59 protein-coding genes and 3 tRNA genes (2 of these 62 only partly in view) are annotated in these 56,554 nt (G+C 57.4%); 41 read left to right on the top strand and 21 right to left on the bottom strand.

The window, feature by feature from the left end:
- Nucleotides 1–137 carry the 3' portion of a DinB family protein gene (locus RBB75_RS18795; RefSeq protein ID WP_179638151.1) on the top strand. 424 nt of this gene lie to the left of the window's left edge, so only the last 137 of its 561 coding nucleotides appear in the window; its start codon lies off the left edge, out of view; it ends in the stop codon at nt 135–137.
- 49 nt (nt 138–186) lie between these two features.
- Here RBB75_RS18795 and RBB75_RS18790 read toward each other — a convergent pair whose 3' ends face one another.
- Complete coding sequence (locus RBB75_RS18790; RefSeq protein WP_179638150.1) at nt 187–627, bottom strand: hypothetical protein; 441 nt, start codon at nt 625–627, stop codon at nt 187–189.
- 172 nt (nt 628–799) lie between these two features.
- On the opposite strand from RBB75_RS18790, the gene RBB75_RS18785 reads away from it, so the two are divergent.
- The 5 genes from RBB75_RS18785 to bla all read left to right on the top strand — a co-directional run bounded on the left by RBB75_RS18785 (nt 800) and on the right by bla (nt 5,959).
- Nucleotides 800–2,035 carry a tetratricopeptide repeat protein gene (locus RBB75_RS18785; RefSeq protein WP_257030933.1) on the top strand — a complete coding sequence of 412 codons (1,236 nt, stop codon included), beginning with the start codon at nt 800–802 and terminating at the stop codon, nt 2,033–2,035.
- 165 nt (nt 2,036–2,200) lie between these two features.
- On the top strand, nt 2,201–3,232 hold the full coding sequence (locus tag RBB75_RS18780) for an alpha/beta hydrolase (RefSeq protein ID WP_353068958.1): 1,032 nt from the start codon (nt 2,201–2,203) through the stop codon (nt 3,230–3,232).
- An 86-nt stretch (nt 3,233–3,318) separates the two neighbouring features.
- A complete protein-coding gene (locus RBB75_RS18775) occupies nt 3,319–3,636 on the top strand; it encodes a PspC domain-containing protein (protein ID WP_353068957.1) in 318 nt (105 codons plus the stop codon).
- A 2-nt stretch (nt 3,637–3,638) separates the two neighbouring features.
- Nucleotides 3,639–4,958 carry a diaminopimelate decarboxylase gene (gene lysA, locus RBB75_RS18770; RefSeq protein WP_353068956.1) on the top strand — a complete coding sequence of 440 codons (1,320 nt, stop codon included), beginning with the start codon at nt 3,639–3,641 and terminating at the stop codon, nt 4,956–4,958.
- A gap of 107 nt (nt 4,959–5,065) precedes the next feature.
- Complete coding sequence (bla, locus tag RBB75_RS18765; protein WP_353068955.1) at nt 5,066–5,959, top strand: subclass B3 metallo-beta-lactamase; 894 nt, start codon at nt 5,066–5,068, stop codon at nt 5,957–5,959.
- Nucleotides 5,960–6,001: 42 nt separating this feature from the next.
- Here bla and RBB75_RS18760 read toward each other — a convergent pair whose 3' ends face one another.
- Complete coding sequence (locus RBB75_RS18760; protein WP_353068954.1) at nt 6,002–6,841, bottom strand: hypothetical protein; 840 nt, start codon at nt 6,839–6,841, stop codon at nt 6,002–6,004.
- 416 nt (nt 6,842–7,257) lie between these two features.
- Between RBB75_RS18760 and RBB75_RS18755 the strand changes: the two genes are divergently transcribed.
- The 4 genes from RBB75_RS18755 (at nt 7,258) to RBB75_RS18740 (ending at nt 10,906) form a co-directional block, all read left to right on the top strand.
- Nucleotides 7,258–8,007, top strand: coding sequence for a YebC/PmpR family DNA-binding transcriptional regulator (locus RBB75_RS18755; RefSeq protein ID WP_353068953.1), 750 nt, complete (start codon nt 7,258–7,260; stop codon nt 8,005–8,007).
- A 76-nt stretch (nt 8,008–8,083) separates the two neighbouring features.
- Nucleotides 8,084–8,833: an acyloxyacyl hydrolase gene (locus RBB75_RS18750; RefSeq protein WP_353068952.1), complete on the top strand. Its 750-nt coding sequence runs from the start codon at nt 8,084–8,086 to the stop codon at nt 8,831–8,833.
- Between the two features lie 46 nt (nt 8,834–8,879).
- The gene (gene ftcD / locus RBB75_RS18745) at nt 8,880–9,800 is read left to right on the top strand and encodes a glutamate formimidoyltransferase (RefSeq protein WP_353068951.1); all 921 of its coding nucleotides are present in this window, start codon (nt 8,880–8,882) and stop codon (nt 9,798–9,800) included.
- Nucleotides 9,801–9,946: 146 nt separating this feature from the next.
- Nucleotides 9,947–10,906: a hypothetical protein gene (locus tag RBB75_RS18740; RefSeq protein WP_179638143.1), complete on the top strand. Its 960-nt coding sequence runs from the start codon at nt 9,947–9,949 to the stop codon at nt 10,904–10,906.
- A gap of 262 nt (nt 10,907–11,168) precedes the next feature.
- Here the strand turns inward: RBB75_RS18740 and RBB75_RS18735 are convergent, their stop codons facing one another.
- The 6 genes from RBB75_RS18735 to RBB75_RS18710 form a co-directional block, all read right to left on the bottom strand.
- Nucleotides 11,169–11,633: a GyrI-like domain-containing protein gene (locus RBB75_RS18735; protein WP_179638142.1), complete on the bottom strand. Its 465-nt coding sequence runs from the start codon at nt 11,631–11,633 to the stop codon at nt 11,169–11,171.
- Nucleotides 11,634–11,698: 65 nt separating this feature from the next.
- A complete protein-coding gene (locus RBB75_RS18730) occupies nt 11,699–12,154 on the bottom strand; it encodes a nuclear transport factor 2 family protein (RefSeq protein ID WP_179638141.1) in 456 nt (151 codons plus the stop codon).
- 64 nt (nt 12,155–12,218) lie between these two features.
- Nucleotides 12,219–12,731 carry a GyrI-like domain-containing protein gene (locus tag RBB75_RS18725; protein WP_179638140.1) on the bottom strand — a complete coding sequence of 171 codons (513 nt, stop codon included), beginning with the start codon at nt 12,729–12,731 and terminating at the stop codon, nt 12,219–12,221.
- Nucleotides 12,728–13,351, bottom strand: a complete 624-nt coding sequence (locus tag RBB75_RS18720; RefSeq protein ID WP_179638139.1) for a TetR/AcrR family transcriptional regulator — start codon at nt 13,349–13,351, stop codon at nt 12,728–12,730. Before RBB75_RS18720 ends, RBB75_RS18725 begins: the two co-directional genes overlap by 4 nt.
- Nucleotides 13,352–13,843: 492 nt before the next feature.
- Nucleotides 13,844–14,296, bottom strand: a complete 453-nt coding sequence (locus RBB75_RS18715) for a chemotaxis protein CheX (protein ID WP_179638138.1) — start codon at nt 14,294–14,296, stop codon at nt 13,844–13,846.
- Between the two features lie 174 nt (nt 14,297–14,470).
- Nucleotides 14,471–14,857 carry a response regulator gene (locus RBB75_RS18710; RefSeq protein ID WP_179638137.1) on the bottom strand — a complete coding sequence of 129 codons (387 nt, stop codon included), beginning with the start codon at nt 14,855–14,857 and terminating at the stop codon, nt 14,471–14,473.
- Nucleotides 14,858–14,988: 131 nt separating this feature from the next.
- On the opposite strand from RBB75_RS18710, the gene RBB75_RS18705 reads away from it, so the two are divergent.
- The 15 genes from RBB75_RS18705 to RBB75_RS18635 all read left to right on the top strand — a co-directional run bounded on the left by RBB75_RS18705 (nt 14,989) and on the right by RBB75_RS18635 (nt 28,918).
- Nucleotides 14,989–15,744, top strand: a complete 756-nt coding sequence (locus RBB75_RS18705) for a flagellar hook-basal body protein (protein ID WP_179638136.1) — start codon at nt 14,989–14,991, stop codon at nt 15,742–15,744.
- Between the two features lie 46 nt (nt 15,745–15,790).
- The gene (gene flgG / locus RBB75_RS18700; protein WP_179638135.1) at nt 15,791–16,579 is read left to right on the top strand and encodes a flagellar basal-body rod protein FlgG; all 789 of its coding nucleotides are present in this window, start codon (nt 15,791–15,793) and stop codon (nt 16,577–16,579) included.
- A 6-nt stretch (nt 16,580–16,585) separates the two neighbouring features.
- Nucleotides 16,586–17,125, top strand: coding sequence for a hypothetical protein (locus RBB75_RS18695; RefSeq protein WP_179638134.1), 540 nt, complete (start codon nt 16,586–16,588; stop codon nt 17,123–17,125).
- Nucleotides 17,122–17,961, top strand: a complete 840-nt coding sequence (locus tag RBB75_RS18690; protein ID WP_353068950.1) for a flagellar basal body L-ring protein FlgH — start codon at nt 17,122–17,124, stop codon at nt 17,959–17,961. The genes RBB75_RS18695 and RBB75_RS18690 overlap by 4 nt, the downstream gene beginning before the upstream one ends.
- An 11-nt stretch (nt 17,962–17,972) precedes the next feature.
- Entirely contained in the window at nt 17,973–19,142 is a 1,170-nt protein-coding gene (locus RBB75_RS18685) for a flagellar basal body P-ring protein FlgI (protein ID WP_218884534.1), read from the top strand.
- Nucleotides 19,139–19,444 carry a hypothetical protein gene (locus RBB75_RS18680; RefSeq protein WP_179638133.1) on the top strand — a complete coding sequence of 102 codons (306 nt, stop codon included), beginning with the start codon at nt 19,139–19,141 and terminating at the stop codon, nt 19,442–19,444. The genes RBB75_RS18685 and RBB75_RS18680 overlap by 4 nt, the downstream gene beginning before the upstream one ends.
- A 58-nt stretch (nt 19,445–19,502) precedes the next feature.
- Entirely contained in the window at nt 19,503–19,811 is a 309-nt protein-coding gene (locus RBB75_RS18675) for a flagellar biosynthesis anti-sigma factor FlgM (RefSeq protein WP_179638132.1), read from the top strand.
- Between the two features lie 250 nt (nt 19,812–20,061).
- Nucleotides 20,062–21,474: a flagellar hook-associated protein FlgK gene (flgK, locus tag RBB75_RS18670; protein WP_179638131.1), complete on the top strand. Its 1,413-nt coding sequence runs from the start codon at nt 20,062–20,064 to the stop codon at nt 21,472–21,474.
- Nucleotides 21,475–21,523: 49 nt separating this feature from the next.
- Nucleotides 21,524–22,426, top strand: a complete 903-nt coding sequence (gene flgL / locus RBB75_RS18665; RefSeq protein ID WP_179638130.1) for a flagellar hook-associated protein FlgL — start codon at nt 21,524–21,526, stop codon at nt 22,424–22,426.
- 796 nt (nt 22,427–23,222) lie between these two features.
- Complete coding sequence (locus tag RBB75_RS18660; protein WP_353068949.1) at nt 23,223–23,912, top strand: dienelactone hydrolase family protein; 690 nt, start codon at nt 23,223–23,225, stop codon at nt 23,910–23,912.
- A gap of 118 nt (nt 23,913–24,030) precedes the next feature.
- Nucleotides 24,031–24,297, top strand: a complete 267-nt coding sequence (gene rpsO, locus RBB75_RS18655; RefSeq protein ID WP_158944128.1) for a 30S ribosomal protein S15 — start codon at nt 24,031–24,033, stop codon at nt 24,295–24,297.
- Nucleotides 24,298–24,615: 318 nt separating this feature from the next.
- A complete protein-coding gene (gene pnp, locus RBB75_RS18650) occupies nt 24,616–27,051 on the top strand; it encodes a polyribonucleotide nucleotidyltransferase (protein ID WP_179638127.1) in 2,436 nt (811 codons plus the stop codon).
- 106 nt (nt 27,052–27,157) lie between these two features.
- Entirely contained in the window at nt 27,158–28,027 is an 870-nt protein-coding gene (locus RBB75_RS18645; RefSeq protein ID WP_353068948.1) for a hypothetical protein, read from the top strand.
- A 40-nt stretch (nt 28,028–28,067) separates the two neighbouring features.
- Nucleotides 28,068–28,478 carry a hypothetical protein gene (locus RBB75_RS18640; protein ID WP_179638125.1) on the top strand — a complete coding sequence of 137 codons (411 nt, stop codon included), beginning with the start codon at nt 28,068–28,070 and terminating at the stop codon, nt 28,476–28,478.
- Between the two features lie 260 nt (nt 28,479–28,738).
- Nucleotides 28,739–28,918 carry a hypothetical protein gene (locus RBB75_RS18635; RefSeq protein ID WP_353068947.1) on the top strand — a complete coding sequence of 60 codons (180 nt, stop codon included), beginning with the start codon at nt 28,739–28,741 and terminating at the stop codon, nt 28,916–28,918.
- A 93-nt stretch (nt 28,919–29,011) separates the two neighbouring features.
- On the opposite strand, the gene RBB75_RS18630 is transcribed toward RBB75_RS18635, so the two are convergent.
- Nucleotides 29,012–29,088: transfer RNA gene (locus RBB75_RS18630), tRNA-Met, on the bottom strand.
- A 211-nt stretch (nt 29,089–29,299) separates the two neighbouring features.
- On the opposite strand from RBB75_RS18630, the gene RBB75_RS18625 reads away from it, so the two are divergent.
- The 4 genes from RBB75_RS18625 (at nt 29,300) to RBB75_RS18610 (ending at nt 35,061) form a co-directional block, all read left to right on the top strand.
- Nucleotides 29,300–30,610 (top strand): BON domain-containing protein, encoded by a 1,311-nt coding sequence (locus RBB75_RS18625; RefSeq protein WP_353068946.1) that lies wholly within the window; start codon nt 29,300–29,302, stop codon nt 30,608–30,610.
- Nucleotides 30,611–31,020: 410 nt separating this feature from the next.
- Nucleotides 31,021–32,271 carry a P63C domain-containing protein gene (locus RBB75_RS18620; protein WP_218884532.1) on the top strand — a complete coding sequence of 417 codons (1,251 nt, stop codon included), beginning with the start codon at nt 31,021–31,023 and terminating at the stop codon, nt 32,269–32,271.
- A gap of 398 nt (nt 32,272–32,669) precedes the next feature.
- Complete coding sequence (locus RBB75_RS18615) at nt 32,670–33,308, top strand: flavin reductase family protein (protein ID WP_179638122.1); 639 nt, start codon at nt 32,670–32,672, stop codon at nt 33,306–33,308.
- A gap of 190 nt (nt 33,309–33,498) precedes the next feature.
- Nucleotides 33,499–35,061 carry a hypothetical protein gene (locus RBB75_RS18610; RefSeq protein WP_353068945.1) on the top strand — a complete coding sequence of 521 codons (1,563 nt, stop codon included), beginning with the start codon at nt 33,499–33,501 and terminating at the stop codon, nt 35,059–35,061.
- A 112-nt stretch (nt 35,062–35,173) separates the two neighbouring features.
- On the opposite strand, the gene RBB75_RS18605 is transcribed toward RBB75_RS18610, so the two are convergent.
- On the bottom strand, nt 35,174–36,016 hold the full coding sequence (locus tag RBB75_RS18605) for an ABC transporter ATP-binding protein (RefSeq protein WP_179638119.1): 843 nt from the start codon (nt 36,014–36,016) through the stop codon (nt 35,174–35,176).
- 18 nt (nt 36,017–36,034) lie between these two features.
- A complete protein-coding gene (locus RBB75_RS18600; RefSeq protein ID WP_179638118.1) occupies nt 36,035–36,814 on the bottom strand; it encodes an MlaE family ABC transporter permease in 780 nt (259 codons plus the stop codon).
- Nucleotides 36,815–36,942: 128 nt separating this feature from the next.
- Between RBB75_RS18600 and RBB75_RS18595 the strand changes: the two genes are divergently transcribed.
- Genes RBB75_RS18595 through hpnE form a run of 4 tightly spaced genes read left to right on the top strand, consistent with a single transcriptional unit; the run spans nt 36,943 to nt 41,316 of the window.
- Nucleotides 36,943–37,998, top strand: coding sequence for an alcohol dehydrogenase catalytic domain-containing protein (locus RBB75_RS18595; protein ID WP_179638902.1), 1,056 nt, complete (start codon nt 36,943–36,945; stop codon nt 37,996–37,998).
- Nucleotides 37,995–38,936, top strand: a complete 942-nt coding sequence (hpnC, locus tag RBB75_RS18590) for a squalene synthase HpnC (protein WP_353068944.1) — start codon at nt 37,995–37,997, stop codon at nt 38,934–38,936. Before RBB75_RS18595 ends, hpnC begins: the two co-directional genes overlap by 4 nt.
- Complete coding sequence (locus RBB75_RS18585; protein ID WP_179638117.1) at nt 38,933–39,871, top strand: phytoene/squalene synthase family protein; 939 nt, start codon at nt 38,933–38,935, stop codon at nt 39,869–39,871. Before hpnC ends, RBB75_RS18585 begins: the two co-directional genes overlap by 4 nt.
- Nucleotides 39,872–39,882: 11 nt before the next feature.
- Nucleotides 39,883–41,316, top strand: a complete 1,434-nt coding sequence (gene hpnE, locus RBB75_RS18580) for a hydroxysqualene dehydroxylase HpnE (protein ID WP_179638116.1) — start codon at nt 39,883–39,885, stop codon at nt 41,314–41,316.
- A gap of 144 nt (nt 41,317–41,460) precedes the next feature.
- On the opposite strand, the gene RBB75_RS18575 is transcribed toward hpnE, so the two are convergent.
- The 8 genes from RBB75_RS18575 to RBB75_RS18540 form a co-directional block, all read right to left on the bottom strand.
- Nucleotides 41,461–41,844, bottom strand: coding sequence for an EamA family transporter (locus RBB75_RS18575; RefSeq protein ID WP_179638115.1), 384 nt, complete (start codon nt 41,842–41,844; stop codon nt 41,461–41,463).
- Nucleotides 41,841–42,260 (bottom strand): EamA family transporter, encoded by a 420-nt coding sequence (locus tag RBB75_RS18570; RefSeq protein WP_179638114.1) that lies wholly within the window; start codon nt 42,258–42,260, stop codon nt 41,841–41,843. Before RBB75_RS18570 ends, RBB75_RS18575 begins: the two co-directional genes overlap by 4 nt.
- A 90-nt stretch (nt 42,261–42,350) precedes the next feature.
- Nucleotides 42,351–43,838 carry a hopanoid biosynthesis associated radical SAM protein HpnJ gene (gene hpnJ, locus RBB75_RS18565; protein WP_353068943.1) on the bottom strand — a complete coding sequence of 496 codons (1,488 nt, stop codon included), beginning with the start codon at nt 43,836–43,838 and terminating at the stop codon, nt 42,351–42,353.
- 128 nt (nt 43,839–43,966) lie between these two features.
- Entirely contained in the window at nt 43,967–45,310 is a 1,344-nt protein-coding gene (locus tag RBB75_RS18560) for a TolC family protein (RefSeq protein ID WP_353068942.1), read from the bottom strand.
- A gap of 53 nt (nt 45,311–45,363) precedes the next feature.
- Nucleotides 45,364–46,353, bottom strand: coding sequence for a tetratricopeptide repeat protein (locus tag RBB75_RS18555; protein WP_353068941.1), 990 nt, complete (start codon nt 46,351–46,353; stop codon nt 45,364–45,366).
- A gap of 2 nt (nt 46,354–46,355) precedes the next feature.
- The gene (locus RBB75_RS18550; protein WP_353068940.1) at nt 46,356–47,597 is read right to left on the bottom strand and encodes an efflux RND transporter periplasmic adaptor subunit; all 1,242 of its coding nucleotides are present in this window, start codon (nt 47,595–47,597) and stop codon (nt 46,356–46,358) included.
- 93 nt (nt 47,598–47,690) lie between these two features.
- Complete coding sequence (recJ, locus tag RBB75_RS18545) at nt 47,691–49,538, bottom strand: single-stranded-DNA-specific exonuclease RecJ (RefSeq protein ID WP_353068939.1); 1,848 nt, start codon at nt 49,536–49,538, stop codon at nt 47,691–47,693.
- A 9-nt stretch (nt 49,539–49,547) separates the two neighbouring features.
- A complete protein-coding gene (locus tag RBB75_RS18540; protein ID WP_179638109.1) occupies nt 49,548–50,006 on the bottom strand; it encodes a hypothetical protein in 459 nt (152 codons plus the stop codon).
- A 90-nt stretch (nt 50,007–50,096) separates the two neighbouring features.
- Here RBB75_RS18540 and RBB75_RS18535 point away from each other — a divergent pair, with 90 nt between their 5' ends.
- The 8 genes from RBB75_RS18535 to RBB75_RS18500 all read left to right on the top strand — a co-directional run bounded on the left by RBB75_RS18535 (nt 50,097) and on the right by RBB75_RS18500 (nt 55,301).
- Nucleotides 50,097–50,462, top strand: a complete 366-nt coding sequence (locus RBB75_RS18535) for a (2Fe-2S) ferredoxin domain-containing protein (protein WP_353068938.1) — start codon at nt 50,097–50,099, stop codon at nt 50,460–50,462.
- A gap of 63 nt (nt 50,463–50,525) precedes the next feature.
- Entirely contained in the window at nt 50,526–50,804 is a 279-nt protein-coding gene (locus RBB75_RS18530; protein WP_179638107.1) for a DUF507 family protein, read from the top strand.
- Nucleotides 50,801–51,076 carry a DUF507 family protein gene (locus tag RBB75_RS18525; protein WP_179582933.1) on the top strand — a complete coding sequence of 92 codons (276 nt, stop codon included), beginning with the start codon at nt 50,801–50,803 and terminating at the stop codon, nt 51,074–51,076. Before RBB75_RS18530 ends, RBB75_RS18525 begins: the two co-directional genes overlap by 4 nt.
- A 98-nt stretch (nt 51,077–51,174) precedes the next feature.
- Nucleotides 51,175–51,251 (top strand) — tRNA-Glu (locus tag RBB75_RS18520).
- A 28-nt stretch (nt 51,252–51,279) separates the two neighbouring features.
- A tRNA-Glu gene (locus RBB75_RS18515) sits at nt 51,280–51,356 on the top strand.
- 282 nt (nt 51,357–51,638) lie between these two features.
- Nucleotides 51,639–53,327 carry an ArnT family glycosyltransferase gene (locus RBB75_RS18510; protein ID WP_353068937.1) on the top strand — a complete coding sequence of 563 codons (1,689 nt, stop codon included), beginning with the start codon at nt 51,639–51,641 and terminating at the stop codon, nt 53,325–53,327.
- 67 nt (nt 53,328–53,394) lie between these two features.
- Entirely contained in the window at nt 53,395–54,777 is a 1,383-nt protein-coding gene (miaB, locus tag RBB75_RS18505; RefSeq protein ID WP_353068935.1) for a tRNA (N6-isopentenyl adenosine(37)-C2)-methylthiotransferase MiaB, read from the top strand.
- A complete protein-coding gene (locus tag RBB75_RS18500; RefSeq protein WP_353068934.1) occupies nt 54,777–55,301 on the top strand; it encodes a bifunctional nuclease family protein in 525 nt (174 codons plus the stop codon). Before miaB ends, RBB75_RS18500 begins: the two co-directional genes overlap by 1 nt.
- Nucleotides 55,302–55,310: 9 nt before the next feature.
- On the opposite strand, the gene RBB75_RS18495 is transcribed toward RBB75_RS18500, so the two are convergent.
- Both RBB75_RS18495 and aroA read right to left on the bottom strand, forming a co-directional pair.
- The gene (locus tag RBB75_RS18495; RefSeq protein WP_353068933.1) at nt 55,311–56,426 is read right to left on the bottom strand and encodes a glycosyltransferase family 4 protein; all 1,116 of its coding nucleotides are present in this window, start codon (nt 56,424–56,426) and stop codon (nt 55,311–55,313) included.
- A 54-nt stretch (nt 56,427–56,480) separates the two neighbouring features.
- Nucleotides 56,481–56,554: the 3' portion of a 3-phosphoshikimate 1-carboxyvinyltransferase gene (gene aroA, locus RBB75_RS18490; RefSeq protein WP_353068932.1), read on the bottom strand. Its footprint extends 1,264 nt past the window's final position; 74 of the gene's 1,338 nt are visible here — the last part of the coding sequence; its start codon lies beyond the right edge, outside the window; its stop codon occupies nt 56,481–56,483.

Here is a 56,554-nt window from a genome sequence, read left to right as displayed (position 1 = left end):
CAGTCCTCGGCCCGCTCGACGTCAATCAGTGGCGAAAGTTCCAGCTCATTCACGGCGAGCATCACCTCAAGCAGATCCTCGCCATTCGCAAAGCCCACAGTCTTTCGCCCATCGATCGACCAACCCACCAGGCGTAAGAAAAAGTAGATTTCGAAACCGCCGTTTCAAGGTCGCGAGCTCGGCGGTTTATTCCTCCGACTCACCTACCGCAGCCTCAGCCTTTTCTTCTTCCAGATCGTCCTCGACCCGCAGGTAACGTCGCATATAACGAAGCGGCTCTTCGGCAGCAGCCATCTCCTTCAGGTGATAGAGCCACGCATCCTCCCTCGCGCTCCGTCGCGTATATCCCTTCCGCTGCACCGTCCCGATCGACCCGTCCTTCATCCTGCGCGTAAACGACTGCATTGGAACCTGGAAGGTCATCAACTCCCCCGGCTTCCAGAAACTCGACGCAAACTCATGCGAGAACAGCAGCGCATAGTAACGCCGCTCCGCTGCCAGCATCTCCACTGCATGCCGCGCGCTCTGCCACGGCAAACCAAGCTTCCCCACATACCATTTGCGGAACTCGAACCCGTTGCTACGCGCCTGCCCGACTAGTAACTGAAGCAACTCAACCCGTGTCATAAAATCCGTTTCCGTTTGAAAGAAGGATACCGCTGCATCTCGGTCCGTCCCGATGCCCACAGGGTACAGTCTGCGATGTCATGCGTCCAACTCCGTGTACGCTATCAAAGATGAGTCTCAGCATCAGAGTCTGCATCGCAAGCTGCCAACTTCCTTAAACGCTTCGCAGCCCATGGCCCGGAGAAGAACTATAAAACGCAGCGTCAAAACTTTCAGCCTCCTCCTCGCACTCGCGCTGGCTGCTCCCTCCCACTCGCAGTCCTACAATCCTGCCGCCCACACCGACCCCATCAACCTCACCCCCCAGGTTCGCGACGCCTTCGAGCACTTCTACGACCTCGACTATGAAGGCGCTCTCTCCCGCTTCGAGGCCGTGCAGCGCGCCAATCCGCAAAGCGTCATCGCCACCGGCAACATCCTGCTTACCCTCGTCTTCCGTGAGCTCTACCGTCAGGATCTCCTCGACACCACCTACTACGCCCACGACTCTTTCCTCACCTCCAAACGCAACGTCCCCGTTCCCCCACCCATCCGCGACCGCATCGAATCCCTCACAAACCAGGCCGTAGCCCTCGCCGATCAGCAGATTAAAGCCAATCCCAACGACGCCAACGCCTACTTCGCCCGCGGATACGCCCGCGGCATGCACGCCGCCTTCATCACGCTCGTTGATCACAGTTACGTCGCCGCAGCCCGTCAGGGTCTTGCCTCCCGCAACGACAGCGAAGCTACCCTCAAGATCGACCCCGACTACGCCGACGCCAAGATGGCTATGGGTATCCAACAGTTCGCCGTTGCCAGCCTCCCACGCCTCGTCCGCATGCTAGTAGGAATCGCCGGCGTAGGGGGCAACAAAGAAAAAGGCCTCGACCTCCTCCGTGAATCCGCCGCCCACGGTATCGTCACGCCCATCGAGTCCCGCACCGCGCTCTCGCTCTTCCTGCGCCACGACGCCCGCTACGCCGAAGCCATCGCCGTCCAGAAGGGCCTCGCCGATCAGTATCCCCGCGACTATCTCTTCCGCCTCGAGGTGGCCAATCTCACCAAGGACTCCGGCAACGGTCCCGGAGCCATCACTCTCTATAACGCGATTCTCGCCGACGCCAAAAAGCCCGGCTACTTCATCGAGCCGCGCCTCCACATGACCTACTTCGGTCTTGCCGACACCCAGCGCGGCCAGAACCAGATCGCCGCCGCCGCCCAGAACTACATCAAGGCCGCTGCCCAACCAACCTGCAGCGACTGGATCCGCCGTCGCGCCCAGCTCAACGCCGGCGAGATGTTCGACCTCCTCCACAAACGCGAAGAAGCTACCAAACAATACGAGCTAGCCTCAGCCGGAGGCGGCGATCAATCCCAATCCGACGCAGCCCACCGTTACCTCAAGACGCCCTACACCGGAAAATAAAGGTGCGCAGCACGACACGCACGCCACGAAGTGGCCGCGCCACGCGCAGTGGGCCCGTCCGGCAGGACACATGCGGCGAAGCAAGCGCAATCCAAGTCGCGACGATTGCGAGCAAGTAAGCGAACCCAGGCTTACCCCGCAAGCTCTGCTAGCCTGATCAAACCTATGCGAGCCCACCTAGCCCTCATCACCCTGATAGCAGTCGCCACAACCCTCTCCGCCCAACAGCCCCCGCGAACCAACACCAGCACCCTCGACGCCAACGGCACCGCACACATCACCCGCGTCGTTCCCGTCCCCACCACCATCAGCTCCGAGGCCCAAGCCTCCCTACGCCGCCCCGCCGGAGCCGAAAACCGAACCCTGGCCGAGCGCCGCACCAGCACCGACGCCTGGCAGACCCGCGCCGGCGAAACATCCCGCAAAGCCTACCCCGTCAAGATCGAATCGCTCACCATCGCCAACGTCCCGGTACGCAACGTCCTCCCCCTTGAAGACACACACCCCGACCACGTCCTCATCAACGTCCACGGCGGCGGCTTCAACTCCGACTCCGGCTCCTTCACCGAGTCCATCCCCATCGCCAACCTCACTCACACCCGCGTCGTTGCCGTCCTCTACCGCCTCGCACCCGAGCACCCCTTTCCTGCCGCCATCGACGACACCATCGCCGTCTACCGCGACCTCCTCAAGACTTACAAGCCCGCCCACATCGCCCTCTACGGCACCTCTGCCGGAGCCATCCTCACCGCCGAAGTAGCCGTCCGCCTCAAGCAGCTCAACCTGCCCCTCCCCGCAGCCCTCGGCATCTTCTCCGGCATGGGCGACTTCAGCCAGAACGGCGACTCCCTCTCCCTTTATGCCCTCCGCGGCCTCACCGGCAGCCTCTCAGTAGCCGGCACCGAGCCTCGCAGCACCGAGTACACCGGCACCACCGACCCTAAATACCCCGTTCTCTCGCCCCTCTACGCCGACCTCCACGGCATGCCTCCCACCCTTTTCATCACCAGCGGCCGCGACATTCTCCTCAGCGGCACCGGCATCCTGCATCGCGCCTTCCTCCGCAGTGGAGATGACGCCCGTCTCATCGTCTTCGAAGCCCTTCCCCACGCCTTCTGGAACGACATCAGCCTCCCCGAGACCAAAGAAGCCTACGGCTACATGGCCGACTTCTTCTCCCAGCAGCTGAACCGCTAACTGTCGGATAAACTGAACTAACAGCCCAATCTTTGCGTATTCAACCTCGAGAGCATATGGCAAAATAGAAGCTCTCGGAGACACCTATGTACTGCACACAGTGTGGCAATAAAGTCGATCCCTCCTCCCGCTTCTGTACTGCCTGTGGAGCGCCCGCGCCGTCAGTTCCTCCCCCGATGGGCTACTACCCGGCCGCAACCACGCAACTCACACGCCCACGCACCAACCGCATGATTGCCGGCGTCTGCGCAGGCTTCGCCCTCCACTACGGCTGGGATCTCAACCTCGTCCGCGTTCTCACCGCACTCATGATCGTCCTCACCGGCGTCGGCGCCATCGCCTACATCGCCGCCTGGGTCATCATCCCCGAAGCCCCCTACGCGTTTCCCGTAAAGAGCACCTAAGTTTGTCAAAAAAGATCGCCGCAACCCCGCCTCTAATCGAGGCCAATCCACGCCCCTTTGCCTACCGCAATCGTCTCCTCTACTGCGACGGAGCCGACCTCACCGCGCTCGCCGCCGAACACGGCACACCTCTCTACGTCTACTCCGCCCAACAGATCTCCCACCGCCTCCAGCTCTTCAAAGGCGCCTTCGCCACTCGCCCCCACACCATCTGCTACGCCGTCAAGGCAAACTCTTCCCTTGCCATTCTGCGTCTCCTCGCCAAACAGGGAGCAGGCTTCGACATCGTCTCCGGCGGCGAACTCGAACGCGTCCGCAAAGCCCACAAACCCGCCCTCAAAAAAGTAGTCTTCTCTGGCGTAGGCAAACAAACATGGGAGATCGACGCCGCCCTCGAAGCCGACATCCTCCTCTTCAACGTAGAGTCCGAAGCCGAACTCCATCTTCTAGCCGCTCGCGCCGAAGCCATCGGAAAAGTCGCCCGCTTCGCCCTCCGCGTCAACCCCGACGTCTTCACCGAAACCCACCCCTACATCTCCACTGGCCTCAGCGAGCACAAGTTCGGCATCGACATCAAAGCCGCACGAGCCATCTATCGCAGTGCAAAAAAGTCAAAGTGGCTCGACCCCGCAGGTGTATCCGTCCACATCGGCTCGCAGATCCGCAAGGTAGATCCCTTCGCCGCTGCGCTCACCCGCGTCACCAGCCTTATCGCGGATCTACGAAAAGACGGCCACAATATCCGCTACGTCGACGCTGGTGGAGGTCTCGGCATTGACTACGGCGCGACAGCGTTCGATCCAGCGAAACAGGTAGCAAAGTACGCCGCTGCACTTACGAAGGGTTTAGGAACAGAATCCGCCCATCTCCTCCTTGAGCCCGGCCGCTTCATCATCGCGCAGGCTGGCGCGCTCCTCACCCGCGTCCTCTACGTTAAAAAGAACGGCACCAAAACCTTCGTCATCACCGACGCAGGCATGAACGACCTCATCCGCCCAGCACTCTACCACGCGCACCACGAGATCATTCCCATCAAACAACCAGCAGGGAAGCAGCCCCTCCCGGAAACCGACGAGAACAAAGTAGACGTAGTCGGCCCTGTCTGCGAGTCCGGAGACTTCTTCGCCCGCGACCGCGTCCTGCCTCCCGTAAAGCCGAACGACCTCCTCCTCCTCCTCGACGCCGGAGCCTACGGCATGTCCCAAACCTCCAACTACAACTCCCGCCCCCGCCCCGCCGAGATCCTCATCGACGGCGCCACCGCAAAACTCATCCGCCGCCGCGAAACCATGCGCGATCTCCTCGCCCCCGAACTTCTCTAACGCCAAACAAAGCACGAATCAGGGGAGTGCCTTTGAAGTCAATGAGCGCTCTGCCTTCTTCGATGTTTCGGACTAACTTATCCTCTTACGCTCTGCTACAAAGCAGAATGCGCCTTATCCTCTCCTGCCTGTTCTTGCTTTTATTTGTTAACCCTAATGTCGTCCTCGCTGAGACAAACCCTTCATGGACAACTCCGATTGCTCCGTTTCGAATAGCTGACAACCTCTACTACGTGGGAAGCCACGACCTTGCCAGCTACCTCGTTGTCACGCCACAAGGAGACATCCTCATCAACGCGAACCTGGCTACCTCTCCGTCGCAGATACGGGCGAGTGTGGAGAAGTTAGGTTTTCACTGGAATGAAATCAAGATTCTGCTCAACAGCCAGGCGCACTTCGATCACATGGCAGGCGCGGCGGAAGTGATTCGCGAGACCCATGCGAAGAACATGGTGATGGACGGTGACGCGAGCGTCGTTGAAACCGGCGCACGGACGGACTTCTTAGCGCCTTCGTCTAACGTCCCGGGGTACGCTCCAGTTCCTGTAGATCGCGTTCTCCATGACGGAGACACGGTAAGTCTGGGGGATGTGACTCTGACAGCCCACAAAACCGCAGGCCATACGCGCGGATGCACCACATGGACGATGCGCTCTCACCTTCCGGGAGAGCCAGCGGGAACGATGCGCAATATCGTCATCGTCGGAGGCACAGGTTTCTGGTCGGAGTATCACTTCGTCGCCACCCCCGGCCATCCCGTAAGCTACCCCGGCATCGTTCAGGACTTTCAGCATACGTTTTCGACGCTGCACAGTTTGCCCTGCGATCTCTTTCTTGGAGCCCATGGCGGGTACTTCGACATGCTCACCAAACTGAAGCGCTACCCGAAAGATGGCCCCCGTGTCTTTATCGACCCTGCCGGCTACAAGGAGTTCGTCGCCGACGCTCAGGAGACCTTCGAGAAGGCTCTAAGCAAACAGGAAGCCGCCGCGGCTCATTGACGTTCTGCCTACAGTTTTTTCCACTCATGCGATGCGATGGTGTCATCTCGCAGAACTAATTGACTGTCGCACCCCGGCCAGCGGCGCCTTCGCGTCAAACACAACTCCATTATTCGGCCCCGCGCTCACGCCCAACTCTCTCCACAACGCCGGCAGATCCACAGGGACTGGGCTGTCGCTCCACTTCGCGTACATGTCGGTCAGAACAGTAGTTCCCGTAGCGCGATCCCCAATCTGCAGCACACGCGACAACGGCCAATCCTTATCGATTCCACCCCCGTTATCCACAACCGCTCGCAGCGCATCCCTAAGCCCCTTCTTGTCATTCGTCTGACGTCGAATCGAAACATCCGCCATCAGACAAAACATCGCCCCACCCCAGTATGTCCGACCCCACGTCTGTGTCTCATTCAGTCCGCGATCACCACGCCCTGGCTCACCATTGTGCATCTCGTGCAGAAACTCCGCCCAAACCCTGTTTTCAGTCAGCCTGCCAGTCCCCGCCCGCGCAATCGGTTCGATGTACGTCGCCAATCCCTCTTCCATCCAGTGCTGATCATCCGGAAGATCCGGCAACGCTGTATGCACAAGCTCATGCGTCATCACCCAGTCGTCCTTCAGATCGTCTCTGGTCGCATGCTGCGCCAAACGAATCCGTGTCACAGCAGGGAAGCCACCCATATCTCCCCACGTCGTGCCGTGAATCGAATCGGACTCGCCCGCGTTCGGCTCGATCACCACTCGCGCCCGCGACACCGGAAACTTGCCGTAGAACACCGCCACCGAATGCGCCGATGCCTGCACCCACGAGACAATGTCAGAGTGCGACAGATCAAGATCTCCCGCCGCAAAGTCCACCTGAATCGTGCTTCCACGCTCCACAAAACTCTGCGAAGCAACGATCTGCTCATTTTTCCAGTGCCGTCCTTGCGCGCAACCAACACAGCAAGGCCAGAGAAGCGTCAGGCACACGCACATCAGTACACCAGTCCGTCCCCACAAACATCTCATCCCAACCTCAAACCGGACTCTGCCCGATCACTCGATCTCTTATAGGACTCGCCCGCAGCCGAAACAGTTTCACCGGCCCGCCGCATGCGCTTGCTCTCATCAACTTGCCAAAACCACAAAGATGGCGGGTGCCCCATATCTCGATTCTGAGATGCGGGCATTCGCGCGACAGCGCGAACCCTCCTCGAACCGGATGCATGATTCCCCCCTCAACATGCTAAAATCACAAGGTCGCGCAAGCCCGCAACCGATCGTAGGCACACGCAAAATCAACACCGAGGTAGTCCATGTCCGGCCACTCAAAATGGGCGACAATTAAGCATAAAAAGGGCGCAACAGACGCCAAACGCGGCAAGATCTTCACCCGCCTCATCAAGGAAATCACCATCGCCGCCAAGACCGGCGGAGGCGATCCCGACGGTAACCCCCGCCTCCGTGGCGCCATCGTTGCCGCCAAGGCCGAGAATATGCCCGCCGACAATATAAAACGCGCCATTCAGCGCGGAACCGGCGAACTCGAAGGCGTTAGCTACGAAGAGATTACCTACGAGGGCTACGGTCCCGGCGGCGTAGCCGTCATCGTCGACGTCCTCACCGATAACAAGAACCGCGCCGTAAGCGAGATCCGCCATGCTTTCTCCAAGAACGGTGGAAACTTGGGCGAATCCAACTCCGTCTCATGGATGTTCAGCAAGAAGGGCGTGGTCACCATCGCCAAATCAGCCGCAGGCGAAGACAAACTCACTGAGATCGTCCTCGATGCAGGTGCCGAAGACCTCTCCGACGAAGGCGAAAACTGGGAGGTACTCACCGACCCCAAAGACTTCGAAGCAGTAACCGAAGCCCTCAAAGCCGCCAAGATCACCCCCGAACACGCCGAGGTCACCAAGATCGCTTCCACCTACACCAAACTTGAAGGCACACAAGCCAACGCTATGATCCGCCTCCTCGAGACCATCGAAGACCTCGACGACACGCAAAACGTCTACTCCAACTTCGACTTCGACGAAGCGGCAGTCGCCAATGCAAGCCATTGATCGAAGACGGTAGCTAAGCCCCAAACGGCCGCCGTTTATCGGCGGCCTTCTTCTGCAACCAACATCGGAGACCTAAGTGATCAAGCAACCCGCACGCCATGGAGCGACCGCCCTCTGGATCTTCGTCCTCCTGCTCGCCGTCACACGAACCTCTTCCGCCCAGGCCATCGTCAGCAACGGGAACAATCCCTTCCTCGATCCCAAAGGTCATCAGCCCCTCGAGATTGGAGCCCTCGTGCAAGGCGGCTTCGGCCTCACCGAAAATCGCGACGACTTCAAATTCCTCATGGCTGGCGTCCACGCCGGCAAAGTTCTCACAGCCAACATGGGCCCTGGCCCCCTGCGAGGCAACTTCGAGTACGCCGTCGAGGCCTTCCCCTTCTGGCAGTCCTACACGCCAAAGTTTCAGCGCCCCTTCTGCACCAACCCGCCCGGCACCCCGGAGCAATGCACGCCCCTCTACACTGTAGGCGGCACCTACACCGGAGCCTCCATCACTCCGATCATCCTCCGCTGGAACCTGGTCGGCACCAAGAAGTTCTCCTTCTGGGGACAAGCCGCCGGCGGCCTCCTATGGACCAACCATAAGTACCCAGCCTTCGGAGGCCCACCCTACAACTCCCAAAATGACGGCAAGTACGCCGATGCCAGCGTCTGGAACTTTACCCCCCAGGGCGGCGTCGGCCTCCACTACTTCCTCCGCCCTCGCCGCTCCATCGACTTCAGCGCCAACGGCATCCACATCTCCAGCGCCTCTCTCGGAGATCGCAACCCCGGCGTCAACGCCAGCGTCCAGTTCACTCTCGGCTACACCTGGTGGAAATAATCTCGACACCACTTCACGAACCACAAAGTAATTGCACAAACTCAAAATGAACCCAGAAGCCATCATCGAGTGCGTCCCCAACTTCTCGGAAGGCACCGACGCCGCCAAAGTCGAGCAGATCGTCGCCGCCACGCAGGTCGACGGCGTGCGCCTCCTGGACTGGTCCCTCGACACCGCCCACAACCGCTCCGTCGTCACCTTCGCCGGCTCGCCCGAAGGCATCGTCGAAGCCGCTGTCCGTGCCGCAGGCAAAGCCGCTGAGCTCATCAACCTCACCGCGCAAAATGGCGTCCACCCCCGCATCGGCGCCGCTGACGTCATCCCCTTCATCCCCGTCAGCGGAGCCTCCCTCGCCGACTGCGCCGTCCTCGCCCGCCAGGCCGGTCTCCTTATCTGGCGGCGCTACGGTGTCCCTGTCTACTTCTACGGAGCCGCAGCCGCCCGCCCCGACCGCGTCCTCCTCGAAGATGTCCGCCGCGGCCAGTTCGAAGGCCTTCGCGACGCCGCCCTCCGCGACGCCACCCGCCGCCCCGACATCGGCGGCCCCGAACTCCACGCCACCGCCGGAGCCTCCGCCGTCGGAGCACGCAGCTTCCTCATCGCCTACAACATCCACCTCCAACAGCCCGATATCGCCGCCGCCCGTGCCATCGCCCGCGATATCCGCGCCGCCAATGGCGGCCTCCATGGCGTCAAAGCCATCGGCGTTCTCGCCAACGGCCGCGCCCAGGTCAGCATGAACGTCACCGACTTCCGCATCACCCCTATGCACCACGTCCACGCCACCGTCCAGCATCTTGCCCAGCGCCACGGCGTCCTCATTGGTGATGCTGAGCTTATAGGCCTCATCCCACAGGCCGCCTATGAGCCCGATTCCGATTGGGTACGTCAAATCACTGGCTTCGATCCCGACGGCAAGGTCCTCGAGCGCAGGCTCCACTCCCCAATCGCGTGGCCACAGCATTAGAATCGCCAAAATCGCCGCTACTACCACGAAAGTAGCAAGCTTGCTAACAGAAACATGACCCATCCAGTCTTGCAACTAGCGCGTATTCACGGAACAATGGTGGTATTGCAGCTACACTGCCAGTAGCTCAAGGAGTAAAGGAAACAATGAACACTATCAAGTGCAACCTCTTCACCACCGCCGTCGTCATGGCGACCATGCTGGCAACTAACTTCGCCTCCGCTGCGCAGCTCTCCAGCGACGCTAAGTCGGCCCTGCCCAAAGAGATTCAGCAGCTCATCGTCGTCGACTACCGCGCCATGCAGAACTCCCCCGCCGCGATGGATCTCAAAGACCGCGTCCTTCCCCCCGAACTCAAGCGCCTCGAGACCGCTCTCAAGAGCTCCGGCCTTAAGGTCGACCAGGACGCTGACGTCCTCGCCTTTGCCGCCTTCCGCGACCAGAAGGGTGACGGAACCCGCATTGTAGGCATCGCTCAGGGTCAGTTCCACACCCGCGAGGTCATGGCCAACTTCACCAAGAACAAGGTCAAGCCCACCATGATCCGCAACAACAGCGTCTATCCCATGGGCGCCAACGGCATGAGCGTCGTATTCCTTAACCAGACCACCATGGTCTTCGGAGACAAAGACGCCGTCAGGGAAGCCATGGACGCACGTGACGGCATGAACCCCGACTTCCTCTCCAACGGCGACATGGTTAACGAGATGGGCGTCGTCGATACCAAGGCCGTATGGAGCCTGCTCGATGCCAAGGGCACCCAGACCATGATGAAGGGCGTCCTGGGTGACGCCTCTCAACTCACCGACTACGACACCGTCAAGAACCGCATGAAGAGCAGCCGCTACACCATGGACTTCCAGAACGGCGTCAAGTTCGACATGGCTGTCGTTATGTCCGACACCCTCACCGCCGCCACCGCCGCCACCCTGATGAAGGGTGTTTCGATCCTCAAAAAGAACTCCGGCACCCCGCTCGAGAAGTCCGCGCTCGATCAGACCACCATCGACTCCAACGCCGGTACCCTGACCGTCTCCTACTCCTCCTCCGACAGCCAGTTCGCCAGCCTCCTCACCTCACCCCTCTTCCAGTCCGTAGTCAAGTAGTCCCTCACGATCTGCAAAATAAGCGACTCGCAAAAAGCCCGGCCTCCGCATCCAGCGGACCGGGTTTTTTTGCGCGGTCGAGTTGCGAAGCCCGTATTAGAACTTTGCTGTCATCCTGCCCCTGAGCGAAGTCGAAGGGAAGGATCCCGACGAATCCCATTCTGCCCAAATCGTTCGTACCATTTCCACTTACCTCTTAAGTCGTCATCCCAACGGAGTGAAGGATCCCCGTATTTGTATCAACATTCGCTACGTTTTATTCCTACGCAATCTGCGGCCGACTCAACTCCGTCCGCCAGTTAGCCGGGTCCGGACCAGCCTCCATGCCGGTAAGATATCGCTCCCATAGATCGTCTGCAGTCTTATACCCACTCTTCGCAATCCAGGCCTCAAATTCACCCCATCCCCCGCCAAGCCCCGAGTAGTCCCCGTGGTAGACCGTCCTCACCAGCTTCATCGCAGGCCACGCTCCAGCCTGCACCCGGCCCGCAGTCACAATCGGCGTAGCAACCGGCACGCAAATCTCGAAGTCAAACGTGTCCTTCGGCTTCCTCAGATGGTGAGTAAACCAGGGTCCGGCCTCGGCAATCCCTTGTGCGGCAACCGCGGCCTTCACCTCGTTCAACCCGGGAATCATAATCTTTCGTATCTCCGACGCCGGAACCTTGAGAGGAAGAAAGGCCATCGGCAGCGTAACGGTCTCAACGATCTGTGGAGTATCGATCAATGTTGTCTCCCTGCGACCCGAATCATCTAGACTCTTCAACTCGGTTGTTTGCTTCAATGCATCGTTTACGGTTGAAGATCGAATGCCGGCCGCAGACTGCCATCCATATAAAACGGCACCGACGTATGGGAGTGTGTGATCCTCCACTGACCAGCCTCTCTCTTCAACTGAAGAGTAGAACGCATCCAGAAGCTCACCAGTCGCGCTGCTGTTTTGGAGGTCGCGTTCATGTGCATAAAGCCATGGCAGAACGCAACATCGCCGCTGACCGTCACCTCAAAATCGCGCGCTTCCACCTCCACCGGCCCATCCCAGGAATCAAACCACGCCTGCTTCTCGCGGAGATCGATTCCACGATGAGAGAGCGGCGGAGCCAGATTGTAGTCGGCCACATCCGCCGCGAACAACGCTGCAAATCCGGCAGCATCTTTCTCATGATTCATCTTGCGGAGTTGATCGATCACCGCCAGAACTTCAGCCTCATCCTTCGAAACATCGGTCTGCATCGTCGCTGTCGCCATCGTGGTTCTCCTCTCTAGTTAGCTGCACGGCCCATTGCTGCACCTTCAAAAGCAAACGTCAGTCCTAACGAATCGGCACCCACACCTCAACATCCCCAGCGCCGATCTTCGGATCAAAGCTCTCGCCATAGCGTTCGAAGAAACCCGGTGCCCCTGGCGTCCCCAACGCGAACGAGTATTGGGACCTTGGCAGCCACTCATGCTCAATCGCGCGGCAGGTCTCCGCCAGCTTCGACACATGGCCCCTGTGCGTGAACACCGCATATCGCTCTACCGGCATCGTCACCACGCTGAACCCTTCAGGCAGACCCTCCGCACTCTGTACCTCGACACCCGCCATGTAGCCAAAACCATCCGACGAAGGAAAACAAATCCCGTAAGCCACCCTGCCAATCTGTCCGGGGATCTTGCCCAGGTAAGCAGCAAAACGCTGCCACAGCGCCGGAATCTCTGGCATCGTCGCCATCGTGTACTCACCCCGCAGTCCAGCCAGCAACATCGGCCTTCCGTCTTCAAACCGCGGCGATTCCAACCCATCAGAAACTGTCTTAACTCCCTGCTGTGGAACCTCTGTCATGAAGTGCTCTCCTGGAATCGATTGAGAAACAACATCTCAATATACCGGTGTAAATGATCGATACAGGAGAGTGCAATCTCGGGGCCACTCTTGGCCTTGGCAAGGACGAACGCTCCTTGCAGCGTCGCTTGTATGTAAAGTGCCAGACTCTGCGCAGTCCACTCCACCTCCATGCCATGCCTCTGCATAGCCTCCGCGATGTCCGCCTCCACAGTCGCCGCATGCTCGCTGATGCTCCGGTTGCACGCCTCTCGTATCAGAGGATTGGTGTCGTACACCTCCTGCACCATCGTACCCACCAGGCACGTAAAGTCACACAGCGGTCTTCCCAGCAGGATCGCCTTGCGGAAGTCCACATAGGCAAGAACACGATCCAGCGGATCGGAAAGCTCGCGATACGGAGCATACGCAAACAACCCGCTCGTAACCTCGCTCCAGTGATCCGCCGCAGCCGTAGCCAACTCTTCCTTGCTCTTGAAGTGGTGAAAGAAGCTTCCCTTGGTCAGGCCTGCCTCTTCGCAGACATCTTCAATGCGCGTAGCGGTGTAACCCTTCACGCGAATCACGTGCATTGCCGCATCCAGGAACTTCGTCTTCGATTCGTGCTGGATATCGATCATGAGAAGAGGTCTCTGATGGAAATAAAATACCAACCAGTTGGTATGCTGTCAACCCAGAATCTTCCCCACTCCTGCCAAATGCAGATCGTTAACGCCTTGTCCCTCACCGCCATTGCTCTCAGCAAAATCCTGTCAAGCCCCACACGAGGCTAAGTGCCTTTCCATCAGACAGATCCGCATGGCACATTAGTTACGTACCACCAGCTATACTGAATACAGAGATCTATCCGCAAAAAGTCGCAAAAGAACCGTTATTTCGACCAAAACGAACCACAGTCTTATCGTGGTCCGCGCCGCGGAGAAACCCCGCATTTGCATTTCTGCGTCTCCCTTGCATTCGCCGTGGTTACCATCACCGCAGATTCTCCGTAAGCCCTTTGCCATCACGAATCTGCAAGCAACCTGTTTGGAATGAATATTTTGCGGAGACCTATTCCGCGTAAGTCGTTACAAAGAATAGACTTACGCGCGGGTAATAGGGGGGGGCCCTTACTAGAACGCAAGTACGACGCCGAACACATTCCCCTGAAAAGAATACTTCCGGCTAAACTTGGTCCCGAACCTCGCCTGATAGCCCTCAAGTCCATTCCGAGTGACGGCAGGGGTCGAGATCGTGCAGTTGGAGTCCGGAGAGGCAAGCTTGCTCTTCCATCCGCCGGCGATCATATTGCAAAGCTCCCCGATCGCATCGTCCACCATCGGATCGTGCGGCTCGGACGGCGTCCCCAGCAGAGCCTCCGCAGTCACCGACGCCGTAGCCTGACTCGCATACAACAGGCACTCCCCGTCCACCGCACCAGTAAACTGAATCCTCGCCACGATCCGCCCCTCCACCGTGTCGACCTCACCCTCCAAGGGATCGCAACTGCGCTCCAGCATCGTCTCAAAAACCTCTGCGACAGCCGAATCCAGCCGAGTCACTGCCTCATCCTGCGTATTTGACACAATCGTCCTCTTCCCGCTCCAGGTTTATGTTCCGCAATCACTCAAGCAACTCTCAACCAACCGACCAACCAACAAATCAAGATCGAAGCGATGCAATCAGCAAAGCTCCAACTCATCTCAACGAACCAGGTTCCAACCGAAAGGCTCAACCCGCACGAGCAGCAACAGAATCGCTCACGCCACACGCAACAGAGGAAGAACCCGCGCCTTGACCTGCTCGGCAGTGAACGGCTTGCAGATATAGCCTTGCGCCCCCGCAGCGATCGCCCTCAGCACGAAGCTCTCATTGCCCTCCGTCGTAATCATCACCACCGGAACGCCGTGCGCGAGATTCTCCTGCTTCCGAGCCTCCAGAAACTGCAGCCCATCCATCACCGGCATATTGATGTCACTCAGGATCAACGACAGCCCACCCGAACCTTGATTGTCACGAAGAGTCTGCAACGCCTCCTCCCCATTCGAAGCCTGCAATACCTCGCTCAGTTCGAGGCCTGCCTGCCGCAACGCTCGCTCGATAACCTTCCTCATCACTGCCGAATCATCAATAATTAGAGCTCGCACCGACCCTCCCAACACATCTTCTGGTCTAACTACTGTATCGGCAGATCAACAGCAACCTTGAATGAACGCCGTTAGCGTTTTCTAACTATCTCCTCTCCAACTTCGGCCACCGAACTGCATAAGCTCGTGGCATGGACAGCGGACTCTACGCAGCATATACAGGGCTCTTGGCACGCACGCAGGCACTCGACACCGCGGCCAACAATCTGGCCAACGCCGGAACCTCCGGCTTTCGTGCCCAACGCGATTACTTCAGTGGAGTTCTTGCAGGCGGCATCGACCAGGATCCCGAGACAGCATCGCAGGTCGGCCAGTCCGTTAACGGCTTCGGAGTCTTAGGTGGCAACCGACTCGATCTCGGACAGGGAGAGCTGAAAGCCACCGGCAATCCGCTCGACCTGGCGCTCGAAGGGCAGGGCTTCTTCGCCATCCAGACCTCCAACGGCATCCGGTACACACGAGATGGAGCTTTCTCCCGCTCCCCCAAGGGAATGCTCCAGACAAGCCAGGCAGAGCCAGTGCTCGACGCCAATCTCAAGCCCATCATCATCCCCACGGGCAACATCTACGTATCCCCCGACGGCAGCATCTCGGTTTCGACAGCAGACGGCAGCGTAATTGTAGGTAAGGTCGGAACCTTCGATTTTGCAGATAGATCAGTTCTCTCTGCTGAGGGTTCCAACCGCTTTTCCGCTAATGGGGCAAAGCCCAGTGCTGCAAACGTCTCGGTAGAACAAGGCTCGGTAGAGGGAGCCAATGAAGACGCCGTTCACGGCACGATGCAACTCGTGTTGATGCAACGGCAAGCGGAGATGATGCAAAAAGCGTTGAGTGTCTTCAATAACGATTTCGATAAAACGGCCTCAGAGGATCTTCCCCGAGTTTGACGAGAGACCCATATTTCTGAGTCATCTACAGAACAAGGAGCTTGAAATGATTCGTGCACTATACACAGCAGCAAGCGGAATGAGCGCCCAGCAAACAAATCTGGACACTATCGCAAACAATCTCGCGAATTCTGGAACTGCGGGTTTCAGACAACGTCAAGTGCAATTTGAAGACATGATCTACCAAAACCTGATCACTCCCGGATCTGCCGAGACACAGCAGACTCTTTCCGCTGGCTTGCAGGTCGGTCTAGGTACGAAGACGGCGGCAAGTGAAGTAATTATGACGCAAGGTGATCCCAATAATACCGGTAATCAATACGACCTTGAGATTCAAGGCGCGGGATTTTTCCAGATCTCTCTCCCTGATGGAACTATTGCTTACACTCGCGCTGGTAACTTTCATTTGAGCAGTCAGGGGACAATCATAACCTCGAATGGGGACACAGTTTTACCTGCAATCACCATTCCTTCCAATGCCGGCGCGGTAACGATCTCTCAATACGGAGTCGTAACTGCGATGCTTCCCGGGCAGACAAATGCCGCCCAACTTGGCACGATTCAACTAGCAACTTTTCCTAATCCTGGAGGGCTTAGTTCTATCGGAAGCAACTTGCTGCAGCAGACGGCCGCTTCGGGAAATCCCATTACTGACAGCCCAGGTGGTACCAGCGGAATAGGAACACTACAGCAAGGGTATCTAGAAAACTCAAACGTTGACGTCGTCGCGGAGTTCGTGCAAATGATCTTGGCACAACGCGCCTACGAAAGTAACTCCAAAGTAATACATGTCGCTGACGACATGTACTCGCAGATCAACGGTCTTGTTCGGTAGGTTGACATGATTAGCATTTTTTCAGAATTCAAGACAGCCGGCAAAAGCCTCTTCTTTTTGCTACACGGAATAAGCGTTGCCAATACAGTTCCCGCAATCTGTTATGAAACGCCATCAGTTGCAATTGCTGCGGGCACCACAAGTTTCTCATTTCCGATATTGGAAAGCGGTGGTTATCGTATAGCGAGAACTCAGTCGGACCTGATACTAGGACAGACCTGGGCGATGGTTATACATTGTGATCATCCAGACTGGCCAGCCCTTGCTTTTCCATTGCAAAATTTGATTTTGTCGGCACAATTCAGAGGGCATGAGAATGCCAAAAATACTCTAGGATCCGTAGTAATTCATGCTGGTGATGTCGTTCGGGTTTGTAGGCAAGATCTATTTTCGAGGCTTGAAGTTACCGGAATCTCGGAAGAGAACGGCAGGTTGGGAGAAGTTATAAAAGTTCGATTATTACGCGAAAACACGGACGATCAGTCTGTATCAGAACAATACTCCGGTATTGTTCGAGGGCCGTCCAATGTGGAGATGAAGCCATGAGACGAATTTTAAGGATCAGCTCGGTTTTTAGCTTCATCCGCGAATCAGAATCCCGTAGAGACCCGCTCTTTACAAGCCAATCGTTTTGGACTTTGTTCGAAAACAAAAGTTGCAGTCGCTTCGCGTCGACGATCGCAGCAATATTGCCGTTGCTTCTGGTGCTCCCCTCGTTGCATGCACAGACTGAAATGATCCATAAACTGATTGAGCCCAAACCGAATGTGGCAGCCTCATCGTTATCCTCCTATCTGGAGAGGGTTCGGGCGGAAAATTCCAACATTCAGCCTGCGCCAGGATCCATCTGGACAGATAGCGGAAGACTGACCCGCATCAATACGGATGTGCGGGCCATGCGACCACATGATCTGATTTCGGTTGTAGTCTCTGAAAGCCTCGCGGCCTCGACGGATGGCACCGTCAAGAACTCACGGGCATCGAATGCAAGTTCCGCCATATCAGGTCTCATCGGTACACTTCATGCAAGTAACGCATTGCAGAATTTGATCAATCAAACATCCTCGTCTGGACTTAACGCGGCCGGGACAAGTGCAACGAATTCGAGTCTAAGCACTACATTTGGCGGACAAGTGATAGAGGTGCTCTCAAATGGGATGCTTGTTATTGAGGCAGCTCGGCAAGTTGAGTTCAGCCAGCAGACACAGACAATTGTTTTGCGGGGCCTTGTCCGTCCTGAGGATATTTCTCAACAGAATCAAGTTTTATCGACAGCTATCTCTAGTTTGGAGCTTGAAGTACGTGGGAAGGGAATTATCAATGACTACACCCACCGTCAGAATCCCGTAGTTCGTCTTCTACAAAAGGTTTTGATTTTTTAGTGAGGAATTGTATGTACATTGTTAAGAAACGCCAAAAATTAGAATCAAAGAAACTGATCAGAGGACTTTCGGCCTTTCTTTCATGTTTGCTATTTGTTATCTCGTCTGCGTGTGCTCTTTCTTCAGACTCAATTACATCTGCATTAAGGCAGGCCCGCGTTAAAGATATCTCTTCAATTGAAGGTATTCGTGACAATCAATTAGTTGGATACGGTATAGTTGTCGGGCTGCAAGGCACCGGCGACAGCCAGCAAACAACCTTTCCAGCACAAACATTAGCGTCAACTTTGCTGCGGATGGGAGTAAGCGTACCAGCATCGGCGATTCGAGTACAAAACCTTGCCGCAGTTTTTGTGGCGGCCACCTTACCCCCCTTTGCTCGGCCGGGCACCAAGCTGGACATAACTGTTTCTTCTGCAGGCGATGCAAGGAGTCTCGAGGGGGGGCTACTTCTAATGACTCCTCTCTATGGATCGGATGGAAAGATATATGCCCAGGCACAAGGACCGTTAGTAGTAGGTGGCTATTCGATCAATGTGAACGGGAACTCAAAGCAATACAATCACCCCAACACTGCGAGAGTACCTTTTGGGGCGATGGTAGAACGTGGGGTTCCGTTGGATCTTGAAGGAAAAAAGCAATTCTCGCTCCTGTTGAACGAAGCTGACTTTCGTACCGCGGAAGCCATGGCACTAGCAATCAATCAATCATTAGGACGGCCTGCTGCGCACGTTCTCGATAGCCGAAGGATTGATTTGCTGGTTGCCGCCGATGAAGAGATTCCAGCGTTATTGGCTCAGGTCGAGTCAATAGAAGTACCTGTCTTTCCTCGAGCGAAAGTAGTTGTCAACGAGCGTACAGGAACGGTAGTTATTGGCGGAACGGTCGTCCTGCAGCCGGTGTCTATCCTTCATGGTGGATTAGCAGTAAATGTGGTGAGCGAGTTTCAGGTGTCGCAACCTAACGCATTGTCCTCAGGTGGCACGACGCAGGTCGTGCAGCAGACGAGAATCGACGCTCAAGATAAGCCGGTCAACCGAATCGAGTTAAAACAGGGAGCTACGGTAGATGATCTGGTTCGAAGCCTACAGACAATTGGAGCTTCAGCACGTGATGTGATCTCGATCCTTCAGGCAATGAAGTCTGCGGGCGCGCTAGAGGCAGAGATCGAAGTCCTATGAAGATTAACCCGGATGTCTCAAGTTCGCCTGTTATCCAACTTCAGAAGCAAGCCAAACTAGTCGATGCTGCTCAACAATTCGAGGCAATGATGCTACAAGAACTGCTAAAGCCAATGCAGCATGGTCAGAGTAGTTGGGGAGAGGAAGAGAAGAGCGATGACTCGGCTTCTGACACGATGAGCAGCTACGGAACGGAATCTGTTGCAAAAGCCATATCGAAGGGAGGCGGCTTTGGGATTGCTCAGTGGGTTGTCGAGCAGGTCGCTAAAGCGCATCAGCCGCATGCGGAAAAAGAAAAATGATTGAGTACTAAAGTTTGCGGATTGAAGGCCGATATAGTCAAGTAGACGGAGGCTCATCATGAGCTATACAAGTGGAATCGGCAGTCAACAGACAACCAACGCGATCACTCCATCTGAGACGCAGCCGGCTGTAATTGTTAATACGTCAGGGACTGTAGCCGGCAAATCTGAAGCACTTAGCGCAACTGTAGTACATGCCGACGAGACGGCTTTGAGTTCAACAGGGGGCCTCGTATTTCAGTCTCTAGGGGCTTCCGATACGCGAACTGTGAAGGTTTCATCTTTGCAGGAAGCGATCGCAGCTGGAACGTACACAGTGTCGTCGTCAGATATGGCAGACAAAATCATACAGTCCTTACTGGAATAACAATGACAATTGATCAAACAGTGGCTGACGTATTCGATGAGACGATTAAGGCTCTCACTATTCTGGATCTGAATAAACTGCAAACCCTGGAAGAGCGAATTGCAGCGCTTGCGAAGTACAGCATCGTATGCAGCAAAGGCAGTCTTAGTTCGATTTTGGCAAAGAGGCATCTACTTGAACTCATTCTTCGAAATCTTGAGTCGAATCTAGCTACACTTCACCGCCTGCACGGGAGAGACATGAGAGACCAATGGGCACACTAACCTCATTATTGAATATAGCCAGCGAGGCCTTACTGGCTGATCAGGCTGCCCTGAACGCGACCGCTAACAACGTTGCGAATCAACTTACTCCTGGCTACACGCGTGAGGTCGTTAGCTTCCAGTCGGGGGATTCCGTCTCCCTTAGCGGGCAGGCCCAGAGCACCGGCGTCACTGCTACCGTTTCGTCACAGAGGGATCGCGTTCTCGAACAACGAGTACAGCAGCAAACACAGACCACATCGCAGAGCGCAGCGCTTCAAACTGCTTTGCAGCAGGTTGAAAACATATTCGGATTGACCTCGGCTTCGACGGGGTCGGGAGCCGTAGCTTCGTCTCAACTTGGCACCGCGATCAACGGATTCTTTAGCTCTTTATCTTCCTTGGAAGCTAATCCGTCTGATGCAGCAACGCGACAGAAAGTACTAACTGCTGCGACCGCTTTAGCCGGCGCATTCAACAGTGCATCAAGTCAGCTTTCGCAGATCTCCGTCAATCTTAATCAGCAAGTCAGCGGTGACGTCGGCCAAATAAACTCGCTCACCTCTTCGATAGCTTCACTTAATTCCAAGATCGCCAGTACCAGCCCGAATGGGGATGCCGGCAGTCTTGAAGATCAGCGGCAAGAGGATATCGATCAACTGTCTCAGCTCGTTGGATTGGACCAAATTTCAACTTCACAGAACGGCATTTCTCTGACAACCAGCGGCGGAGCAGTTTTGGTTAGCGGTGATCAGGCCATTCAGGTTAGCACGACACAGGTGGCAGGCAACACAGACGTGCTGGCAGGGGACCCTCCTCAGGACGTGACTTCAAACCTCAGCGGCGGAGACCTGGGTGGAGCGTTGCAAGCGAGGGATCAGTACTTGTCGACTTATTCCGCGGCGTTAGATAAGTTAGCCTTTTCCCTTGGAACTGCAGTAAATCAGCAGAACGAGCTAGGAGTTGACAGTAGCGGGAACCCAGGACTGGCGATCTTCAGCCTGCCGGGCAGTGCGACTGGTTCTGCTGCAACGATCGCGGTTTCTGCAACCTCTCCTGGGGCCGTAGCGGCTGCCTCTGCTGGAGAGGGGTCTTCGGGCAACAGCAACGCTACTACTCTTGCCGATCTTTCCACGACCAATGTGGTCGGGACCCAGACGGCCACAGGTTTCCTCGCCTCGTTCCTTGATCAGGTTGGCAGTGATGCTTCGGCCGTGACGACGGAGAATGCAACGCAACAGGCCACGCTCACTCAGCTTTCGACTCAGCGCAATTCGCTCTCGAGCGTATCTTCTGACGAAGAAGCATCGAATCTAACGCAATATCAGCGCTCCTATCAGGCGGCGTCTCAGGTGTTCTCGATCGTTGACACCCTGATGGCGAGCGCAATCAATCTTGGTGAACAAACTACAGTGACCTAAGAAGACGCGGCACTCTTAGACTTAACCAACTACCAATCAGGAGCGCATCTTGCGAGTAGATCCGACTTATCTCAGCAGTCTGACCGGGGCACTCAACCAGTCCAGTTCCGCGATCAATAACCTGACCTCCGAGCTATCTAGCGGATTGAGTATCCAATCGCTTCAGGACAATCCGGTTGCTGTCGCACAGAGCACCCTCTTGGCCAGTCAGATCGAACAGGCGGACACGTTCGTTCAATCTGCTGCCGGGGTGGGATCGAGGCTGCAGGTTGCCGACTCGACTTTGGGCGACGTGGTGACCCAGATCAATCAGGCGCTCTCGCTCGCGGTGCAAGGCAACAACGGCACACAGAACGCGTCGAACAATGCCAGCATCGCTCAAGCGCTCAGCGGGATTCTTACTGAAGTGGTCTCGCTGGCGAATACCAGTTATCAAGGGCAGTATCTCTTCAGCGGGAGCCAGGGGTCCGTCCAGCCTTTCACGCTCAATACCGCTGCCGTTCCACCGACAGCTACCTACGCCGGCGACACTAATGTGCAGACCGTCGAAGTGCCAGGAGGACAAAAACTTCCAATCAATCTGCCTGGTTCCTCTGTCTTCGGTTCGGGGACCACCGGGATTGTGGGGGCACTGAGTCAGTTGATCGGCGATATCTCGAGTGGCGCCTCGACCGCTAGTCTCACGACCGATACGGCTGCGCTCACCACCGCTCTTGGTCAGCTATCCGATCAGCGGCAAACACTCGACAGCTCTTTGAGCCGACTCAACTCCGCCAGTACCTTTGCGCAAACCAGTGAAAGTCAGCTTGTGGTGACGCAGGGCACTCTGGTTTCAGCGAATCCTGAGGAGGTGGCTACGCAACTTTCGTCTGCCGAAACTCAACATCAGGCGCTGCTCAGCGTCATTAGTAACCTGGGGAACCAAGAGGACCTCTTTCAACTGATGAGATAAGTGGTCTCGGCATTCCGTTCCGCCATACCATGATGCGGAGTAGTTTTGCCGCTCGTTTTGCGTGCAAAGTGCTTATTGCAAATGGCTTGAAGATAAAGTATTCAATTCAGGTCGCTTGCAGGCTTAAAGCGTTGGACATAGCCAATTCGTGCAGGGCTTCAGGGTCCTAATTCAAGTACAGCTGATTGGGTATTACAAATGCGCGAGGCGTATGTTTTAGGTGTTGGCAGAACCGCAGGACTGAGGATCCGACTGCGATTGCTCTTGGACTGTGCAACTATCGCTTTTGCCTGAGTTTAAAAGAACTAGTTGGATGGGACGATAGAGGAGACAAAAGAAACAGGAAACCGTAACCGCAACCGCAGATCCCCTTCGGGGATGACAACAAAAGAACAGGCTACAATCGAACATCTTTGGGGGAGTGCCTATACTTTGATCTGAGGACTACTGATGGGTGAAGAGGTGAGATTTCTTTGGAACGCGACGCGCGGTAACAGATTGAGGCCGTGGCGAAGCCCCTATCTGCGATGGAGACTGGAGACCTATTCGGGCCAACACGCGGATACCGTACGGGCGCTCGATTTTTGGAATCTGTTCTGGAAAGAAAAAAGGCAACTGTTTCGATTTCTTCGCTGGACGCGTGAGATCAAAAGCTACACCGAATCCGAGACGAAATAGAAAACACGAGCCAGCGGAATCAATGTCGAAAGACTGCGTGGTCTCGAAGAGTGACTTTTTCTTTTATTTGACAACCCACGATGGCAAAGCAGCTCGATGGATTGGATATGATGGAGTTATGAGTGAGTGGATCAAGCTAAAAGCAAAAGACGGTCATGAACTGGGAGCGTACGTTGCAAAGCCCAATGGGGAAGCAAATGGGGTTTTGATTCTTGTGCAGGAAATATTTGGCATCAACGCCCATATCCGCAACGTGGCGGATGGGTATGCCAAAGATGGATTTCTCGTGGTTGCGCCTGCGATCTTTGACCGGTTTGAGCCTGGCGTCCAGTTGACTTACCAGCCCGGTGACATGAAGCGAGCTTATGAGTTCTATGGCATGTTGAAGCCCGAGACGACGCTGATGGATGTGGCTGCGGCGTATGCGTGGGCGAAGAAGGCCGGCAAGAAGATTGGTGTTATCGGCTTTTGTTACGGCGGGTTGACTAGCTGGCTGGTGGCTACGCGCGGCAAAGACTACGAGATGCAACCTTCCGCCTGCGTCGGCTACTATGCGGGCGGCATTGGGGCGGTGGCAAAGGAAAGTCCAAGCTGCCCGGTGATGTTGCACTTCGGCGCGAACGATAGCCACATTGGGCAGGATCAGATAGAGGCGGTTCGTTCGGCTCATCCGGAGGTAGAGATCTTCGTCTACGAAGGGGCGGGACACGCCTTTAGCCGTGATGTCGATCCCAATAGCTATCACGCTGTCTCGGCCAAGCTGGCACGAGAGCGCTCGCTCGAGTTTTTGAAGTCGCATCTCGCCTGAAATTTCCCAAAATCGTTAGCATCGTTGGCGGCGCTCGATTGCCCGGTTTCGCCAGCGGTGCTATCCTTATGTGGACACTAAGAGTGAATTAGAAAGAAGATTAGGAGTAGAAACAGCTGTGTTGGCATCCGCTAAAAAGACAGACATTATTGAGAAGTTCCGCACGCACGACTCAGATACCGGGAGTCCAGAGGTTCAGATCGCTATTTTGAGCGAGCGTATTGGCGAGTTGACGGAACACTTCAAGGCACACAAGAAGGACCACGGATCGCGTCGCGGCCTTCTGATGCTTGTGAGCAAGCGTCGCCGTTTGCTTGACTACCTGAAGAAGTGTGACGCGGACCGTTATCGCGAGGTCATCGGCAAACTCGGAATCCGCAAGTAACCGCACTATCCCCGGAGAAACCGTTCAAACTATGGGAGCATACACGGCCCGTTCCTATTCGGCTGCCAACTTCGTGCAAGGTCCTGTAAGACCTTTGTCGCCGGGGTTGCTGACGATGGGACGCCACGGTGCCGTATCCATAGTCTTCGACTCACGCGGGCTCTGGTCCATGAACAACCTCAGGAACAATCTATTCCAGCGCAGCTCGCTGGCGGCTTACTAAACCGCCAGCGTCTAGCTGCGCTTTTTCGCGCCCGATCAAAGGATGTCGCGATTCAAGCTTATTTATTCGATAGAACACGAGAGAAGAGAGGCAACATGAAACAGGATGTGACAGTTGAGCTTGCCGGCGGCAAGCAAATTAAATTCGAGACCGGACGCATGGCGAAGCAAGCCCCCGGTGCGGCCCTTACTTCAAGCGGCGATAACGTAGTTCTGGCAACGGCAACCGCCTCCCCCGATCCGAAAGAAGGAATCGACTTCTTCCCGCTCACCGTGGAATACCGCGAGTTTACCTATGCCGGCGGCCGCATCCCGGGTGGGTTCATCAAGCGCGAAGGCCGTCCTAGTGAGAAGGAGATTTTGACGAGCCGTCAGATCGACCGCCCGATTCGTCCGCTCTTTCCTGAGGCGTTTCGCAATGAGACCCAGGTAGTTGCCTTCGTCTACTCTGCGGATAAAGAGAATGATCCCGATGTACTTGGCATCAATGGAGCGAGCTGCGCGTTGGCGTTGAGCGACATTCCTTTTCACGGCCCGGTTGGGGCGGTGCGAATCGGTTTGATCGACGATCAGTTTGTGGTGAATCCTACTTACGCTGAGCGGGCGCAGAGCAAGTTGAACATCATGGTCGTCGGCACGAAGGACGGCATCGTGATGATCGAGTCGGGCGCAAAGGAGGTCGCAGAGAACCGCGTGGTCGATGCGATTGAGTTTGCTCATGAGCAGATCAAGAAGATCTGTGCGGCGATTGAAGATCTCGTTGCCCGCGCGGGTAAGACCAAGCGCACCGTCAACGAGGTGGAAGTCGATCACGCGTATCTGAACGAGCTGACGGCAAAGGTTGGGGAGAAGCTGAAAGATGCTCTCGACACCGAGAAGCATCCGAAGTTCGAGAGCTATGCGTTGGTCAAGACGATCAAGGATGAACTGAAGAAAGATCTGCCTGAGGGCGATGCACCCGCTGCGAAGAAGCTCAGCAAGTATTACGAGCTCTTGCGCGAGAAGATCTTCCGCGACCAGGTTTTGCACGATCGGATTCGTCCGGATCATCGTGCTTTCGACAAGATTCGCGACCTCAGCATCGAGGTTGGTGTACTTCCGCGGGTTCACGGTTCGGCACTCTTCACGCGCGGTGAGACGCAGGCGCTGGTGAGTGCGACTCTGGGTACTACCGACGACGCGCAACGGCTTGAGAGCTATGAGGGAGAGCAGAAGCGCCGCTTTATGCTGCACTATAACTTCCCGCCGTTCTCGGTTGGCGAGGTCGGTCGTATGACTGGCGTGGGTCGGCGTGAGATCGGTCACGGTGCGTTGGCTTTTCGTGCGATTGAAGCTGTGCTGCCGGCCGAGGATGAGTCGCCTTACACGCTGCGCGTTGTTTCGGACATCCTGGAGTCGAATGGATCGTCGTCGATGGCTACGGTGTGCGGTGCGTCCCTCGCATTGATGCAGGCAGGTATTGCGATCAAGGGATCAGTCGCAGGCGTTGCGATGGGCCTCGTGAAGGAAGGCGATAACTACGCCATTCTGACGGATATTGCCGGTGCGGAAGATCACTACGGCGATATGGACTTCAAGGTTGCGGGTACGCGCAACGGCATTACCGCGCTGCAGATGGACATCAAGATCATGGGGATCACTCCGCAGATTATGCGCGAGGCTCTGGAGCAGGCGCGAAAGGGTCGGCTCTTCCTGCTCGATACGATGGATGGCGTCATCTCGGGTGCGAACCAGGAGAAGTCGCAGTTCGCTCCGCGCATTCACACGCTGCAGATTCCTACGGATAAGATCCGCGATCTGATCGGGCCGGGAGGCAAGGTGATTCGCGGCATCATTGATGCTACGGGCGTAAAGATCGATGTGGATGATACAGGGCGCGTGAATGTGGCGTCGAGCGATGCAGATGGCCTTGCACGCGCGATCCAGATGATCAGCGATCTGACTGCTGTGCCTGAGATTGGGAAGACCTATCTTGGGAAGGTGGTTCGTCTTGCGGAGTTCGGCGCATTTGTCGAGATCTTCCCTGGAACCGATGGGCTGCTTCACGTCTCCGAGATCGCGGAACATCGCGTGAAGGAGGTGAAGGATGAACTTCGCGAGGGCGATCAGATTTTGGTGAAGGTTCTTGCGATAGAAGGGAACCGGATCAAGCTTTCGAGAAAGGCTGTGTTGCGAGAGCAGCGCGCTAAGCTTGGTCTTCCGGAGCCTGGTCAGATCGGTACCGATGGAGGCAGCGTCGCGGCCGGTGCAACCGGGGGACAGGGTCATCACGATGCTGTTGCCGGTGATGCCGACGGGAGCGACGAGGACGGTGAGGACTTCGACGAGGATGGTGACGAATCGACGGAGGAGCCCAACTTCAACCGCGCGGAGGGCGCAGTTCCGGTCCCGGCGGGCGCCGGAGCACCGGGCGCGAATGGCCCTGGTGGACAGAGGCGGCCGGGTGGCGGAAGGCGTCGTCGTAGCGGTCGTCGGCCAGGCTCAGGTTCTGGCCCCGGCTCTGGCGCGCCTTCGGGCGGCGGCAATCGGTAGGACTCCATAATGGACAGAAAGACCGCGCATCTCGCGCGGTCTTTCTGTCTGTGGAGTGAATTGCAGGGAGCAAACTGCGGAGGAGTGAGTTGCGGGGTGAGTCGAGATGAGACGCGCGATGTGGATTGCGTTTGCAGCAGTTTGTGTCTTGTCGGCTACCTCGTGGGTTGTTCCTCGTACGGAGGGGTTGCCTGCGCTTGAGTTGCAGGGGCTTCGTTATGGGGTGATCGGGCTGGTTGCACTTTTGTCTGGGCCACGCCGAGTTCGGTTTGGGAGTGTTGGGCTGCGGGTGGCGGCCGCCGGGGTGGGGTTCTTTGGCCTTCCAATGTTGGCGGTGGAGTGGGCGCGGGCTGGCGTGGCAGAGACCAGCAGAATCGCTCTGTTTGCCATGGTTCCCGTAGTCGTGGTGATCGTGGTTGCCTCTGGAGATGAGGAGCGTGGGGCGCGACGGTCCCTGGTTCCGGCTCTGGCGGGACTCGCGGGGCTTCTGTTACTTCTGCCGCTGGAGTTTTCGAACTCGCTTCGTGGGCGCTTGATGCAGGGTGCGCTGTGTCTTGCAGTAATTGCGGTGGGGTTGTCGAGCGTCTGGCTGTATCGCATGTTGCGGGGGATGGCTCTGGCAGAGGCGCTGGCGGTTGTATGTATAGGTAATGCGGTGTTCTTGCTGGTCTGTAGTGCAGTTCGGGAGGAGTTGGTCTGGCGGTGGAGCGGATTGGCCTCTGTGGCGTCACTGGCTTCGCTGGTGGATGTTGCCGAGGTGGTCTTGCTGGTCTGGCTGCTGCGGGAGATGGCTCCGGTGCGTTTTGCCGCGCGGTACCTGGTGATTCCGCTGCTGACTCTACTGGAGAGTTATGCACTGATGCGGCCTGAACTGACGGTGAGGGTCATCAGTGGGGTCATCCTGCTTGCGGCTGGTGCGGGGGTGCTTCTGGCTCTGGAGATGAGCGAGGAAGAGACGATGCTGTCTCTTCGTTGATACTTTTCTGTGTCGACTTCTGCGCTGTACACTTTGTAGAATGGCTGCTTCCATGTACATTGTGGTCGAGGGCGAGGACCCTGGGTTCGATATCTTCGTAAATGGGAGATCGCTGGCGCGGCATGAGGATGCGCTGGAGCGGCTTGCTCTTCGGCTTGCTGTTCGACCGCTGATCGAGTTCTTTTCTGCGGATGAGAATTCCATGTCACTGCTGATCGAAGAGGGCGCGGGGAATCAGGAGCTTCTGCGCCGGCTACCTCCACCGCAGTGGTATTCGCCCGCGGATGGACTGAAGACAGTACGTGCGTTGTTGAGAACGCTGGAGGCTGATCCGCAACAGCTGGGTACCGAGGGGGAGCAGGTGCTCTCTGAGCTGTTGGAGTATGCTCACGTGCTTGAAAAGACCATGGATCGCAAGATGCGATGGCATCTGGCGGTTAGCTGGCGGTAATTCGACTCCCGGATCGTTTATCCTTATTAGGCACTCCTTTCTGCTCGGCTACACGACTCAGGGTACGGAGAAGAGTAAGTTTTCGCCGCATGAGCATCGTCTCTTGGCGTTCGGCTTGCTTACGGAGGGACAACTTCCAGGCCTATTTTGATCCCGTCATTAGAGTGTAGAAATCCGAGGGTTTCTTGCATGATCGGGAGTACGGAGGCGGACTAGAGAGTACCCCGGAATGGGGTAAGTACGGCGGCATTGGGTGGCACATGTTCCGGCATACCTACCGCTCTTGGCTGGATGAAACGGGGGCACCGATGGGGGTGCAGCAGAAGCTCATGCGGCACGCCCAAATCTCGACCACGATGAACGTGTACGGCAACGCGCTGATGGAAGCAAAGCGGGAAGCCAATGCGGCTGTCGTTCGCAGGATCTTAGGGAGTGTATAACCCATGACGCGAGCGTCCAAACATGCGAAAACCCGGCGGAGCAGATACCCTTGCTCTTACACGGGGTTATTCCGGGTTGGAAGTTTCGCTAAGTGGTTGCGGGGGTAGGATTTGAACCTACGACCTTTGGGTTATGAGCCCAACGAGCTACCGGGCTGCTCCACCCCGCTCTTTGAATATACCGTTACTTCCAGCTAAGGTCAATCGACCCTGATGTGAGCCGAGAATGCCGTTTTAGACTGTGTGAGACGAGTTGAGCGTAACTTTTTTCTGAAAACCGAGTCTGCACTAATAGGATGTTAGCGTGGCGATAGCGTGCCGCGCCGGAGGGCGTAGGGGCTTATGTGCGAACGGTTTCAGTGCAAGTTTTTCAAGTTAGCGATGACGGCATTCTTGATGGCCAGTGTCGCGTCGGCAGGTGGCGTAGGGTTAGCGCAGGCCAAGCCAGCGACTGTGCCCGATGCCCAGATTGAGGCAAGTGTTCTAAAGGCTTTAGCGGGTGCCCCGGAGTTGGCCGATCAGGCGATTACTTCGACTACCGTTTATGGTGTCGTGACGCTGAGTGGCACGGTGCGGGATGAGCCGTCGCGTGATCTTGCGGATCACGTGGTTTCGAACACGGCAGGAGTGCAAAAGGTTGTGGACCAGCTGGTCGTAGGTGCGCTCCCAGCTGTTACAGGCAGCAACTCTCCGCAGCAACAGCAGGACTCCCATCAGGGGACAAATCCCAATCTGCAATCTGATGGCTCGGTTGCTCCTCCGCAAGCGCAGAGTCCTCCAGCTCCAAACAGTCCGAGTGCATCTGCTGCGCCGCAGGGTTCGCAGCAGAACAGTACGTACCCACCCCCTTATCAGGGGCAGCAGCAGGGTGGGCAGTATCCGCCGCCTTACCAAGGGCAGCAGGGTGGTCAGTATCCTCCTGTGTATGGTGGGCAGGGGGGGCAGTATCCACCGCCTTATCCGGGACAGCAGCCGGGACAATATCCGGCTTATGGGCAGCCTTATCCTTCGCAGTATCCTCCGCAGCGGCCTTATGTGGCGCAGAGGGGTGGAGACGCTGTTGTGGTGCCGATTGGAGCCAACCTTCGGGTTCGTATCAACCAGGGGATGAACAGCAAGAGCACCACGGTAGGGACTACGTTCGACGGAGTGGTTCTGAATGACGTTGTGGCTGGTAATTCGATCGCGATTCCCCGTGGTGCTTCTATCCAGGGAACTGTGGTGGCGGTGCATACTGCGGGCGAGTTGAAGGGCAAGGGCGAGTTGAAGTTGCAGCTCAACTCTGTTTCGCTGGGTGGCAGGGTCTACCCGATTGCTACCGATTTCTGGTGGCACCAGGGGGTGGATAAGACGGGGAACACGGTAGGGAATACGGTGGGGCTGGGCGCAGTTGGCGCGTTGATCGGTGCGGTTGCAGGCGGCGGCGTCGGAGCGGCTGTTGGTGCCGGGGTGGGTGGCGTGGCCGGTCTTGGCGTGTCGGCGGCTCAGGGCCGGGGTGAGGCGTCTCTGCCTCCTGAGGCGATCCTGGTCTTCCATCTGACACAACCGGCTGACATTACGACGGTGTCTCAAGCTGAGTTGAACCGGCTGGGGGCAGGTGTTCCGGTGGGCGCGGACCCACAGTTCCGCCGCCGCTATCCGCCACCTCCGCCGCCTGGCTACTACGGACCTGGTTACTACCGGCCCTACTAAGTTATCGTTGGGAGAGAGTCGGCTTTTGGCTCTCTCCTTCTTTTTTCGTCTCAGATTTTTGTACGCCCGTGATGCAGCTTCGGCTGTTGCGGGCGTTTTTTGCGAGGGTGCGAGTGGTGCGGACTTCTGACACTGCCTCGGCACTGCCACAGCTTGTGGTGAGTTTATGGTGTGAAGTGTGGCGGCTGTGGTGTTTTCGTGGCTATCTTTTTGCTGGCTTCGGGTTGGGTTGGGCGTTGCGATGCCTTGGCTGAGGCTCTGACCCCCTCTTGGGGTATTTTGGGAGTAAGGTGCTTATATTCAAGGGCTTACAGGTGGGTTGTGGCTGTAACGCATTCATTCCAAATGGGTTGCGCCTAAATTACTATTATCAATAAGTTAGCCCCGGTGGCCTCCGGGGCTGATGTGTTTTGGATCTTGTTATCAGTATAGCTGTTGGAGTGGAACTCATACGCCACGCGATTCTCCTTGTCTGGCGCGGGGTTTCGTTGTTTTGGGGCTTGACAGGTTTTTGGGGTCGGATAGAAGATGCTGGCTTAGACGATTCACCGATCCTTTCGTCTGCAAGCATCTTTACAACAACTGCTTGCGCGTATAATGCAAGCAGTATTTATAAAAAAGGTGCAAGCATGAGCGAAAAGATATCGGCAAAAGCTAAAGGCGGATTCGCAAGGGCAGAAATCCTTGGCCCAGAAAAGCGAAAACAAATCGCAATCAACGCAGCTAGTGCTAGATGGTCGACTACACTGCCGAAAACTCTTGGCCAAGGAAATCTGAAAATCGCTGGTTCCGAAATTCCATGCGCCGTGATTGATGGCGAAGTGCGAGTACTTAATCAAGCTGGATTTCTCAGAGCGATTGGTCGCGCTCGTTCTCCCAAGTCGGGAACAGGGGTTTTGACCACCGTCGACGATCTCCCCTTCTTTTTGCAGGCAGAGTCACTTAGGCCATTCATTTCAGACGATTTAAAAAAGTCGTCCAAAGCCATCTTTTACGATGGAGGATCATCGCGCATGGTCGGGTATGATGCTCGGCTGCTTCCCCAGGTGTGCGAGGTGTATTTGAAGTATCGGGACAATTGCCTATCGATTGGGAAGGCGGTCCCAAAGCGATACGAGCACATCGTTCTCGCTTGCGACATACTCATGCGCGGCTTAGCACACATCGGAATCATCGCTTTGGTTGACGAGGCAACTGGTTATCAGGAGGTGCGTCCCAGGGATGCGCTGCAAGCATACCTCGAAAAGATAGTGGCTAAAGAGTTAGCTGCTTGGGCGAAAAAGTTTCCCGATGAATTCTATGAAAACATCTATAAGCTCAAGAATTGGCCGTGGCCGGGAATGTCTAAGAATAGATACAGCGTGGTAGCTCACTACACAAACGGGCTGGTTTACGAGCGGATCGCGCCGGGGCTTCGCAAGGCACTTGAGGAGAAGAACCCTAAGAACGAAAAGGGCTGGCGTCCTGCCAAGAACCATCAATGGCTAACAGCCGAAATTGGCGATCCAATGTTGGCTCAGCACTTGTACTCGCTGGTAATGTTTCAGCGCCTAGCGATATCTAGCGGATTTGGATGGAACCGTTTTGTCAAGATGGTCGACCGTGTGCATCCAAGAAAAGGCGCAACGCTCGAATTGCCGTTCCCTGACGAGGAACTCTAATTTCTCGCCTGACTTCCCTAATGATCCGCGCGGCGGCTTAGTTCACCTCACGGGTCTTCGGCTTGGGGGATTTGGTCGCAGAACTAGTCTCTTCTACAGAATGGCGATGTCCCAAATGTTCAGTAAATTGCTGATCCCGGAGTCGCTGCCACTCAGCTTCAGTCGCAGGTTTGGGGCGAGCAGTGTTTCGTTGGATCTTGAAAGCACCGCATGAGCAGCTGTACTCCGTTTCGCTAATCTTGATGAGTTCCGGTTTCTTCGCCATTTCAAGAGCCTACGCCGCACCTCAAACCCAAGCAATTCTGTGGAAATTCAAACTGCAACACTACCCAAAGAGGCGATTGCGAGTACAACGGGTGGCGGGAATGCTAGGCTGCTGAAGGGTACCAGGAGTAAAGATGATTTTTGATGTTGAGAAGATTAAGGCGCGTGAGACCTATAACCTGCTGATCGGTTTGGTTGCGCCTCGGCCGATTGCTCTGGTGACGAGCATGAATGAAGAGGGCAGGATGAATGCTGCGCCTTACAGCTCGTACAACTACCTTTGTACCGATCCGCCGATCGTCGGGCTGGGGGTAATGAATCGTCCTTCGGAGCATTTTGTGCCGAAGGATACGGCGCGGAATATCCGGCGGACGGGGGAGTTCGTGGTGAACGTGGTGACCGAGGATATCGCGCAGCAGATGAACATCTGCGCGACGGATTTTCCTGCGGAGTTTGATGAGTTGGAGATGGCCGGGTTTACGACTGCGCCCTCGCAGGTGGTGAAGGTGCCGCGGATCGCGCAGGCTCATGCGGCGCTCGAGTGCAAGGAGTTTACAACGATGGAGATTGGGCGGTCGCGGATCGTGCTGGGTCGGGTGGTGTCGATCTATATCGAGGATAAGTTTCTCGATCCGGCGGGGCCTTATGTGCTGTCGGAGGAGTTGCATGCGATTGGCCGCATGAATGGGCTGGGCGCTTACGTGAAGACGCGGGATTCGTTTTTGAATATTCCGCGGATTCCTTATGAGGAGTGGAAGAAAGGGAAGCGTTAGCGGAACGCAATAGAGTCGAGCGCTGAGTGACGAGTGGAATGATTGATCAATAGAAGGATATTTCTTGTTTCTGATTAGTATTCGGGCCGCTGAACCCACGCGGATAGGCTGATAATTTGTACGGCCAAGTCGTCGAGCGTCGCAGCAGTCAGAGCGGAAGTTTTAATCAAGTAGATTTGAGGTCATAATCTTGCTGAAGCGTAACTTTGTGTCGTCAGCGATTCTCCTTCTTTTCGCAGTTCGGCTGTACGCCTCCGATTCTGCGGCTCTCACCTTAATCCATGCCGGCCTCACCGCACAGGGCGGTGAAGCCAAATTGCGAGCCCTGCGCAGCGTGCAATGGGAAGCCAACGGTTACCGAAACGAACTAGAACAGTCCGAACGTCCTGAAGGGCCCTACATTGTTCAGATGAATGAACTAACCGAAATTCACGACTTGGCTGCTCATCGGTATCTAAACCGGCAGGTGTCGTCTCTCTACCCTGTAGCGAGGTTCACAAATAGCGTAGTTGTGGCTAATTACGTTGCCATGCGCTTAGTTTCATCCCAGGGGGCAGCAGCGCCGCCGCAGCAGACTGCACAACCCGGAACTCCGCAGCAGGTACAGTCTGCTCAGGAACGCATGGCGTTGAGTCCGGAACGGCTCTTGCTCACTGCGCTCGATGCACCCGATTTGCACGTGGCACCTGATACCACTTTGCAATCAATTTCGCAAAACGTAGTCTTATTCACATTCGATGGCGCACCAGTTACGATTTATCTCAATCCCTACACACATCTTCCTACGGCGGTTGATTATTCCGGCCCTCTGGCGCATAGCAACTTCTGGAACTACCTAGGTGATGTAACCATGCGCACCAGCTTCAGCTTTTGGTGGTTGGCAAAAGGAGGCATTCACCTGCCGCTCCAGTGGAATGTGGAGGAGAATGGGTTGCCGGACAGCATGTTCGTGATTAGTGAACTAAAGATCGACGAACCGTTGGACGAATCCGAACTCACCATCCCTGATGAAGTGCGTAAGCGCTACAGCCCCGATTCGAAATCCGCTGACCTTGAGGCTCGTCCTCTCGGCATCCCCGGTCAACCAGCGAAGGAGCTAAAGCCTGGCGTGGTTTTCGTACCGGGTATTTGGAACACGACTTTTGTCCGCCAAGACGATGGCATTGTCATTCTGGAAGCGCCAATCTCTTCGGGCTATTCCGTAAAGGTGATCGCAGAAGCCAGAAAACGCTTCCCCGGTATACCCGTTAAGGCCGTCATCACAACTTCCGATTCATGGCCGCACTTGGCAGGAATTCGGGAATACGTGGCAGAAGGTGTTCCGATCTACGCTCTTAACTTAAACCGGCCCATTCTTGAACGTGTAATTGCTGGAAAACGCACGACCAAGCCCGATGCATTGGAGCGCTCGCCACGACAACCCGAGTTTCATGTTGTTAGCGGAAAAACTGTGCTTGGCGCGGGGCCGAATCGGCTGGAAATCTACCCAATACATGGTGAGACAAGCGAGCGGCAGATGATGGTTTATTTTCCTGAGCATCACCTGCTTTATGGCAGCGACCCTTTCCAGCAGAATGACGATGGCTCATTTTTCTATCCGCAGACCGTTGGGGAGTTGATGGATGCCGTTGCGCGCGAGCACCTCGTAGTTAATCAGTTTTTCATGATGCATATCGGTCTGACGCCATGGAACGACTTGCCAAGAGTGCTCGTAGGTGCAGCCATGAAGGACACACCTGATGGCAAACTTTAGCGCAAGTGGCACTATCTGCCAAAGCTGCTCAGGGCCTGCGCTTTGAGAATTGGTTGGCTAGGCGATTTTTGTGGGTAGAGTGGAGTCGAGGTGCTTCGGCGTTCGATGGGGGCTAGGAGAGGTATTCCCTGAGCCAGGGGTCGGTGGAGTGGACGAGCTCTTCGGTGGTGCCGTCGAAGACGACTTTTCCCTCGTTGAGGACGAGGAACTTTGTGCTGTCGTCGATGCCGTTGTTGGGGATCTGTTCGACTTTGCCGGTCTCTTTGTTGAAACGGCTGCGGGCGAGGAGGTAGGCGTCCTGGATGCGGTGGGTAATGACGAGCGAGGTGGTCTGGGTGACGTCGCGCTGCTTGATGACGAGGTCGATGATGGTGGTGGAGGTGATGGGGTCGAGGCCGCCGGTGGGGGAGTCGTAGAGGATGAGGTCGGGATTGGTGATGATGGCGCGGGCGATGGAGACGCGACGGCGCATTCCTCCGGAGAGCTCAGAGGGAAATTTTTCGATGGTGTTTTCGAGCTCGACGAAGCGGAGGGCCTCGATGACGCGGGCGTGAGTTTCTTCTTCGGGGAGTTTGTCTTCGTGGAGGCGGTAGGAGACGTTGTCGCCGACGGAGATGGAGTCGAAGAGGGCCGACTCCTGAAAGACCATGCCGATGCGGCTGCGGAGTTTGAAGAGATCTTTCTCGCGCATGGTGGAGACGTTGTGGCCGAAGACTTGAATGGAGCCGGTGTCGGGCTTGAGGAGGCCGTTGATGAGCTTCAGGAGGACGGATTTGCCGCCGCCTGCGGGGCCGAGGATGATGCGGGTTTCGCCGCGCTGGACGGTGAAGGAGACGTTCTGGAGGATGGGCTTTACATCGAAGGTGATGGAGACGTCTTCGACGACAACGATGGGCTCCTGCGAGTCGGGTTTGTTCTCGAGGGTTGCGGAGCCGGATTGGGCGAGGTCTGCCATTGGAGTGTGATTCTGCCTTTACCTGCCGAAGACGCCGATCATGGCGCGTGTGACGAGGAGGTCGACGATGATGATGAAGACGGAGGAGACGACGACAGCCTGAGTGGTGGCTTTACCGACGCCCTGGGTACCCCCCTTGGTGTTCATGCCGAAGTAGCAGCCGACGGTGGCGATGATGAAGCCGGAGAAGAGGGGCTTGGCGAGACCCTGTACGACGTCTCCGTATTGGAGAGCACGGTAGGAGTTGTGAAAATAGGATGAGCCGTTGAGTCCGAGCAGGGCGATGCTGATGAGAGCGCCTCCGGCGATGCCGCAGGCGTCCGACATGATGGTGAGGAAGAAGAGCATGAAGACGGTGGCGTAGAGGCGCGGGGTGACGAGTTTTCGGACGGGGTCGGTGCCGAGGGCTCGCATGGCGTCAATCTGCTCGGTGACCTTCATGGAGCCGATCTCGGAGGCCATGCCGGAGGCGTTGCGGCCGGAGACCATGAGGCCGGTGAGGACGGGGCCCAGCTCCTTGACCATGGAGAGGGCGACGAGGTTGCCGGTGAGGCTGACGGAGCCGAAGGCCTCGAGCGAGGTGGCGGACTGGAGGGCGAGGACGCAGCCGGTGAAGAAGCCGGTGAGGACGACGATGGGCATGGAGCCGACGCCGATGTAGTCCATCTGGGTGTAGATGTCGGCCAGATAACGCGGCTTGCTGAAGAGGTTGACGACGGCTCGCCATGCCAGGATGGAGTAGTCCTGGATCGCGGCGAGTCTTTCCTTGGCGAAGATCTCTGGGGAGACAAAGGGCATGTTTATGTGGCTCAGATTATCAGATGCTGGGGCGGCGGCGAGGATTGCATGTTCTTGAAGGATTTGAGGGATGGCGAAATGTGCACCAATCCGGTCGGGAATGAGAAGATAGAAGAGTGAAAGCTGAGATGACGGCGGCGGTGTTGTACGGCAAGGAAGATCTGCGGCTGGAACGCGTAGCGATACCGCAGGCCGGTGCCGGGGAGTTGGTGGTTCGGGTGGGGGCGGCGCTGACCTGTGGGACGGATTTGAAGGTCTATCGGCGAGGCTACCATGCCAAGATGCTGAAGCCGCCAATACCGTTTGGGCATGAGCTGGCTGGGGTGGTGGAGGAGGTAGGCGCTGGGGTGACGGCGTTCAAGGTGGGGGACCGGGTGGTGGCTTTGAACTCGGCTCCGTGCGACGTGTGTTTTTTTTGCAGGCATGGACAGCAGAATCTGTGTGAAGATCTCTTGTTTAACAACGGGGCTTATGCGGAGTTTATTCGGATTCCGGCGCGGATCGTGGAAAAGAATACGTTAATTGTGCCGGATGGGGTTCCGCTGGAGTTTGCGGCGCTGACCGAGCCGCTGGCGTGCGTGGTGAGAGGGCTGGAGGAGAGTGTAGCGAAGGCCGGAGACACGATGGTGGTGATCGGAGCGGGGCCGATCGGGTTGATGTTTATGCATGCTGCGGAGATTGCGGGGGTAGAGGTGATTGCGGTGGTGAAGCGCGAGGACCAGATCGGCGCGGCGAAGTTGTTTGGGGCTCGCGAGGTGGTTCACGTGGGCTCCGTGCCGGATGTTGTGGCGGCCACGCGTGCTCTGACTCCTGCGGGAAGGGGCGCGGATATCGTGATCGAGGCGGTGGCGGTTCCGGCCACGTGGGAGTGGGGAGTGGATATGGTGCGGAAGGGCGGAGTAGTGAACTTTTTTGGGGGTCCGCCGAGCGGGACGAAGGTAAAGCTGGATACCAACCGGCTGCACTACGGAGACATTACGTTGAAGGCGAGCTTTCACCACACGCCGGCGACCTGCAGGACGGCGTTTGAGCTGGTGACGAGTGGGCGGTTCAAGTGCGCGGAGTACATCACGGGACGGGCTGGGCTGGAGGAGGTGCCGGCGGTCTTTGCGGGGATGATGCATCGCAATGGAAGTGCGCGGGATATCAAGACGGCGGTCTTTCCTGCTGGGGGGCCGCGGTGAACGATACGACTGCGATGCAGCATGCGCTGCTGGGTGCTCCGCATGAGTACCTGACGCCGCTGGAGAGGCCAACTCTTGCTGAAGCGCGGGCCTGGTGCAGGGAGCTGGCGACTTCGCACTATGAGAACTTTCATGTGGCGACCTTTTTTCTTCCGGCGAAGGTGAGGCCGCACTTCGAGAGTATCTACGCGTACTGCCGGGTGGCCGATGATCTGGGAGATGAGGTGGAGGATCACGAGGTTGCGACTCGTCTGCTGAATAGCTGGGGCGCGATGCTGGAGGAGTGCTACGACGCGCCGGAGCGGTCGATGCACCCGGTGTTTGTGGCGCTGCGGGAGACGATCCGAGAGTGCGATCCGCCACGGCAGCTCTTTCTGGATCTGCTGCATGCGTTTCGGATGGATCAGTACAAGACGGAGTATGAGAGCTGGGAGGAGTTGCTGGAGTACTCGCACTACTCGGCGAATCCGGTGGGGCGGCTGGTGCTTTGGGTTTGCGGGTATACCGATGAGGCGCGGGCGCTGATGTCAGACAAGGTTTGTACGGCGCTGCAGCTGGCGAACTTCTGGCAGGATGTGGTGGAGGATAAGGAGCGGGGTCGGCGGTATCTTCCTGCGGAGTCGATGGTGCGGTTCGGGGTGGACGAGGGACAGATAGAGGGGCGGGTGTTTACGCCGGAGTTTCGCGGGATGATGCAGGAGCTGGTGGTACGGACGCGCGTGATGCTGCTGGAGGGTGGGGAGATCAGCCAGCATGTGGATAAGGAGTTGAAGGTGGTGCTGGATCTGTTTCGAAAGGGGGGAGAGGCGATTCTGAACGGCATTACAAGACAGGACTTCGATGTGTTGCGCGGAAGACCGGTGGTGTCGAAGACGCGGAAGGCGGGTCTGCTGATCGAGGCGCTTGTAGGCAAGCTGAGCGCGGGGATGGCCTCGTGACGACTGTTGAGGCTTATGCTGTGTGCGCCGGGATTGCGCAGCGGGAGGCGAAGAACTTTTATTACTCGTTTCGCGTGCTTCCGGAGCCGAAGAGAAACGCGATGTGCGCGGTGTATGCGTTTATGCGGCGGGCCGATGATATCTCTGATGAGGAGACGATGCCGGTGGTGGAGCGGCGCGTGGTGATGACCGAATGGCTGGGTGCCTGGCGTGAGGCGCGGCGCAGTGGCGTGTCGGATGATCCGGTCTTTGTGGCGTTGAACGATACACAGAAGAAGTTTGCGATTCCGGATGCGCTGCTGGAGGATCTGGTGCGGGGTACGACGATGGACCTCGAAGAGTCGCAGGCCGATGTGGTTCTTGTAACCGATATCGTTGCAGATAAGACGCAGACGCTGCAGGTGTATGAGGATTTTGAAGGGTTGTATCGCTACTGCTACCTGGTTGCTTCGGTGGTGGGGTTGGTTTGCATCCGCATCTTTGGATATAGCGATCCACGGGCTGAGGTGCTGGCGGAGAAGACTGGTGTTGCGTTCCAGTTGACCAATATTCTGCGGGACGTGAGTGAGGATGCGGAGCGTGGACGGATCTATCTTCCGATGGAGGATTTGACTGCGGGCAGGGTTGAGGTGGGACAGCTGCTGCAGGTGGTTCGCCGGGAGGCTGAGACGAAGGTGGTCCGGAGTCTGCTGGCTCAGGAGGCGGCGCGGGCGCTGGTTTATTATGCTGCGGCGGAGGAGTTGCTGCCGCTGATCGATAGGGACAGTCGCGCGGCTCTTTGGGTACTGGTGACGATCTACCGCGGGTTGCTGGAGCGGATTATGGCTAAGAACTACGACGTCTTCTCCGAGCGCGTAAGTGTGCCGACCTCGCGGAAGCTGCTGATCCTGGCGCAGGGAATGGGGATGGCTGTGCGCAACCGGATGGTTTCGTGAGTGGCGGGGTCATGAGTAGTGCGGTTGTGAATGGCGCGGAACATTGCGATGTGATTGTTGTCGGCGCCGGGGCGGCGGGGCTGGCTGCGGCGAGTGCGCTGGCGAGGGCAGGGAAGTCTGTAACTGTTCTTGAACGTAAACCTTATGTGGGTGGGAGAGCTTACTCGTATGAGCATCCTGCGCTGGGGGAGGTGGTGGACCAGCAGCATGTACTGCTGGGATGTTGCACAAACCTGATTGAGCTTTGCGAGCAGGCGGGGACTGCGGGCAAGATTCGCTGGTATGACGAGCAGACTTTTCTCGAGCCGAATGGAAGTGCCAGCACGATTGTGACGAGCGATCTTCCGGCACCGTTTCACTTCGCGCCCAGCTTTGCGGGCATGTCGATGCTGGGGTTGAAGGACAAGGTTGGGGTTGCGCGTGGGTTGATGGAGTTCTTTCGCGGGTATCCGGCGGAGGATACGGAGAGCGTCGAGCACTGGCTGAAGCGCACGAAGCAGACGGAGCTTGCGATTCGGCACTTCTGGAACCCGATTGTGATGGCTACGCTGAATGATCGGCCGGCGCACTGCTCGACTCGGTATGCGGGCAAGGTATTTCATGAGCTGTTTGTGAAGTCGTCTACGGGGGGGCGGCTGGGGATACCTACGGTTCCGCTGAGCGAGTTTTATTCGGCTGAGGCGCGGATGATCGAGGCGTATGGGGGGGCGGTGCGGCTTCGCGCGAGCGTAGAAGGGCTGGTGCAGGAGGCGGATGGACGGTGGCGTGTGTATACAGCTGACGCGGGTTATACGGCGGACGCAGTGATTCTGGCGCTTCCGTTTGAACAGACGCAGAGGCTGCTAGCGGCGGTTCGGGTGAACGAGGAGTTTGCGGGACGATATGCCGAGACTAAGGATGATCTGGAGTTAAAGATGGCTCGGCAGATGCACTCGGCGTTTACTTCGATTCTGCTTTGGTACGACCGCGAGATTACAAATCTTGATCATGCGTGGTTATTGGATACGACGATTGAGTGGTTCTTTCACAAGTCGCGAATCAGACGGTATGCGAAGAAGCGGGGGAGCTACGTCGAGCTGGTGATTGCAGGGTCGAAGGCGCAGCTGAGTATGACGCGGGAGGAGATCCTCTCGTCGGCTTTGCGGGAGCTGGAGATGTTCTTTCCTGAGGTGAAGCAGGCGAAGCTGGTGAAGAGTGGGGTGCTGAAGGAGGCGCGCGCTACGTTTTCTGTGACGACGGGGCTGGATCAGTTTCGGCCAAAGCAGGAGACGGAGTGGCCGGGGCTCTTTCTTGCGGGGGATTGGACTGCGACGGAGTGGCCTTCGACGATGGAGGGTGGAGTTCGGAGTGGACGGCTGGCGGCGGGGGCTGTGGTGGGGGATGCGAAACGATTTATGGCGGCGGAGACTCCGCCTAGTGGGTTGATGCGCTGGTTTAGCCGGTAACTACGAACGAGATGTCCTGCCGGACGGGCCCACTGCGCGTGGGGCGGTCACTTCGTGACTTGTATACCTTGTGTTGGGGAGATGATCTGTAGTGGACCTCCCGTTGGTCGGAAGGGGCATACTGCTTGCTCGCTTTTAGAAAAACTATTTTGCCAGGAGGGCTACGCCGGCGCAGACGAAGAGGGCAGCGATCCAGCGGCGGCTGTCTACGTTTTCCTTGAGGAAGAACTTTGCGGCGGCAGCTGTGGTAATGAAGGTGAGAGAGGCCGTTGCGGGGGCGACGAGGCTCAGGTCTGCTCCGGAGAGGGCGAAGAGGAGCGAGAAGAAGCTCAGGGCCATGCAGGTGATTCCTAGAAGGAACATGCCGCTGGAGAGGACGGCTTTGATGGCGCCGAGGAGGCCGGACTTGGCGCGGATGTCGTCGAGGTCGCCTAGCTTGCGCATGCCGCCGGCGATGAGGATGTCGCCCGCGGTAGCGGTGAGGACGACGACGGCGATGGTGGCCCAGGTGTGGAGGGTGGGGTTCATGGGAGGGCCTCGACTTCTACTGGGGCGTGTTCGGTGCGTGAGGGACCGTTGGCGACGAAGCCTACGCCGATGACGATGAGGGCTACGCCGAGCCAGCGGGAGCGGGAGACATGCTCGTGGAGCCAGAAGCGGGAGAGAACGGTGACGATAACGTTGCCGAAGGCGGTGGCGGGAAGGACGAAGGTGATGTCGGCCCAGCTGAGGGCGGTCATGTAGCAGGACATGAAGCCGAGCAGGACGAGGATGCCGGAGATGATCCAGGGGCTCTTGAGAGCGAAGAAGAGCGTGCTGAGGTGATTGAGGGAGATGGGGCCGATTTGCTTCATGCCAATGCCGAGGAGCGCGTCGCCAATGGATGCGCCGAGCATGACGGCGATGAGGACGAGCCAGCGGCGGGGAGTGAGGGTGTGTTGCATTCGTGTCGATCCGTTCCGGTGATACAGGCTAAGAGAAAGCGGCCAGCATCTGCATGCTGACCGCTTTTAGATGCTTCAAGAACTGGATAGTTACGCGTTCATGCTGACGGACTCCTGCGCCTTGGCGGCGTTGGCTTCCTTGACGGCACGGACCGCTTTGTTGCGCTTGGAGCGGAGGCTCATGAAGGATTTGGCTTCGGTGTAGAGGCGGGGCACGTCGCGGTTGACGATGGCCTGCCAGACTACGCGGAAGGCAGCCTTGGGGCGGAAGTAGTATTCGTCGTAGAACTTGTGCACCATCTCCATGACGTACTCGACGGGGAGGCCGGGGTACTCGATGTGGGCCATCTGGTGGCCACCCTCATCGCTCATGGCTTCGTTGGTGATGAAGCCGTTCTCCTTGGCGTAGTCGAAGAACTCGGTGCCGGGGAAGGCGTGGGCGATGGAGACCTGGATGGTCTCGCAGTCGAGCTGCTTGGCGAAGTCGATGGTGTTGCGGATGGACTCGCGGGTTTCTCCGGGGAGGCCGAGGATGAAGTCGCCGTGGACGACGAGGCCCAGCTTGTGGCAGTCGCGCTGGAAGTCAAGGGCACGTTGAACGGTGGCACCCTTTTTGATGTTTTTGAGGATTTGAGGGTCGCCGGACTCGTAGCCGACGATGAGGAGCCGGCAGCCGGCTTCCTTCATGGCTTTGAGGGTGTCGTAATCAGTGGTGACGCGCGAGGTGCAGGACCATGTGAGGCCGAGGGGCTTCAGCTTTTCGCAGAGCTCGACGGTGCGGGCCTTCTGGATGTTGAAGGTGTCGTCGTCGAAGAAGAACTCCTTGACGTGGGGGAAGAGTTCTTTGGCCTGCTTCATCTCGGCGGCTACGTCATCGGTGGAGCGCTTGCGCCAGGCGTGGCCGGAGAGGGTCTGGGGCCAGAGGCAGAAGGTGCACTGAGCGGGGCAGCCGCGGGTGGAGTAGAGGGAGACGTAGGGGTGGAGGAGGAACGGGACGCTGTACTTGGTGACGTCGAGGTCGCGGTGGTAGATCTCGGTCGCCCAGGGCATCTCGTCGAGCTCTTCCGGGGTGACCTGCGGGCGGTCGGGATTGTGGAGGATCTTGCCGGTGGCTTTGTCCTTGTAGCTGACGCCCAGAATCTCGTTGAGTGGCTTGCCGTTGGCGTACTCGACGACGGAGAAGTCAAACTCGCGGCGGCAGATGAAGTCGATCGCGGGGCACTCGGTGAGGGCTTTGTCGGGGGAGGTGGTCACCGGGGGGCCAACGAAGGAGATCTTGATGTTGGGGTAGGTCTGCTTGATGACCTCGGCCATCTTCTGATCGCCGTCCCAGCCCATGGTGCTGGTGAAGAGCACGAGGAACTCATAGTCCTTGAGGATCTCGACGACCTCCTGCCACTTGATGTGGTGGGGCGGAGCGTCGAGGAGACGGGAGCCTTCCAGCATGCCAGCCGGATAGGTGAGCCAGACGGGATACCAGTAGGACTCGATCTCGCGGGTTGCGGGCCAGCGGGAGCTGGCGCCACCGTCAAACTTTTCAAAGGAGGGCGGGTTCAGGAACAGTGTCTTGAGGGGCATAATAATAACTCGATTTTACCATTCAGTTAAGGGCTTGAGGGGTATTTCTGACGTTTTCAGCAGGTATCTGCAGCGATGCCTGAGTGCGCCAGACGATTCATTTCAAACCGGATATTCGTAAATTTGGGTCAGGGTTTTGCGGGAGTGACGGGCTGGGCCTGCATGGCTGCGGAGATCCAGCTCTCGAGGTCGCCGCTCTGCCGCATGAGATTGATCTGAGCCTGTTGCAGCTCGAAGTTGGCGTTGAGGACGGCGAGGAACTTTTCACGCTCGGCGATGCGGGAGGTCTGCTCGTCTTTTGGGGTCATCTGGGTGCCGGCCAGGTTTCCGTTGCCGGTGTTGAGTTGAACCATGAGGACGTCGAGGTTCTGCTGAGCGAGCTGCTGATCAAGGGTGGCGATCTCGGCGCGGACGGCGAGCTCTGTTACGGCGTGCTGGATTCTGAGCCTGGAGTCGAAGAACTGATCGCGGATTGAATCGGCTTCGTGCTCGGCGTGGGCGGCATCAGCGTCTGCCTCGCGGGCTTTGGCTTTGTGGGCGACGTCGAAGAAGGGAATGGTGATCTGAACGCCGATGGCGGCGTTGTTCTGCTGGAAGCGGAAGTAGTAGTCCTGCAGGTTATTGAACTTTGCGTAGCGGCTGTACTGGGCATCGAGAATGATCTGCGGCCGCCAGAGATATTGGCTCTCTCCGACGGCGATCTGACGCTTGGAACGCGCGTTGGCGTAGGCAGACTCGACAGCGGGGCTGGTACCGACCAGAGTTGCATTGATGTCGTCTGACTTGCCGGTAAGGTCGCCGGCGAGGGCGGGGATGCTGCTGGCTGAGGTGCTGATCCCTTGCGGGGGCAGGCCAAGGAGCCGGGCCAGATGAGCCTGGTCTGTCGCTGCTTCGTCGTCTACGCGAAGACGGGCGAGATGGATTTGCGCGGCGGTGAGTCGGGCGGTGGTGAGACCGATGGGGGTGTCCTGACCAGAGTCGAGACGATCCTGCACGATGGTTACAAGATGGTCGGCGAAGCCTTGCTGCTGCTGGAGGACGGCCTGCCGCTGAAGGTCGCGATGGAGTGCGAGATAGGTGATGGCAGTGTCTTCGGCGACGGCTTCGCGAACGTCCTTCAGTGCGAGGCTGGCCGCTTCGAGCGAAGCTTTGGCGCCGCGAATGTAGTCGCGCTGGGGATAGCTGAAGACGAGAGACTGCGCCGTGAGGTTATAGATGGATGGCTGGCCGAGCGGGAATCCGTACGAGGGAGGGCCGATGGAGGATGCGCCAACAACATTCGGGACGTAGGCGTCTCTGAGCTCATCGAGGGCGGCCTGCGCCTTGTTGACGTCGGCCTGTGCGGTAAGGACTTTGGGGCTGCTCTTCAGGGCCAGACCTACCGCGCTGGTAAACGATATCTGCGCGATGGCTGGCGTCACGAAACAAGCCAGAGCAGAGCACGCGATCAGTTGGCGAAGAAGACGAATCATACTTGCGGGGAGATTCCTTAGGACCGGTTAGAGATCATGGTATCGCCTTTTGTCTACGATCCCTGTAATGCTTTGCGGGCGGGTACATAGTTCGATGCGAGGGAGAGAGCTGCGAGGTATTCGTTATGGGCTGCTGTGGCATCTCCGTTTTGGGCGAGGAGACCTCCGAGCTGGAGATGAACTTTGAAGGCGGGTGCTCCGTCGGTCTTATTTGAGGATGCGAGGTAGGTGCGGAGGAGACTGATGGCGAGCTGGGGTGAGCTGTGAGCCTCCGAGAGCGTGCTGGCGGCGTCGACCAGAGGAGGACCTTTGCGGTGATCGAGGTCTACTGCCGCATGGAGGGCTTCGAGCATCTTGTCTGGTTGATTCTGACGTTGGTAGAAGTCGCCAAGGTTGATGTAGGCCTCGGGCGTTCTGCCTGCGGCGACGGCGGCCTGATACTCGGCCTCCGCCGCTGCACTGTTTTTTTTCTTCTCTGCGATGAGGGCGCGAAGCCGGTGTGCTTGAGCGGGGAAGCTGGGTTGCATTCTGGTGGCGAGAGCCTGGGCCTTATCGGTGCCACCGCCGATCATTGATGGGGCTGCGACGTAGTATTCGCCGAGGTCGCTCATGGCATGGAAGTTTTCCGGGTCGAGTTGGACGGCGCGCTCGAACTCGTTGTGGACTTTGATGGCGAGGCTTAGCGCAGAGAACGGGCTGGCGTGCGCGGCTTTGAATCCGTAGGCGCGGGCGAGCCACATGTGATCCTCGCTGCTGTCGGGCGCGTTGGCTACGGCCAGCTCGCACTCGCGGATGGCGGGGTCGGCTTTCTCCTGGGCGTAGTAGACGCGGCAGAAGAGCTGATGGGCGAGGGCGTTGTTGGGCTGGGAGGCGAGGATGTCCTGGAGCATGGCGGCGGCTTCGTCGACGCGACCCTGCTGGAGCAGCGCGTTGGCCTGGGTTTCGTCAGCAGCGATTAGGGGAGTCGTGACCAGTAGGGCGAGCAGGAACGCGTGGGCAAGACGAAGGGGGTGTGTCGGAAACGGGCGGGTCGAAGTTGACATAGCTACTCGACTATTTTGACGGGGAGCCCATTGGTGAGTTCGCGATTGTTGACGGCGCTGAGGGCGACGGTGTCCTTTTCGGAGAGGCCGCTGACGATCTCGACGCGGGTGAGGTTGACCCCTACTCCTACCTGAACCGGGGTGCGGACGAGCCTGTTATTGACGACGCGGAAGACGAAGTCTCCGCCTTCAGTGTGGAGGGCTTCGCGGGGCACGCTGAGGACGTTGAAGCGCTGCGAGGTGGTGGCAGTCACGGTGACGTTGGTGTTGGGCAGGAGGTCGCCGCGGGCGTCGTCGACGGTGATGATGCACTCGCCGACGTTGCGTGTGCCGTAGGTGATGACGGTGGAGGGGGCGCGGCTGATGTGGCCGTGCCAGGCCTGTGTGGGCTTTGCATCCCAGACGATCTTGACGGCCTGACCTACTGCGAGTTTTCCGATCTCGGGCTCGTCGAAGTAGGCGCGGACCTGAATTCGGTTGAGGTCGGCTTCATCGAGGAGGTTTTCGCCGGCGGGGACGAAGTCGTAGTTGGAGACGGGGATGGAGTAGACGGTTCCAGCGAATGGCGCGCGGATGTTGGCATTGGCGTAGGCTGCTTGAGCGGCGGCGAGGGAGGCGCGGGCATCCGCCAGCTGGGCTTCGGCACGGGACCGATCCGTGGCGCCGTAGCGCTGGGTGCTGCGAGTCTGAAGGCCTTTGAGGGAGCTGTCGGCGGACTGCAGGCGCTGCTCGGCGGAGGCTACTTCGCTGGCGGAGGCGGCACCCTTCTGCTGGAGTGCCTTGAGCGCAGCGAGATCCTTTGCAGCCTGCTGCTGCTGCTGCTCGGCGCGGCTGAGATCGCCGGAGAATCCGATGCGCTCGTCCTGCGAGCCTCCCTGGCCGATGTCGTGGAGGGTCGCTTCGGCGTTGTGAACGGCGGAGTTTGCGGCGGCGATCTTGGCGACGGCGTCGGCGTCATCCATCTTGAGGAGGAGCTGGCCTGTCTTGACCTTCTGGCCAACATCGACGTAAACCTTTTCGACGACGCCTGGAGTGGACGCAACGGCAGGGAACTGTTCGACGGGTTCAACCTTGCCGCTGGTTGAGACGGAGCTGACAATGTTCTGGTGGTCGACGACTGCGACGCGAACGCCAACCAGATCGCGGGTAGAGGAGCGCACGATGATGAAGCCGATGACAATGATGGCGAGGAAGATGCCCCACAGCATTACAGGATTCAGGCGTCTTGTCTCAGTAGTGGGCATCAGTCGAAGGTTCAGTATATAAGACGCCGCACGTGGTCTGATCGGACCAGAAAGTTTTGAGGATAAGGTAGTTAACCGATCCGATGCAGCGGATCAGGCGGGCCTGAGAGCGACTAATTCGAGCTCGAGACCGGGGAACTGGGGATTGGTTTTGGCTTTCAACCGGTAAACGACATCGAGCTGCGAGCCTGTATCGAGGCCTATTTCAGCACAGCGGGCGGGCCAGTCGATGGTGCGGCTCCACCCTAGCGCGCTGATGCGGTTGGTTGTGCCGGAGCTCTGAAGACTGGGGCTCTGAAGCTGAAGGCAGATGTGTTTCTCTTTGATGAATCGAACTGGCTCGGAGAGGGTGAGGTTGCGGGTGAGAAAGACGGGTTCGCGGTTGCCGATGCCGAAGGGCTCGCAGCGCATGAGCCAGTCATAGAAACTCTGCGTGAGGTCGCTGAGGAGGAGCTCGGCATCGCACTCGAGCGGTGGTGCGGTGATCTCTCCGGTGAGGCGGGTGGCGCCGTAGCGCTGCATGCGTTCGCGAAGGAGGGGCATGTGATCAAAGGGCATGGAGAAGCCGACAGCGTGAGCGTGGCCGCCGAATCGGGAGAAGAGCGGGGTGTCGGATGAGGTGAGCGGCTCGTGGACCGCGCTGATGGCGTCGAGTAGGTGGAAGCCGGCGATGGAGCGGCCGGATCCGTGGGCGTGGCCGTCTTCGTGGGTCATGACAATGGCGGGTCTGCCGGTGCGGTCGACGACGCGAGAGGCGAGGATGCCGAGAACGCCGCGGTGCCACTCGGGGTCGTCGAGGATGATGCACTCGGCGAGGTAATCTCCGAGGCTGTTGCGCAGGGTGGCTAGCTGGGCTTCGATGGCTTCGAGGGCTTTGGCTTCGGTGGCGCGGCGCTCGTCGTTGAGGCGGTTGAGCTTCTCTGCGAGGTCGGTGGCGCGGGCGGGGTCCTTGGTTAGGAAGAGCTCGACGACATCGCCGGCGATGTCCATTCGGCCTGCGGCGTTGATGCGTGGGGCGAGTCGAAAGCCGACCTCCGTCGCGGTGGGTGGGCGGTTGATGGGGATCTGCGCCACCTGCATGAGGGCGCGGAGGCCGGGTTGGACCGGGTTGCGGAGCTCTTTGAGACCGAGGGCCGCGATGACGCGGTTTTCTCCTTCGAGGGGGACCGAGTCGGCGATGGTGGCGATGGCGACCAGCTTGAGGAACGAGGGAATGAGGCTGCGTTTCAACTTTGTGTGTTGCTCTTCGGTCTCGGTTGCGGCGAGGAGGAGAGCGTGGGCTAGTTTGAAGGCCACCGCCGCGCCGCAGAGGTGTTTGAAGGGGTAGGAGCAGTTCTGCTGGGCAGGATTAAGCACCGCAACCGCCTCCGGAATGCCGATGACCCCGTCGGGGAGATGGTGGTCGGTGACGATGAGGTCCATGCCGAGGGCCTTTGCTTCTTCGGCTGCAGCGAAGGCGCGGATGCCGGTGTCGACGCTGATGACGAGACGGATGCCAGAGGCTGCGGCCTGACCGAGGACGCCGTTCTGCATGCCGTAGCCCTCGCGGATGCGATGGGGAACGTGATAGGTGACGATGGCTGGAGTTTCTTTGGGAGCGATGCGTTCGATGGCGGTTTTGAGTAGGACGGTGGCGGTGGTGCCGTCGACGTCGTAGTCACCGTAGATGAGGATGGGTTCGTTCGAGCGGACGGCGTGCTGGATGCGGGCGACGGCTATTTCCATGCCGAGCATGAGCATGGGGTCAAGGAGATCATCGAGCGACGGGGTGAAGAAGGTGTTGGCTGCCTCTGGGTTAGAGATAGCTCGTGAGACGAGTATGTGCGCGACTGCCTGGGGGCAGCCGAGGGCTTCAACGAGCGTCTTAACGGCAGTCTCGTCTGCGGGGCGGGTGGTCCAAGCTGGCAGCCCAGCTGGGAGTCCAACGGGGGCGGTGGACATTGGCTTAGGCTACTCGTCGCTGTCGTCGACTACGATGCCGCCAAGGTCGGTGACGGTCTCCATGAGGTTCTGGAAGCTGTCGTACCAGTCGGTCGCGACCTCGAAGATAAACATGACGCCCTGGTGGGCGAAGCCGAGCTGGAGGTAGCCGACTTTGCCGACGTGATTGACGAGGTACTCGGCGTCGTCGATCTCTTCGGAGTTGTCGTCCGGGAAGGTCTGGTCGCGAAGCTGATCGAGGAGGATGGCGACGTCTGCTTTTTCGAGGATGACTTCGCTCATGGTGACGAAGGGGGAGCCGGCAGCTTTCGCGTGCTCGACGAAGTCCTTCCAGCCGTCGGGGTTTTCTTCTTCGAAGATGACGGTGGGGACGTCTTCTGTAACGTAGGCGTTGAGGCGACGCATGCCATGGCCGGCGATGAAGGCCACCATGTCGTCTTTGAGCGAGATAAGATTGTCAGGTTGCATTCGATAAGTATTGTCTCAGAAACGCCGGTGCATCGCACGGGAAAGACTTCGTTGCGCGCCCGGCCAACGGCTTGTGGAAGGGATTGTGGATTGGCAAAGTTCAAGCATCATGTTTTTATCTGCACGAATGAGCGGGACGAGAGCGCATCGCGGCCCAGTTGCAGCAGCGAAGGGAGTGGGAAGCTGAAATCGGCCTTCAAGGATGCGGTGAAGGAAGCCGGGTTGAAGGGGCAAGTTCGGGCGAATGAGCTTGGCTGTCTTGACCAGTGCGAGCATGGGCCAGTGGTCGTGGTCTATCCGGATGCGGTCTGGTATGGGTTTGTTCATATGAAAGATGTGGAGGAGATAGTGACGGAACACCTGCTGCGTGGGCGTCCTGTCGAGCGGCTACGGCTGGCGGATACGTGTCTGAATACAGAGAGTTGTCCGCATAAGCCAATGCCGAAGCGTAAGTGATGGGGCGTTGAGGAGTGGGCGGTGGATGCGACGAGTCGCGTGGTATATTCGAAGGAAAGCCAAATGATTTTTTCAAAAGATTACGTTGGATACCTGGCGCGCCAGACCGTTAAGCATTTAGTCGCCGAAAAGATGATCCACACTGACAAACCGGCTGTGGTCAATGAACGCGTCACTGCGGGAATGGTGGATGAGCTGGCGCTGGAAGACCGGATCAACGATGAAGTTCGCGTGATCCTTGAAGCCTTTCAGGACGACATGCGCAAGACCGGCGCGAGTTATCCTGAGATGTTCAAAAAGGTGAAGAATGAGCTCGCCCGCAAGTACAAGGCGGTGCTGTGAGAATCTCTCGTGACAAGCTCAACAAGCTGGCCCATACGGTGGCCGACACTCTGGCGGAGATTCCGGAGGTCGACTTTCTGGAGGATCGGAACACGATTCGGCAGGAGGCTCGGAAGGCTCTCGAGAAGCTGCTGATGGAAGAGACAAAGATCGATGCGGCGGCGCGGCAGAAGATCGCTTCGCAGCGAAAGATCATCGTGGAAGGGTCGCAGGAGTGGGACATCCTGTACCGCAAGTACTACAACGACGAGGTGAAGAAGCTGGGGCTGTAAGGGCTTCTTTTTCAGAGGGGCACGGGTCGCTCAGCAGCGTCGTTAGCTGATATAATTTGTTTATCGCAGTGGAGCAGTTCCTCTCCTGTCTGGTTTCTGGCGTCATGGTGTAACTGGTTAACACGCCGCCCTCTCAAGGCGGAGAGTACGGGTTCGATCCCCGTTGACGCTACCAATCCTTTCCTTCTGCAACTTCGTGTTTTGGCGCCATGGTGTAACTGGTTAACACGCGGCCCTTTCAAGGCTGAGAGTACGGGTTCGATCCCCGTTGGCGCTACCAAACCTATCAATCAGCAAATTTAGCGGCGCATGGCATTGGTTTGCGGCGATTCTGTTTTTAACATGCTCAGTAAGCAGCGGCCAGGCTGATGCGCCTCTCATAACTACGACACGGCCTATTCCGGATTGTAGTACTGATATTGCGCCCTAGGCGTTAGCTTCAGCGTCCTCTAACTGGAGAGAGTTGAAACTAGATACCATTAGTTCGACGACTCCAGGTTGGTCGATAGCTTATGCTGATCTTACAAAGACAAGTAAGCGATTTGCGAATTGAGGGAGAGCTTTGTTTACAAAAATTCGGTCCACGATTTGCAGTCCTGCTTCATTTTGTGCACTCGCCCTTTTGATAGGAGTTATACTCGCCCGTCCGATGCTCGAAATGGGTATCTATGACGACTGGTCGTACATATGGAGTGCCCGTGTACTTTCCGAGACGGGACACATTGTTTATAACGGTTGGTCGACCGCCATGCTCGGTTGGCAACTCTATCTAGGCGCACTTTTCTTTAAGCTCTTTGGGTTTTCTTTCCTGCTCGCTCGCGTCTCTATCCTGATGGTTGCGATGGCGACGGTCATGCTGATCCAGCGTCTCTTTGTGCGCTTCGGCATCAATGAGTGGAATGCAACGATGGGGACTCTTGCGATTGCACTTTCGCCACTGTTTTTGCCGCTTGCTTTTAGCTTTATGTCGGACATTCCGGGTATCTTCTGCCTTGTTCTCTGTATCTACAGTTGTACACGCGCAATTGAGGAACACACGGACCGGGCAGCCATAGGATGGCTCGTGTTTGCTGCGCTCTCAAATGATGTGGGGGGCACTGTGCGCCAAATCGCATGGCTGGGTGCTTTGATTATTGTGCCGTCCGCCGCATGGCAGATGAGGAAAAGGTCACGGGTTCCAGTAGTAGGCGCCGCGTTATGGATGATTAGCGTTATTTTTATTGGCGCTTGCATGCATTGGTTCAGTCATCAACCTTACTCGGTTCCGGAGCCAATGTTTCATAGGCCTCACGGATCAGAAAAAGCTCAATGGGCGAACTCGGTGATAAGGAACGGTCTCGCACTTTTTTTGTTCGCGCTACCGATCTTAGTTGCATTTATCGCAAAGTTTCCTTTCGCTGAGCGGCGACCCCGCAATGAAGCTATCGCTGCGGCAGCCGTCGTCTTAGTTGCTGTGGCATTGCTTATCTTTTTACATAAGCCGGAGAGCCTACTTGTACTGCTTGGGACCTATGCGGGCAGTATTGTCGTCGTAGATGATCTTTCGTACACTCTGCAACTGGCTCTGTCTGTCCTGACTTTGGCTGGCATCGGCGGCCTGCTGCTTTTTTACCGAAACGCTTCCTATCTGACGGACCATGCTCTGGCGTACAAGGCTGCGCCTTCAACAAGATCCTTTCTCGTTCTTTTAGGTCCGTTCACTGTTACCTATCTTCTCCTGCTGCTGACGAGGTTACATCTCTATGATCGCTATCTGCTGCCTCTTCTGATTGTGGCTGTCGCGGTACTTCTAAGACTTTATGAAAAGAAGATTGGCGGCCGGTTGCCATCGGTGTGCCTGTTTCTGCTTCTTCTCTTCGGCGCCTTCGCTGTCACGAGAATGCATGATCTCTTCGCCTTCTATCGAGCACAGCTTGCTGCGGCAGACGAGGTCCTCAGAGCAGGCGTGCCCAGAACGGAGATTCAAGGAACCTTTGAGTATGACGCATGGACGCAACTTGAAGTCACGGGGTATGTGAACGATGATCGGCTGCGCATTCCGGTCGGCGCCTATCACCCTTGGAGCTGTCCGGAAGATATTCCAGAGAATTGTTACTCATGGTTTGCAGCACACACTCCTGCGGTGAACCCTCGTTATGTACTGACCTTCGATCAGACGTCCTGTTTTAAACCGTCGCAGTTTTCGCCTGTCCTCTATCACACTTGGTTTACACCACATCAGCGTATGCTCTTTATTCAAGAAGTTCACTGAACGGCTCTGAGTCATCAACTTCTGTGACACTCGATGAGTGGCGTCAGCGAACGGCTATACTGTAGCTGTGAGTAAGACTTTTTACATTGAGACGTTTGGCTGCCAGATGAACGCCCATGACTCTGAGAAGGTCATCGGGACGCTGGAGCAGCAGGGCTATGCCCGCGTGCAGGATGAGGATGCGGCCGGGTTGATCTTGTATAACACCTGTTCGATTCGCGATAAGGCGGAGCAGAAGGTGTTCCATCGGCTGAATGAGTACAAGAAGCTGCAGGGTGAGGGGAAGAAGTTCGCTGTGCTTGGCTGCGTCGCCCAGCAGGAGGGCGAGAAGATCTTCGAGAAGGCTCCGTATGTGTCGATGGTGGCAGGGTCGGCTTCGTATCGGAACCTGCCGGAGATGCTGCGGAGGCTGGAGGCTGGGGAGGAGCGGATCACTGGGCTCGATGACCGGCAGACAGAGTTGACGTTTGAGACGGAGTTTACGGCACGGTCGAATCCGCATCGTGGGTACATCACGATCATTGAGGGGTGCGACAAGTTTTGCGCATATTGTGTTGTGCCTTACACGCGGGGCAAGGAACGCAGCCGGACTGCGGCTTCGGTGCTGGTTGAGGCGAAGAAGATGGTGGATCTTGGGTTCACGGAGATTCAGTTTCTTGGACAGAACGTGAACTCGTATCGCGATCCTTCGGGGCGGATGTCGTTTGCGGAGCTGCTGGTTGCGGTTGGAGAGCTGCCGGGGATTCGGCGCGTGCGGTTTACGACGTCCCATCCGCGGGACTTTACGCGGGACATTGTGCAGGCGATCGACGCTACGCCAACGCTCTGCGATCATATTCATCTTCCGGTGCAGTCGGGTTCGACCGCGGTGCTGAAGGCGATGTCGCGGGAGTATACGCGGGAGTGGTATCTGGAGCGGATGAGCTGGATCAAGGCCGCTAAACGCGACATCAGCATTACGAGCGACATGATTGTGGGTTTTCCGGGTGAGACGGACGCGGACTTTGAGGAGACCATTACGCTGGTGGGCGAGGTGAAGTATGACGCGGTGTTTGCGTTCAAGTTTTCGCCGAGACCGAATACGCCGGCGGTGACGATGGCGGACAGTATTCCCGATGAGCTGAAGTCGGAGCGGCTGCGGATTTTGATGGACCGGCAGCGAGAGATTCAGCGGGAACACTACGGACGACACCTGGGCGAGATGCAGGAGGTGATGGTGGAGAGCTACAATCCTTCGCGCAACCAGGTGGTGGGGCGCAGCTCGCAGAATAAGACGGTGAATTTTTCGACAGCACAGATTGCGCAGGCACAACCTCCGATTGGGAGTTATCTGCCGGTGCGGATTACGCAGACGCTGCCGAACTGCCTGGTGGGTGAGGCTATCGCCGATGCGGACCCTTTGCCTTTTGTGGCGGTGCAGCGGGCCGCGGATTTTGTGGTGCTCAACTAATGAATTCTTCTTCGGTTCAACCCGTCGTGCAGGCTCCTGACGAAGTGGAGATGCAGATTCGCGGACTGATGATGGACCCGGTCACGAATATGCCCATCATTGTGCTGAAGGATGTTGGGAGTGATCTGGTGCTGCCGATCTGGGTGGGGATCTTCGAGGCGAATGCAATTGCGCTGGAGCTGGAGAAGACGGCTACTCCGCGGCCGATGACGCACGACCTGTTGCAGAATATGGCTCGTGGGTTGAATGCTGAAGTTCGTAAGGTAGTTGTGTCGGAGCTGCGAGACGATACGTTTTTTGCCGTGATCTGGATGGACCATGCGGGCGAGACGGTGACGATGGATGCGAGGCCGTCGGATGCGATTGCGCTGGCGCTGCGGTGGGACTGCCCGATCTATGTCAATCGCACAGTACTTGAGAACTCGAAGCAGGCTGCCAGCGGCTCGCCGAATGTGAATGCTGAGGAGATGCGGCGGTGGCTTGAGAATCTGAACGACGATGACATGGGCCGTTACAAAATGTAACGGTTTCGGTTACAGCCAATTGCAAAGTGTTGCGACGCGTTCGGCCCACTCGTCTTCGGTGGGGAGATGGGGCTGTTGGACGGCGTGATGCTTACCCTGTAGGATGCCTTCTATTGCAGACTGGAGCGCCGGGGTCATGTTTTCTTCACCTCCAGTGAAGGCCGTTGCCCAGGGGGTGTCGAGCAGAATGTCGCTGACGCCTGATTCGCGATGGAGCAGAACGGGGATGCCGCGGTGCAGCGATTCGATGGCGGGGATTCCGTAGCCTTGAACGGCAGGCATGAGGAACAGGTGGGTCTGTGAAAAGAGTCGCTCAAGATCGCCGTCTGGGACGAAGCCGTGAAAGTGGATACGATCGCCAATGCCAAGGGTTTGTGCCATCTGGGTAAGACTGGGGATGAGAGAGCCTTTGCCTGCGAGGTCGAGCCTCCAGTCGATGACCGAGGACAGCGGTTTGTTGCCGCGTTCCAGTTCAGCGAGAGCGCGGATGATCCAGTCGATGCGCTTGTTGGGCTCGATGCGGCAGACGGAGAACATTCGCAGTTGGTCGTCTACCGGGTGAGCGAGAGAAGCTGAGGTGCTAGTGACGAGGCCGCCCATACGGGCAATCTTTGCGTCGATGTTGAAGTCGTTGCGGCATTCGCTGCGGAGGTACTCGCTGGTGACGATGGTGTTGCCCCCGGAGCGCAGGCCGTAGCCGATGATCCGATTTGAAACGGCGATGCGTAGATCGGTGGGGAGGCGGCGGGTGTCCTGATCTCCGAAGAGAGAGGGCGTGTCGTGCATGAGGCTGTGGAATCCGCGCTGCCCGGCGAGGGTTGCGTGGAGGGAAGGTTGATAGCCGGAAGCGAGCGGCTTGGGTGAGTTTGGGGGCTGCTGGTTGAAGTAAGTGCGGAGGGAGGCGATCTTGTTGCGTGCTCCCGGTGTGGGGTTGAGTTCGACGACCTGCAAGCGGTGGGTGGCGTATTGAGCGAGGTTGCATCGATCGAAGTAGGTGACGACGTGATTGGGCAGATTGCGTTGATGCAGCCAGCGGGAGAGCGCGAGGACGCTGCGTTCGGAGCCGCCGAACTGTTCGATCTCGGTGATGAGGATGGGGCGGGAGCCGCCGGGGGGTGTTTGCATGAACCTGTTGAGATTGAAGCCAGCTTAGCAAATTGCAGCGTTGTAGTCGTCGGCTCAGCGTTGGCAGAGATTGTCGAGATGGGCGAAGAACTCTGGGAAGCTGATGGCTGCGGCTTCGGCTCCGTGGA

Source organism: Tunturibacter empetritectus, assembly GCF_040358985.1.
In the GTDB taxonomy this organism is placed as follows: domain Bacteria; phylum Acidobacteriota; class Terriglobia; order Terriglobales; family Acidobacteriaceae; genus Edaphobacter; species Edaphobacter empetritectus.
Note: the sequence above shows the minus strand (reverse complement) of the source record. Positions and strands in the feature narration are given on the sequence as shown.

Coding starts and splice junctions, on each gene's coding strand:
- RBB75_RS18790 (WP_179638150.1), bottom strand. CDS start 627: ATGACACGGGTTGAGTTGCTTCAGTTACTAGTCGGGCAGGCGCGTAGC.
- RBB75_RS18785 (WP_257030933.1), top strand. CDS start 800: ATGGCCCGGAGAAGAACTATAAAACGCAGCGTCAAAACTTTCAGCCTC.
- RBB75_RS18780 (WP_353068958.1), top strand. CDS start 2,201: ATGCGAGCCCACCTAGCCCTCATCACCCTGATAGCAGTCGCCACAACC.
- RBB75_RS18775 (WP_353068957.1), top strand. CDS start 3,319: ATGTACTGCACACAGTGTGGCAATAAAGTCGATCCCTCCTCCCGCTTC.
- bla (WP_353068955.1), top strand. CDS start 5,066: ATGCGCCTTATCCTCTCCTGCCTGTTCTTGCTTTTATTTGTTAACCCT.
- RBB75_RS18755 (WP_353068953.1), top strand. CDS start 7,258: ATGTCCGGCCACTCAAAATGGGCGACAATTAAGCATAAAAAGGGCGCA.
- ftcD (WP_353068951.1), top strand. CDS start 8,880: ATGAACCCAGAAGCCATCATCGAGTGCGTCCCCAACTTCTCGGAAGGC.
- RBB75_RS18740 (WP_179638143.1), top strand. CDS start 9,947: ATGAACACTATCAAGTGCAACCTCTTCACCACCGCCGTCGTCATGGCG.
- RBB75_RS18730 (WP_179638141.1), bottom strand. CDS start 12,154: ATGGCGACAGCGACGATGCAGACCGATGTTTCGAAGGATGAGGCTGAA.
- RBB75_RS18725 (WP_179638140.1), bottom strand. CDS start 12,731: ATGACAGAGGTTCCACAGCAGGGAGTTAAGACAGTTTCTGATGGGTTG.
- RBB75_RS18720 (WP_179638139.1), bottom strand. CDS start 13,351: ATGATCGATATCCAGCACGAATCGAAGACGAAGTTCCTGGATGCGGCA.
- RBB75_RS18705 (WP_179638136.1), top strand. CDS start 14,989: ATGGACAGCGGACTCTACGCAGCATATACAGGGCTCTTGGCACGCACG.
- flgG (WP_179638135.1), top strand. CDS start 15,791: ATGATTCGTGCACTATACACAGCAGCAAGCGGAATGAGCGCCCAGCAA.
- RBB75_RS18695 (WP_179638134.1), top strand. CDS start 16,586: ATGATTAGCATTTTTTCAGAATTCAAGACAGCCGGCAAAAGCCTCTTC.
- RBB75_RS18690 (WP_353068950.1), top strand. CDS start 17,122: ATGAGACGAATTTTAAGGATCAGCTCGGTTTTTAGCTTCATCCGCGAA.
- RBB75_RS18685 (WP_218884534.1), top strand. CDS start 17,973: ATGTACATTGTTAAGAAACGCCAAAAATTAGAATCAAAGAAACTGATC.
- RBB75_RS18680 (WP_179638133.1), top strand. CDS start 19,139: ATGAAGATTAACCCGGATGTCTCAAGTTCGCCTGTTATCCAACTTCAG.
- RBB75_RS18675 (WP_179638132.1), top strand. CDS start 19,503: ATGAGCTATACAAGTGGAATCGGCAGTCAACAGACAACCAACGCGATC.
- flgK (WP_179638131.1), top strand. CDS start 20,062: ATGGGCACACTAACCTCATTATTGAATATAGCCAGCGAGGCCTTACTG.
- RBB75_RS18660 (WP_353068949.1), top strand. CDS start 23,223: ATGAGTGAGTGGATCAAGCTAAAAGCAAAAGACGGTCATGAACTGGGA.
- pnp (WP_179638127.1), top strand. CDS start 24,616: ATGAAACAGGATGTGACAGTTGAGCTTGCCGGCGGCAAGCAAATTAAA.
- RBB75_RS18645 (WP_353068948.1), top strand. CDS start 27,158: ATGAGACGCGCGATGTGGATTGCGTTTGCAGCAGTTTGTGTCTTGTCG.
- RBB75_RS18640 (WP_179638125.1), top strand. CDS start 28,068: ATGGCTGCTTCCATGTACATTGTGGTCGAGGGCGAGGACCCTGGGTTC.
- RBB75_RS18635 (WP_353068947.1), top strand. CDS start 28,739: ATGTTCCGGCATACCTACCGCTCTTGGCTGGATGAAACGGGGGCACCG.
- RBB75_RS18625 (WP_353068946.1), top strand. CDS start 29,300: ATGACGGCATTCTTGATGGCCAGTGTCGCGTCGGCAGGTGGCGTAGGG.
- RBB75_RS18615 (WP_179638122.1), top strand. CDS start 32,670: ATGATTTTTGATGTTGAGAAGATTAAGGCGCGTGAGACCTATAACCTG.
- RBB75_RS18605 (WP_179638119.1), bottom strand. CDS start 36,016: ATGGCAGACCTCGCCCAATCCGGCTCCGCAACCCTCGAGAACAAACCC.
- RBB75_RS18600 (WP_179638118.1), bottom strand. CDS start 36,814: ATGCCCTTTGTCTCCCCAGAGATCTTCGCCAAGGAAAGACTCGCCGCG.
- RBB75_RS18595 (WP_179638902.1), top strand. CDS start 36,943: ATGACGGCGGCGGTGTTGTACGGCAAGGAAGATCTGCGGCTGGAACGC.
- hpnE (WP_179638116.1), top strand. CDS start 39,883: ATGAGTAGTGCGGTTGTGAATGGCGCGGAACATTGCGATGTGATTGTT.
- RBB75_RS18575 (WP_179638115.1), bottom strand. CDS start 41,844: ATGAACCCCACCCTCCACACCTGGGCCACCATCGCCGTCGTCGTCCTC.
- RBB75_RS18570 (WP_179638114.1), bottom strand. CDS start 42,260: ATGCAACACACCCTCACTCCCCGCCGCTGGCTCGTCCTCATCGCCGTC.
- hpnJ (WP_353068943.1), bottom strand. CDS start 43,838: ATGCCCCTCAAGACACTGTTCCTGAACCCGCCCTCCTTTGAAAAGTTT.
- RBB75_RS18560 (WP_353068942.1), bottom strand. CDS start 45,310: ATGATTCGTCTTCTTCGCCAACTGATCGCGTGCTCTGCTCTGGCTTGT.
- RBB75_RS18555 (WP_353068941.1), bottom strand. CDS start 46,353: ATGTCAACTTCGACCCGCCCGTTTCCGACACACCCCCTTCGTCTTGCC.
- RBB75_RS18550 (WP_353068940.1), bottom strand. CDS start 47,597: ATGCCCACTACTGAGACAAGACGCCTGAATCCTGTAATGCTGTGGGGC.
- recJ (WP_353068939.1), bottom strand. CDS start 49,538: ATGTCCACCGCCCCCGTTGGACTCCCAGCTGGGCTGCCAGCTTGGACC.
- RBB75_RS18540 (WP_179638109.1), bottom strand. CDS start 50,006: ATGCAACCTGACAATCTTATCTCGCTCAAAGACGACATGGTGGCCTTC.
- RBB75_RS18530 (WP_179638107.1), top strand. CDS start 50,526: ATGATTTTTTCAAAAGATTACGTTGGATACCTGGCGCGCCAGACCGTT.
- RBB75_RS18500 (WP_353068934.1), top strand. CDS start 54,777: ATGAATTCTTCTTCGGTTCAACCCGTCGTGCAGGCTCCTGACGAAGTG.
- RBB75_RS18495 (WP_353068933.1), bottom strand. CDS start 56,426: ATGCAAACACCCCCCGGCGGCTCCCGCCCCATCCTCATCACCGAGATC.